Source organism: Peribacillus kribbensis DSM 17871 (genome assembly GCF_000430765.1).
GTDB classification, from domain to species: domain Bacteria; phylum Bacillota; class Bacilli; order Bacillales; family DSM-1321; genus Paraperibacillus; species Paraperibacillus kribbensis.
The window spans coordinates 1-57671 of sequence record NZ_AUMQ01000035.1 but is presented as its reverse complement, the minus strand read 5'-3'; the positions used below and the strand labels follow the sequence as shown (position 1 = coordinate 57671).

Below are 57671 nucleotides of genomic sequence, written 5' to 3'. Positions count from 1 at the left end.
TAAATTCGGAACTCCTGCATAAGTATATTGATGTCATCCTCAGCTATAAAGATGTTAGGAGACTGGATAAAATCCGTGCCCGGGAGCATGGACATTATATCCTTGTAGATGTCCGCATCTCCGTAGATCATGATAAAACCATCAAGGAGGGACATGATCTTACCAGGGAAATCAGGAATGCACTCATTGATAAATATGATAATATCGATGAGGTCCTCATCCATCTGAATCCCTATTATCCTGAGGAATAACCGCTTATTTGCATGAAAACAAAAAATCGCAGGCCATTTTTTCAGGCTTGCGATTTTTTTACTTTTCTACGGTCCATTCCCTGGACTTGCGGTTATATACTAATAGAGCATCCGAAGGCCGGCTTTCAAGCGCTTGGTATTCTTCATTCATATCATCCATATTAACGAAATCCCCCAGCACCCAGACAGGAATTTCGATCTTGGCTCTTGTGGACAGCATTTTCTTGAAGGATATGGCTGCTCCCTCGACCAGCATCGGGGTCAGCTGCTTCAGGCTTCCTGCAGGAAAAGAAGCATATTCTGCTTTTTTCCTCCATCCCCCAAGCAGGGTTCTTTCCTTTTTCAGCAGCTCCAGCTTTAGAGGCAGAAGGTTTCCGAGCATTTCATAGAAAGAGTCCATGTAGCGGTAATAAACTTTGTTAAACCAGCCATCATCATAAGCAAGATAAACATAACGATTGTTCAGCTGGTTATAGAAAGGCGGCCGGAGATGAGCTTTGCAGTGCCCTAGGTAAAGGAGTTCAGCAATTTCATGACCATCAAGTTCATCAAGGCCAGATGCTTCCTCGAAGTCGATCCAGCAGAAATCCCGGTACTGGCTGACATTCTGCTTTAAAAGATTTGGAAGATCCTCAGCCGGTACATAATCCATCAGAGTATTAACATTAAATTCGCCATCCTCATACTTATGTTCAATCAGCAGGATATTTTGGAGATTTTCTGTTAAAGCATGGGAAAACTCCCTAAAGTCCATGCCATAGGAGATGACAAATTTTTCTGATGATTGTACATGAAGGTATAGTAACTCTTTTGTGTCCACTTTCATTCATTTAACCTCCGTTACCAATAGCCAGCCTTAAATGCAAGTAAATGGAATAGAAATCCACTCATTCATAATATACCCGTAGAATCGAAAAATCTATTAGTATAAAAAGTATAGGTAAAATATGTAGAGTGCTCTTTATCGTCATAATAGGCATTTTTTATGGATTCAACCATTTCGAGCAGTATAAAGCATACTCCAATCCTCAATTAAAAATTATCTTAAGATAGGTAGCATTTACTATTATAGCCCAAAACCTTGTGAAAAAGGTTACAATGTGTTTACAAATAAATTGTTTTTATTCACTTGTTCTAGACCTTAACACCTATGAATTGCCTGGATTTAGAAGATCCAGGCTATGCCGGCAAAAGAAGATATACAAGAATGGAAAACAATCTATAATATAGACAGTTTACTGTTCCTTTTGTTTCATATTTTTTCACAGTTTTTTTCTTCATTTTCTTAGGGAGTGGATTTTTTGCTAACTGTCTATCTCGTAAGGCATGGTAAAACTGAATGGAATGAGCAGTCAAGATGGCAGGGCCGGGGCAATGGAGAACTGACTCAGGAAGGCATCCAAGGAGCACTCCGCCTCCAAAGCCGTCTTAAGGATGAGCCGATTCAAATGGTCTATTCCAGCTCGAGTAAAAGGGCTTACCATACCGCTGAACTGATTGTAGGTGACAGGCCGATCCCAATTATCAAAGACGACCTTTTGCGTGAAATGCACTTTGGAGACTGGGAGGGACGGACAAAATCAGAGGTGATGGAGCAATATGGTCCGGAGGTCCAGGCATTCTGGGATACTCCGCATTTATATTCACGAAAGCTCGGGGAACAATTTCCCGATGTCTATAAGAGAGCGGAGGAAGCATGGAACAAGATTGTAGACAAACATGTTTCCGGGACGATTTTACTTGTATCCCACTCCATCTTTTTGCGGGTTTTGCTGTCTTATATTAAAGAGATACCTCTTGAACATGTATTTCATCAGCAGCCTCTGCTTAATACCAGCTTATCTAAGCTTGAAGTCCAGGACGGAGAAGCAAAAATCGTCTTTCAAGGAGATATTTCCCACCTGGATCCCACATCATAAAGGATGGCCAGAGGTCATCCTTTTTAATTTCACCTATTTTCGAACAATATCTGTAAAGACTCCTTTATAGATAGCCTCAGGCCGGTAGAGGGTATTATCCTCTCCCTGCTCTAAGATATGGGCCGTCCAGCCGGCAGTGCGTCCTGCTGAAAAAGTAGGGGTAAATAATTCTTCATGCATCTCGATTGATTTCATGACGGCAGCTGCATAAAACTCTACATTGGTGTATAGCTTTCTGCCCGGCTTGTATTCATCTAACAGCTTTATGGCCACCTCTTCCACATAGCCTGCCAAATCCAGCCATTTATCATCCTTCCCGATGGACCTGGTGATGTTACTCAATGCCTGTGCCCGGGGATCATGGGTTTTATAAACACGATGGCCGAAACCCATAATCCGCTCATTTTTTGCCAGTTTGTTTCTCAGCCAGCCTTCTGCGTTTTCTTTTTTTCCTATCTGATCCAGCATGGCAGTAACCCCGCTTGGAGCCCCTCCGTGAAGGGGGCCTTTCATAGCCCCTAATGCCCCGGTAAGGGCAGATACCATATCAGACTCTGTAGAAGAGATGACCCTTGCCGCAAAGGTGGATGCATTCATCCCATGCTCCATCGTTAAAATCATATAGGCTTCAAGAGCTCTGGCATGCACAGGCTGCGGCTCTCCTCCTGTCAGCATATACAGGTAGTTTTCTGCATGATGTAAATGGTCAAGCGGTGAAACAGGCTTTTCACCGGACATAAGCCTATACCGGAATGCAATCAAAGAGGGAAGGATCGAGGTTAACTGTACAGCCTGCTCCACAGTCCCGTTCCAGCCAAACTCGTCTGTTCCGAGAGCTGAAACAGCTGTACGAAGCGCCTCCATCAAGTTCATGTTGGACGGAAGATCTTCCAGGATCCTCTGAACATAAGAAGGAATCTTCCTGTATTCCTTCATTTTCTGTTTCAGCTCTGAAAGCTCGCTGGCATCCGGAAATCTTCCATGCCAAAGGATGAAGCTGACCTCCTCAAAGCTTTTATTCAACGCAAGATACTTGGCATCATACCCTCGATAAACAAGCTTCCCTTTCTCCCCGTCTATATAGCTGATAGATGTTTCCGCCGCTGCTATTCCCTTTAATCCTTTTGTAATCATGTCCCTATCCCCTTTCTTAATTTTCATTATATTTGATATAATCAATTAACAATAATGAATCTTTTAGCGTTTTTTGATTACACATTTTAATCAAGGAGCAGGTAATATGAACATAAAATGGCTGCAAACCTTCTTAGCTGCGGCACGCTTTGAAAATTTCAGGCAGACAGCTGAAGAATTATTTCTTTCACAGCCGACCGTCAGCGTACATATCAAACTGCTTGAAGATGAAACCGGGACGCAGTTATTTGAGCGCAGCGGCCGGAGGGTGCTGCTGACAGAGGAAGGCAGAAGGTTTTTGCCCCACGCACGCGGAGTTGTCGAGGCACACGCAAAAGGTATGGAAGAATTGGATAAAATCAAACAAGGATTTTCAAGGAAGCTCACTCTCGCAATATCTCCCCTGATCGCTGCTTCCATCATGGGAGTCATTTTAAAAAGGTATATGAGCATGTATCCTGATATTGATATTGAAGTCAGGGTACTGGAATCTAAGGATATTGCAGGCGAGGTTCTGTCAGGAAAAGCCGATATGGGATTATCACGCCTTCATGTCCAGCATCCTGACCTTACATCAAATCCTCTGTATGATGACCCAATCATCATGGTTGCACCTCATGACGGCGGAGAAGATGAAACAACTCCCCCTCTCGATGCAGAAGAGGTATTATCAAGAGAACTCGTCATTACCCATAATCATCCGGAGTACTGGGAGGATTTACTGAGGAATGTAACCAGGCTGTTTCACATCAGGACGATGGTCGTCTCAGAGGTGCATGTCACCAAACGGTTTATAGAGGAAGGGCTGGGGATCTCATTTCTCCCACTATCCACAGTAAGAAGAGAATTATTTGAAAGAAGATTTCTTGAGGTCAAGTTCGACCTTTTCCAGCTCCCCACGGCCCGCACCTACGTCATCATGAAATATCCCCATTCCATTCAGAAGCATTTCCTTGAATTTTTAAAGGGATTTAAGCTTCCTTAATAGTTTCGATTTCAAGGAAATCAGCCTTTACATTTAGCTTGAATCCGCACTTGGACAACAAAAAACTGCAGGCACACTCGGGTCTTCATCAAGTTTGCCTGCAGCCCTCAAAAAGCTCATTCATCCACTATCCCAGCCCTATTCATTTTCCCTGATCTTTGTTTTAGAGAACATCCTGATTAAGATTCGTATGAATACGTATAAGGTGAACAGAGTGATGATGCCAAGTCCTGCAATACTCTGGTTGAACAGCTTCAAGGCGACGCTGACTGTTGTGAATAAATAAAGCAGACCCAGCATGAATTTAATTTCATTGCTTGTAAAATAGTTTGTGACTTTGACACCGCCCTGTGCCCCGATCAATCCGCCGGCAAGCAGGACGATCGCAAGCTTCAGATCAAAATGAACATTGAACGCATAGCCGATGAAACCCGCCGTCACAATCATGAGAACACCTACAATGCTCGTGCCTACCGCACGTTTGGCACTCTCTCCGTAAATGGAAATCAGCAGCGGGACGATGATGAATCCTCCTCCCACTCCGAGGGCAGAAGAAACAAAGCCGCCGGTAAATCCAATTAGGACCAGGCTCCAGATGGAACGGTTCCTTCCTGAAGGATCGGCTCCAGCTTGCGATTTTTTCCCCTTATTCAGCATGGAATAGGCAAAATACAGCAGCAGAACGATGTAGAGAAGCGGAATAATGGTATCATCATAGCCTCTTTTTTCCGATAAGAGGACCAGGGGCTGCGCCACTTGAGTTCCTGCCACACCTATGATTCCAATGATGATTGAATTCCGGACATTGGTATTTTTAGCCCGCAGGTGTCCGGCCATTCCCGAAATCGAGGTGCCCATCGTATAAAAAAGACTTGTCGTGATGGCTTCCACCGGCGGTACGCCTGTCAGAAGGAGAATCGGCGTAAGGAACAAGCCGCCGCCGATGCCGAACATCCCCGACATGACCCCTATCACCGCACCAAGCAAGATATAAAGAATCATATATTCCATACTTTTAGCTCCCTAATTTTTCTTGTCTATCCTTTATTGTATCAAAAATAAACGGCAAAGACAGTTTCTGAAAGGAGCCGGGAAATGTGGTCAGACCCCGCATGAAACTCCCAAGACGAAAAAAAAAAGCTGCATTAAGCAGCTTTTTCGTCAGCATTTTTGTCTATTTTGATGCCTTCCCATCTCGCGATTACGATGGTGGCCAGTGAATTTCCGACGATGTTGACGCAAGTACGCATCATATCGAGGATACGGTCGATTCCGGCGATAAAGGCAAGGCCTTCAACAGGCAGTCCTACAGAGCCGAGTGTAGCCAGAAGGACAACAAAGGATACGCCAGGTACGCCTGCAATTCCTTTAGAGGTGACCATAAGGACCAGCATTAATGTGATCTGCGCCCCGATGCTCATATGAATGCCATACATTTGAGCAATAAAAATAGCGGCCAATGCCTGGTAAAGGGTGGAGCCGTCCAGGTTAAAGGAATATCCAGTCGGAATGACAAAAGATGTGATTGCTTTTGGAACACCAAGCGCCTGCATTTTTTCAATCAGCCTTGGAAGAACCGTCTCTGAGCTTGATGTGGAATAACCAAGAATCAATTCGTCTTTTAAATAGCGGATGAGCTTGAAGATGCTGAATCCCGCAAGCTTGGCTACAATGCCAAGTACAACAAGGACAAAGAAAATCATAGTTCCATAAACAGTGATCACTAATTTCCCGAGCGGGATAAGCGAGCTTAGCCCAAACTTGGATACGGTAATGCCGATCAGAGCGAAAACCCCGATTGGAGCTACCTTCATAATTTGGTTCGTTACATAAAACATAGCGTCCGCAGTACCTCTGAAGAAGTTGAGGACAGGAAGCCCCTTCTCGCCAATGGCTGCAATTCCAAGGCCAAACATGACAGAGAAGAAAATGATGGCAAGCATATCACCATTTGCAATCGCCTGAATAGGATTTGCTGGGACAATATTTACAAAAGTATCCACAAATGAATGGTGAGCCTGTGTATTGGCTGTATCTACATACGTATTAATATCGGTTTTGGTAAGCGCAGACTGATCCACGCCTGATCCAGGCTGGAAAATATTCGCTGCCAGGAGGCCTAAAACAATCGCAACAGTGGTAATGACTTCAAAATAAAGAATCGTTTTTCCGCCAATCTTTCCAAGGGATTTCATATCCCCGACTCCAGCAACTCCAACAATAAGGCTGGAAATGACGATTGGAATTACAATCATCTTAATTAATCTCAGGAAAATATCCCCGAAAGGCTTTAAATAGGTTTCCACCTCAGGATTGCCGTAAAAAACAGCTCCCACTATAATACCCAGGGCAAGACCGATAAAGATCTGCCAGGCAAGACCAATTTTCTTCATTTTCATCTCCCTTTCCATTCTATGATGTATATTGTCAGCTACTTTCATGGACCTGCCATGCATGAAGCCAATTGCGCTTGTCCCAGATAAAAGAGGCACTTTATAAGAACGTTTTCCTGTCTTTACAGGTGTTAAATCATCCTGTAAAAAAAGTAAAAAAAAATACACTGAGGGCCTCAGTGCAGTCTTCTTTTTACTGCGTTCCCTTCTGTTATAGCCTACGGAGTTAGCTGTCGGATTCGGACATGAGAACAATGCCCTACCTTTTAAAAAAGGATTCACCCCTAGTAATGCCAAATGGCACCACAATTCCCGGGTCCCCCGCTCTGGACGATTAAGCGTATAGATAATTAATTAAATATTATCTCAAGATAAGAATAATGTAAATGGTTTTTATTTACATTCAATAATTTTGTCCAGGATTTATAGACTAGTGTTATATGACTATAATTTAGACTGGATGGGAAATCATTTTAAAATGCTGTTTAAGAGAGGTTATATCTGCCGGAGTTTGAAGATATACTTCCCCATCCGTATCAGCATCAATCCTTTCGGCGGTCTCAATCTTTATACGCCTTGTCTGAAAATAAATGATTCCTGTATCTTCTTCATTCTGCGGAGTCCAAGAACGCTTTAGGCTTAACAGCTCCCTGAACGCTGACAGAGAAGAGTTCTTTATGACAACGACATCTAAGAGCCCATCATTGATCTGGATATGGGGAACTGGCAAAGGACGGGTCCCAATAAAACTACCGTTTAAAACCAGGATCATGACCGCCTCACCTTCAATTTGTTTGCCTTCATAGGATAGAGTAAAAGAGAAAGCCTCACTTTTACTGATGGTCCGGATCGCGCTCAAGTAATAACTGATTTTTCCCAGGATTCTCTTTTCCCCGGGTTCTATATTGCTGGAGGTTTCTGTGATGATGCCGGTCCCCCAAAAATTAAGAAAATAAGCATCATTTACTCTTGCGGCATCCACATCCACAATTTCACCTTCAAAAAGAGCCTGTGCTGCTTTTTTAATATCCTGAGGAATGTTTAGAGCCCTGCTGAAGTCATTGCAGGTTCCGTTTGGCAAAATACCTATTACCGGCCTTTTATCCAGGCTTCCCAGTCCATTGATCACCTCATGCACGGTTCCATCTCCGCCTAATATAAAAATGGCATCTACAGCCTCTCCGCGCTCTTGACAGATTTCTTTGGCATGTCCAGGTTTCTTTGTGGCAAGAAGCACAAGTTCCTCCACCTGAGAGGCAATAACAGGAACACATGCGCCAAGAGTTTTATCAAGATCCTTTTGGCCTGCCTCACCATTGTAAATCAAAAGAGCTTTACGAAATTTCATAGTTATACACCCTTTATCTTCAAGTTTTGCTTTATAATTTCCCTTTCCTCCCGCTTTTATAAACACCAGACTTCGGTGATGTAAAGACCGGAAACCAGGAGATATCCGTCATGCCTTATTCGTTGTAATCATGCCCTGGTTCTGGTCAGAGAAAAATGCTCCCGCTTCCGGGAGCTTAATAGATTCGTATCCTTTTTCTTCAGGGGCTGGCCGGGATTCCTCCCCCTAACTTTCTATCACTCTAAAAATCCTTCCAGCCTATTTTTTATTCCAGGCCATTCTTCTTTTAGAATGCTGAATACAACCGAACTCCTTATATATCCGTCATGCATAACGCGGTCATTCCGCATGACTCCCTCTTTAACAGCCCCAAGCCGTGCTATGGCGTTCTGGGAGCGCTCATTCCTTAAATCTGTTCTAAATTGGACGCGGTTCATACCAAGTTTTTCAAAGGCATAAGAAAGCAGCAAGTATTTGCATTCTGTATTGATTCTGGATCTCCATACAGAAGGATTGTACCAGGTCCAGCCGATTTCGAGACTTTTATTCTCTTTGGAAATATTTAAATACCTGGTACTGCCTACAATCTCCCCGCTCTCCTGGTCTGTGACCGTAAACGGGATCTCAAGGCCCTTCTCCTGCTGTGACAGAGCAGCCAGCACGACCTTCTCCATGGTCCCCTTATCCTTCATTAGAACAGACATAAAGCTCCAGATCTCCGGATGGTCCCCTGCTATAAATAATCCCTCTATATGCTCGGCTCTAAGATTCTCAAGCAGCGCTCTCTTCCCTGTTAATTGGATTTCCTCCATTTTCCCCGCTCCCCTGCTGATTCATTTTTTGGAAAAAGTATCTATTTTTCATTGTAATTATTCTTCACAGATAGATAAATACTTTATATAATATTCAGTAAGATATTTTCAAATCAGCATTCAAACTGAGTATACATAAGCGCGATGATAAAGAATAGTACATGCATGAGCACTGAAGAGAGCTGATGGCTGGTGAGAATCAGTGTGCAACTGTATGGAATGGCCTTTTGAGCTTCAAACCGAACCCTTTGGCAGTAGGCTTTGACGGTTACTCCGTTACAGTAATATAAAGTGAGCAAGCATGCATTTGCTGCTAATGAAGGTGGCACCACGGGTTTCTCGTCCTTTTCGGATGTGAGGCCCTTTTTTATGTTCTTTTTAAATACAATCGTCTCGTGGAGGAAATCAAAATGGAAAAACCGATTATTCTGACCGGCATCAAATCAACCGGCACCCCCCATCTCGGAAATTATATCGGAGCCATTAAGCCCGCACTGAAGATGGCTTCGGATAAAAGCAACCAGGGTATCTACTTTATTGCTGATTATCACGCTTTAAATTCGGTACAGGATCCTCAAGCGTTCCGAAAATATACACTTGAGATTGCAGCGGGATGGCTCGCTCTGGGCCTGGATCCCGAGGAAGTGATTTTTTACCGCCAATCGGATGTCCCACAGCTTCTAGAATTGAATTATATTCTTGCCTGCGTCACACCAAAGGGACTCATGAACCGGGCTCATGCATATAAAGCCTCGGTGGAAAGGAATACAAAGGACGGGCTGAATCCTGATCACGGGGTGAATATGGGATTATATACGTATCCAATCTTAATGGCTGCAGATATTCTATTATTTCAATCCGACAAGGTCCCTGTTGGAAAGGATCAAATTCAACATGTAGAATATGCCCGGGATATCGCTCAATCCTTTAACCACACCTTCGGCGGGACCTTCAAGCTGCCCGAGCATGTCATCCAGGAAGAAACAGAGCTCCTTCCAGGTCTTGACGGCCGCAAGATGAGCAAAAGCTATGGCAATACAATTTCATTATTTGAAGAAGCAGGAAAGCTGCAGAAGCTGATTAATAAAATCAAAACAGATTCCTCACAGCCCGGTGAACCAAAGGATGCTGAATCCTCCACCCTGTTCCAGCTTTATAAGGAATTTGCGGAGACAGATGAAATTCAGCAGATGCGAAGCCGATATACGGAGGGAGTCGGCTGGGGCGAGGTGAAAAAGGAAGTCTTTTATGTCATAAACCGGGAATTAGAAGCACCCCGTAAGAAATATCAAGAATTCCTAAACAACCCGCAGGCCGTAAAAAACATCTTGAACAAAGGTGCCATAAAAGCGCGTAATCTTGCAGAAAAAAAACTGTCTGTTATTAAGGAAAAGGCAGGAATGTAGAAATTCCAAGAAAGATTCCTGCACAAAAACAGATAAACCAGCAAAACAAATTGACAGGAAGAAAAATTAACCGCAATAATGGAGGAAACAGTGTCGAGGAGTGCAATCCATGTTTTCAGAAGAAAGAAAAAAGGTCATCCTGCAGCTTCTTGAGGAAAATGAACGGGTACTGGCAAAGGACCTGGCCAAAATGTTTCATGTATCTGTTGATTCGATAAGACGGGATCTTCACTCAATGGAGGAGGAGGGCTTATTGACAAGGACCCACGGGGGGGCCATTCCCTTAATGCAGACCAGAATTACCCCTCCTCCCCCCGCTGTCAGATATAAGGAAGGCGCAAAAACCGAGCAGGCCATCGCCAAAGCAGCAGCTTCATATATCGAAGAGAATTCTACGATTTTTATAGGAGGAGCATCCATTCATTATATGATGCTTACTTATCTGCCGAATGATCTTCCTTTCACGGTCATTACCAATTCCATCAGGATTGCCGATGCATTGAGGGAAAAAGATCATATTGACTGCTATCTCATCGGCGGGAAAGTCAAAAAATCAGGCAATATTACGGATGCCTTCTCACAGGAATTCATCCGTAATTTCAATCTGGATCTCTGCTTTTTGACCGGCGGCGGCCTTTCCCGGACGGGGCTTAGCACGAACACTCCGGAAACGGCCTTAAGTACACGTATCGTGGCTGAACATTCAAGAAAAACCATCTGCTTAATAGGGCACCAGAAATTCGGAACAGCCTCTTTTGCAAAAGTCCTGCCTTTATCCAAGCTTCACCTTATCATTACAGATGAAGAAACGGCAGAAGAGAAAGTGCAGGCATTACGGGAACTGGGAAGCCATATCGTGGCGGCTCCTCCCATTTAATAGAAAACGATAAAAAGGCTCCTCGCTGCATCAGCAAGGAGCCTTTTTCCTACAAATCGTCAAAGCCATTATCTATATTGACTTTCACATACTGCCTGGATTTCTGTTCAAAGAAGTCAGATTTTCCTAGGTCGGTGTCTTCGTATGCCTTGATCCAGCGGAGGGGATTGGTCCGGTAGCCCTCAAACGGCCGTTCACAGCCCAGCTGGTTGGCCCTGGCATTGGCATAAAACTTTATATAATCCTCCACATCGCTGAGAAGAATGCCAGAAATCCTTGATCCGATGATGTGTCTCGCCCATTCAATTTCCAGATCAGCTGCGGTTCTAAAGGTTTCTGTGACAAATTGGCTGAGCTCCCTTGTATCCAGCTCTGGATTATCCCTCAATATTTCTTTGAATATCTTTACGAACAGATCGACATGAAGCTGTTCGTCCCGGTTAATATAATTAATCATTGTACTGGTTCCAACCATCTTTTGATTTCTCGCAAGATGATAGAAGAAGGCGAATCCTGAGTAGAAGAAGAGACCTTCCAGAACCACATCATAAACAATGGATGTAAGCAGATTGGCAACGGTAGGTGCTTCCGCAAAATCCTTGTATCCATTTGCCACAAAGTCATTCCTTTTCACCAGGATGTCCTCTGTTCTCCAAAATTCAAACACTTCGTCCTGCATCTGCTTCGGTACCAGGCTGGACAGAACATAGGAATAGGAATGATTGTGAATCACCTCCTGCTGCGCCAGAATAATCATTAGAGCGGACAGACTCGAGTCTGTTAAATAGTCGGCCACCCTTCCCGCATAATCCGTCTGGATGCTGTCCAGGAGTGCCAAAAGTCCGATGATTTTTAAAAAGGCCTCTCTCTCATCCTGGGACAGTTCCGGAAACTGCTTAATATCCTGAGACATATTAATTTCAAATGGCGTCCAGAAATTGGCCAGCATCTTCTTATACTTGGGGTAGGCCCAGGAAAAGCGGACATCATCCCAATTCAGGATATTGGAGCACTGCCCATTGACAATACCCGTTGAACGGTTAGGCCCCTCCTTGTCCATCAGCGGACGCTTTATGATCATATTTTTCATAAGTTTTTCCTCCATCAGCTTGCACATGATTCGCATTCTTCAATGTCAGAAGACGTGGATCGTACATAATACGTGGTTTTCAGGCCGCTCTTCCAGGCGGTTATATGCAGTGCGAGAAGATCCTTGGCCTTGATTGTATGTTGGATATAAAAATTAAAAGAAATGGACTGGTCAATATGCCTCTGGCGGGCCGCATTCTGTTTGATGCTCCATTCCTGGTCCATCAGGTAGGCAGATTTATAGTACCAGGTAGTACTCTCGTTTAAATCAGGCGCCGTTACGGGAATTCTATAATTCTTCTTTTCTTCTGAATAAAATTTGCGGAAAATCGGGTCAATGCTTGGCGTACTGCCGGCAATCAAAGCCGTGGACGCATTGGGCGCCACTGCCATCACATAGCCATTTCTCATCCCTATTCCAGCAACTTCATTTCTTAAGCCGTTCCAAGGAAGGCTGCTTGTTCCGTCCGTATAATTTCTTTTTTGGAAGTACTCACCGCTCTCCCAGTCTGAACCCGCAAACAAGGGAAACGCCCCCTTTTCGGCAGCCAGATTCTTGCTTGCACGGATGGAATAAAAGGCAATCTCTTCGTACAGCTTATCTGCATAACCCACCGCTTCTTCGCTTTCCCACTTGATTCCCTTCAGGGCCAGGAGATGATGCCAGCCAAAAGTCCCAAGACCGATGGCACGGTATTTCTTGTTAGTGATTTCCCCCTGGACCACGGGGATGGTGTTGATATCGATCACATTATCCAGCATCCTCACTTGTATGGTGATAAGCCTTTCTAGAACATCATGGGTCACAGCCCGTGCCAGGTTGATCGAGGAAAGATTGCAGACGACAAAATCGCCGGGAATTTTTTCAATGATAATCTTCCCATCCTTCCATTGCTCCTCCGTCTGGATGGTAGGGCTCTGATTCTGGGTGATCTCTGTACATAGATTCGTGCAGTAGATCATGCCTCTATGGCTGTTTGAATTCATCCGGTTGACCTCATCCCGGTAAAACATGAATGGGGTCCCTGTTTCAAGCTGGCTTCTCATGATGGATTTCATGATCTCAATAGCCGGGACCTCCTGTTTCGACAGCCTTTCGTCCTGGACGCATTCCACATATTTCTCCCGAAAGCTCCCATTCCCTTTCTGTTCATCATAAAACTCTTCCAGGGAATACCCCATCACCGTCCTCACCTCATGAGGATCAAATAAATGCCAGGTCCCCCTTGATTCCACCTGCTCCATGAATAAATCAGGAATGCATACGCCAGTAAATAAATCATGGGTTCTATACCGTTCATCCCCATTATTCAGCTTGGCATCCAGAAAGGAAAAAATATCTTTATGCCAGATATCCAAATAGACGCTGACTGCTCCCTGCCGCTGGCCGAGCTGATCTACACTGACAGCCGTATTATTCAGCTGCTTCATCCAGGGAATCACACCGGAAGAGGCTCCCTTAAAGCCCTTGATATCGCTCCCCCTGCTCCGGATTTTCCCAAGATACACTCCGATCCCGCCGCCGTTTTTCGAAAGATTAGCAATGTCTGTGTTGCTGTTGTAGATCGACTGAAGACTGTCATCCACCGTATCAATAAAGCAGCTGGAAAGCTGGCCCCAATTCTTTCCTGCATTCGAAAGAGTCGGTGTCGCAACGGTCATATACAGATTGCTCATGGCCCAGTACGCTTCTTTAATCAGGTCTATCCTCCGGCTGCATGGTTCCTTTTTCATGAGTGTCATCGCGATGACCATGAACCTTTCCTGCGGAAGCTCAAATAAGGCGCCGCTCCTGCTTCTTGCAAGATAGCGGTCCGAGAGCATTTTTACTCCTATGTATGAAAACAGCTGATCCCGCTCTGGGACGATCACTTCCCCAAGGGCATCAATCTCCTCACGGCTGTACAATTTCAATAAATCTCCATGATAAATATCAGCAGAAACCATATACTCAATGAGGCGGTAAAACGAATTGTAACCTTCAGCCGTTCCTCCTCTGCTTTCCATGCTCTCCTTGTAAAGCTTTTTAAGATGCAGCCTTGCTGCCACAAAAGACCATTCAGGCTCATACTCCGATACATTCGCCAGACATTCCAGGATCATATCGTCCATGCTCTGTTCTGATACTTGAGAAGAGATTCTTTTAGCCAAAGCATCAAAAGATAATCCAGGATAATCCTCTTTTAATTCTGTTATATATGCCAATGCCGCTCCACTCTCTGAAGAAATACTCATATCCCTTCCACTCCTATCTCCATTTCGTTTTTTTAAAACAAAAAAACCGCCCAGGAACTGAGCGGATCAAACGATAGCAAAAGAAAGATAGGCGTTTCTGCAGCCGGATTTAACTATCGTTTCATCTTCTCAACCCCCGAAGAAATCGAAACGTTCATCCAGCCTGGCAGGTCTCCTGACTCATGCTTCTTCCTACTCTAAAACCTTCCCATATAAGAACCGCTAAGCCTCTCATACAGTGGTCATTTTATTTCGTCCACATTTACAGTTGCGGGGACAGTTCCGGAATTCAACCGGATTCCCTATTAAGTCCTTTAAAAGGACACCAGCACTGGTATCTATATTTAGTTATAAAACCTTAGAAAATCACTACATATTGTGCAATGATTCTATCATACCCCAAAAAACAGTTCAACTATTATTTATCTAAATCCATACTATAACAAATACCTCAAATAAACATAAACCGTAGAAATGAGGATGGAGACCAGCATCAATGGGAAGCCGATCAATAAATACCTCACGAATGAAATGTTGTGCCCTTTCTTTGCAGCCAGTCCTGCTACCACCAGGTTGGCGCTGGCACCGATCAGGGTCCCGTTCCCTCCCAGACACGCACCGAGAGCCAGGCTCCACCACAGCGGCTCCAGATTGGAAATACCCATTGACCCCATATCCTGTATTAAAGGAATCATGGTCGCCACAAATGGGATATTGTCAACGAATGCAGAGGCAATCGCGCTGCCCCAGAGAATGAGCATAGAAGAAGAAGCAAGATTTCCTTTGGTAATCTCAAGGGCCTCTTTGGCTATGGATTTAATCACTCCAGTATCCACCAGTCCGCCTACGATGACAAATAACCCAATGAAGAAAAATAGAGTGGTCCATTCTATACGCTCGAGCGAGCTTTCCAGATGATCCTCTCCTGTCAGAAGCAAAAGAAGGAAAGCGCCAAAAAGGGCAATGGCTGCCGTTTCGATATGTATAAATTGATGCAGGAAGAACCCAAGTATGGTGAGTCCTATGATAAACAGGCATTTCTTTAACAGCAGGCTGTTCTTGATTTCCTTTTTCTCATCACTTTTCATGAGCTCGGCTTTTAAAGCTGCTGTTGTTTTTAGCTTCTTTCTGAACAGAAATGCAAATATAGCAACAGTCACCAATAAAATAAAGAAGCTGATGAGCATGAGGTGGTTGATGAAAGCGAGAAACGTAAGTTCCTTCACAGCGCTCCCAATCATGATATTAGGGGGATCGCCGATCATAGTGGCGGTCCCGCCTATATTTGAAGCCAATATCTGCGAGATGAGATACGGCATGGGATCCACCTTCAGCTTCGCTGTAATGCTCAAGGTGACAGGAACCACCAGCAGGACGGTTGTGACATTATCAAGAAAGGCAGATGCCAACGCTGTGAGAAGGGCAAGTGCGACCAAAAGCCTCACTGGGTCGGCCTTGGCAATTTTGGCTGTCTTGATTGCCAGATAGGTGAACACTCCGGTTTCTGCCGTAATCGAGACAATAATCATCATCCCGATCAACAGGCCGATCGTATTAAAATCAATATGGTGGATGGCCTGCTCCTGAGTTAATACCCCAAACATAATCAGAAGAAGTCCGCCGATAAGGGATACTATGGTGCGATGTACTTTTTCAGTAATGATAATTGCATATGTAATAAGAAAAATCGTGACGGCAATGAGCGCCTGGTTTTCCAAAACAAAAACTCCTCCAAACATCCAGGATATAACTCTATAGTATAGAATACCGCCTCTTTTTACGAACGAAAAGGACAGGTTTCCCTTTATTACACACAAAAAATTATGCCTAATAGATAAACAGAAGAACCCCGCTATAAGCGGGGCCCTTCTCCATCATTAGATTTCTTGCAGCTCATTTATCTCCACAATCGTTCTTTCTTCCATATCCCTGGCATGGACCGTGGCCGTCCGCCCGTCCTCGTTTAAGCTGTCAATCCAGACAGAGACGCCATTATACTGCACATCAATCTCTGCGGATGAAGATAAGATCTGCTTTACTCGGTTTGCATTCATTTCCTTCACTCCCTTTAACATGGTCCATATTATTTTGTGAATGAATGCTTGTTTTATACATGGTTCTAAGCAAACGGGCATGCAGATTCTTCCCTGATCAAAAAAAGCCGTCTCCGCCAGGATTTATAGGTCCTGTACGGAGACAGCTGAGCTTCAATCGTTTTTAATTTCAATGGTTTTAGCCTTTTCCGATACACGGATCTTAAAGATTTCAAAGGTGATTCCGTAAATATAGCATACGAGAATCATAGAACCTACCATATCCCAGACGACATGCTGCTTTACAAACATAGTGGATAGGATAATAAGGCTGCCCATCCCCTGGATCAGAATGCTATGGATGATATGCTTGTTCTTGATATGAAGCGATGCCAGCATAATCGCATAGGTGGTCAGGACATGGATGCTTGGGAAGCAATTATATGGCATATCACTTTTGTATATAAACGATACTAAATCATAAAGGGGTGTTCCTTCGGTAATTTCCGGACGGATTACAGTGGTCTGGAAGAAGAAAAATACGATGAAGCAGATACATTCACCGATGGTAATGGTGATTAAAGATTTTATATATACTTTTGTATCCTTAAAGCAAAAGTAAATTAAATACCCAAATATATACCCATACCAAATCATATAGGGAAGAATGAATACTGGAACAAAGGGTATATGCTGATCAAAAGCAGTCGTAATATTGGCTGCCTTGCGGGGATTTTCGTTTAACAGCTTATAAATAAATCCTAAAAGCGGATGAACGAGCATAAGCAATAGAAAAGGAAACTTGTTTTTTACCTTGTTAAGCAAGTATCGCCCCCTCCTTCTTTACAAATTTACACATCTTTTTCTTACCCTTTTATTTATTCTCTAAATATAGTAGAATCTCACATTTGCATATAAAATTTCATCCAAAACCCAGTTTTCTTTGTCCAGCATATACGCTGACTCAAAAAAGGCTGATAGTACCATCTTACCAAACCAGTGTTTGTTTTGGGTATATAATTTTAGGTGGAATACGAGGAGTATCCGGCCTTTTGACTATAGATTCAGGGAAAACGCAAACATCTATCTGAATCCCCAGCTGGACACAAGCATCCTGATGCCTTTTTCCAGCTCATCCTGGGGAATGCCTGCAAATCCGAGCACAATATGTGGTACTTCTCTTTTTCCGGGAAGAAGAGAATATTTAGAGAGGCCATAAATCCGGATGCCTGCCCCTGCTGCCTGTTCAATCAGCTCATCTTCACTCTTTCCATTGCGGACCGTCAAAATCACATGGAGGCCGGCACTTTCCCCGATGATGCCAATGGTACCCTGGTATGGCCTTAAGACTTCTACGAGAGTTTCTAATTTCCTGCGGTAAATTTTTCGCATCTTATTTAAATGCCGCTCAAAATCTCCCTCCCGCATAAAAGCAGCAAGTATGTGCTGATCAAAGCGTGACACACTGGAGCTGTAAAACGAAAATTCATGTTCATATCTTCGTAGCAGAGACTGCGGCAAAACCATGTAGCCTATTCTCAGGGAAGGCATCAGCGATTTTGAAAACGTACTGAGATAAATCACTTTTTCTCCTTTATCCATGCTTTGCAGCGAAGGAATCGATTTCCCGCTGTACCTGAATTCACTGTCATAATCATCTTCAATGATGTACCGGTTCTCTTTTTGATGCGCCCATTTCAAAAGCTGGGTTCTGCGGTTTATGGACAGAACACTTCCAAAGGGAAACTGATGGGAGGGTGTGACATATACCGCTTCGGCAGCGGTCCGTTTCAGCCCCTCCACACTGATTCCCTCTTGATCCACTTCGACAGGAATGACTTCCTTCCCCCTGCTGCTCAATAAATGTTTGGTAAGCTGATAACCTGGATCCTCAATGGCATAAACGGCGGCTTCCCCAAGCAGGTGAACGAGCTGAGGAAGCAGGTATTCCGTTCCAGAACCAATAATAATTTGTTCTAAGGAACATATGACTCCCCTTGAATGATACAAATAAGAGGCAATTTCCCTCCGAAGCGCAGGCTCCCCTTTATAATCTCCTAGAAGGAGCAAATCCTGATTTTCTTCGCCGATCATGTCCTTTGCATATTTCCGCCACCTTGCAAAGGGAAAAGGAGCCGCATCAATACGGCTCGGATGAAAATGATAGAAATCATCTTCTTTAGATTCGTTAGCCGCGGACCTGCTCCGTTCCTTGGCGCCACTGAATTCAAGCTCTTCATATGCCATCACATAATAGCCCTTGCGCGGAATAGATTCTAGATACCCCTCAGCAACCAGCTGGTCATAGGCAGCTTCTATGGTATTCTGGCTGACCTGCAAAAATTCAGCCAGCTTTCTTTTCGATGGCATTTTCGCTTGAAAGACCAGGCGCCCTTCAGTAATTTCCTGCTTTATATGGTCATAGAGCTGTTCATAAAGACGCTTGTCCCCTGAACGTTCCAGCCCAAACGTTAACATATCCATTTTTATCCCCCGTTCAAAACTGACCTCATCATTTTAAATGAAACTGACACTTTCAATCAAGTCAGAAACGATTTTATACTGAGTATATTAAATTTTTCAACAACTTAGGAGGAATTAAAATGACCCAGATCTTAACTGGTACCGACCGTGTAAAAAGAGGCATGGCCCAAATGCAAAAAGGCGGCGTCATTATGGATGTGATTAATGCAGAACAGGCCAAGATTGCGGAAGCTGCAGGAGCTGTGGCAGTAATGGCATTGGAGCGGGTTCCTTCAGATATCCGTGCAGCCGGCGGCGTGGCAAGAATGGCCGATCCCCGAATTGTGGAAGAAGTGCTGAATGCTGTTTCGATTCCTGTCATGGCTAAAGCACGCATCGGGCACATCGTGGAAGCTCGCGTATTGGAGGCCATGGGCGTAGATTACATAGATGAAAGTGAAGTTCTCACTCCTGCTGATGAAGAATTCCACCTGCTGAAAAATACTTACACCGTTCCGTTCGTCTGCGGCTGCCGCGATTTAGGTGAAGCAGCCAGAAGAATCGGAGAAGGAGCCTCCATGCTCCGCACAAAAGGCGAGCCTGGAACAGGAAATATTGTGGAAGCTGTCCGCCATATGCGCACCGTAAATGCCCAAATCCGCAGAGTCGTCAGCATGAGTGATGACGAACTCATGACCGAGGCAAAAAACCTGGGTGCCCCCTACCATGTGCTGCTGGATATCAAGCGTGAAGGACGTCTCCCAGTTGTAAACTTTGCTGCCGGCGGAGTAGCCACACCAGCCGATGCCGCACTCATGATGGAGCTCGGAGCTGACGGAGTATTCGTAGGATCCGGCATATTCAAATCAGAAAACCCGGAAAAATTCGCACAAGCCATCGTCCAGGCCACCACACACTACCAGGACTACACCCTAATCGCCGAACTATCCAAAGACTTAGGAACCGCCATGAAAGGAATCGAAATCACCAAACTCCAACCACAAGACAGAATGCAAGATAGAGGATGGTGAATTAAAAAGCGGAAAGCGGTGCTTTTCAAACAAAACTTGTAAATAGCAGAATGTCGCACATACAATTTTTAAAAACAATTTCTCAATGAAAAGCAGAGACCCGACAAGCATAAGACGAGCAGGCCGTGGGAAGCGCCTTTCTTCCCATGGACTGATTGGCTTATGACTCGAAGGCGAAAGGAGCAATCATCATGGCAATAATCGGAGTGCTTGGACTGCAGGGCGCAGTGGAAGAGCATGTTAAACAGATAACCCAGGCCGGCCATGACGCTGTCGCGGTGAAACGTCCGCGCCAGCTCGATGCAGTGGATGGTTTGATTATGCCTGGCGGAGAAAGTACGGCGATGAGGAAGCTGATGGATCATTTTGGATTCATGGATAAGATCCGAGCCTTCGCAGCAGCCGGGAAACCTATATTTGGCACATGTGCAGGAATGGTGCTCCTGGCAAAAAGGCTAGCGGGAATCAGGGATTTTCATCTCGGCTTAATGGATGTTACCGTCCAGAGGAATGCCTATGGCCGGCAGAAGGAAAGCTTTGAGGCTGAACTTCTTATAGAAGGCGCGTTAAATCCCTTCCCTGCGGTATTTATCCGTGCTCCCTATATTGTGGAAGCCGGACCTCATGTGGAGATATTAGCCCGCTTTGAAGACAAAATTGTCATGGCCAGGCAGGGACAGCTTTTAGCCTGCTCCTTCCATCCTGAGCTTACCGATGATCCCGGTGTCATGCTTATTTTTTTAGAGATGGTCGAGCAAAGCCTGGCTGCTGCCCGGCCTTAATTCTCCGGACAACACATGTGATACTATGAAAATCACAACCGTAGATATTGCCTCAACCCAAATTAATTGACGAGGTGTTTAGGAATGAATGTTTACGAAGCCACGATCGGGGATTTAGAAGGAATTGCAGAGCTTTTCAACTTATACCGCATGTTTTATCAGCAGCCTTCCGACCCACAGGGAGCAAGGGATTTTTTATTAGAGCGCTTTATACATAAAGACTCCGTAATTTTCGCTGCGGTAGAAAACGGAGAGTATATCGGATTTACTCAGCTGTATCCAGTCTACTCGTCGGTTTCTATGAAAAAGGACTATATCCTGAACGATTTATATGTCCATGAAACCGCCAGAAAGTCCGGGGCAGGCAGAAACCTTCTGGAAGCTGCCTCAGGATATGCTAAAAAAACCGGCGCAAAAGGCCTGTCCCTTCAGACTGCTCATGATAACCTGAGTGCTCAAAGCCTTTATGAAAAGTTTGGATTCTTAAAAGAAGAACAATTCATTTCTTATTATTACACCCTCTAAGCTGCAGCCTGTCAGCCAAATGGCATACAATGGCAATACCTGTTCAATCCTGAGCTGGCTGTAAAATCCTTCCCCTATATCCTCCGGGGAATCGGGTATACACTGCTCATTTCCTTTGTCAGTATGGGAGCCGGCCTCGTGCTCGGCTTCTTTTTGGCTTTGGGGCGTACCTCTTCCTCCCTCCTGATTCAATGGCCTGTCAGGGTTTATATTTCATTCATGAGGGGTGCTCCAATTCTTGTGATCCTCTTTCTTCTGTACTTTGGATTTCCGGTGATTGAAAGATTGTAGGCGGGAGAGAGTTTGATTATATGACCATGTATATATTGCTCGCATGTATTTACTGGGTCATTTGCGCAATTGTATCTTTTGGTCAGGAACGCCTTGAGAAAAAATTCAGCATGTATACCGATACCAGATGAGATTTGCCGGGCTGATTTTTCAGCTGGCAAGTCTTTTTTCGCTGTGAGGATAGTTTAAGGTTTTAGATTAAAGGGAATTTTTCTAGCAAAATAAAAACTGGGGGATCTCAAATGAAAAAGCTTACAGTAGAAACTCATGTTTTTCAAGATGACGGCAGCATCCCAAATAATCCTTCCCTGTCGGTCATGATCTATAAAGGAGCTCTTGCTGAAGATCCAGAAAAGACAGAAGGAATTTTTAACAAAAACAACTGGCTGAACAGCTGGAGCGGCGGAGTTTTTCCTTATCATCATTATCATAGCAATACCCATGAGGTGCTTGGCGTTATAAAAGGGACAGCCCGTCTTCAGATTGGCGGCGAAAAAGGAAAAGAATTCAACGTGGAACCGGGTGATGTGATGGTCCTTCCAGCTGGCACCGGGCATAAGAAACTGGATTCCAGCGAGGATTTTGAGGTTGCCGGAGCTTATCCCGACGGTATGGAGTACAACCTGAGAAAAGGGAAAGAAGAGGAGCGGCTTCTTGCTATTGAAGATATTAAGGAGGTACCTCTTCCAGACAAAGATCCGGTGTATGGAGTGGATGGCCCGCTTTTAGAGAATTGGATAAAGGAACAGCCCCCCGAAAAGGAATTTATTGATGTAAAGATCCGCTGATTATGACAAAGGGGCTCAGGTAAGTCCCTAAAAATGAAGCAGGGGGATTTTCCGAGCTGATGAATAGTGGGAAAAATTCCCCTTAATTTGTAAGGAAGGCTAAAAAGAGCGTAAATAAGAGGAGAAATTCCCTCTATTAACTTAAAAAAATCAAAAATAGGGGGGATTTTCTATGCATAAGGGGAAAAATTCCCCTTATCTCCCCCCAAACAAGCTCCATTTTCAATTTAAGTGGAAAATCTACCCTTATTTTACTTTTTGGTTACTTCATTTAATGACTAGACTTTTGAAAAAAGGACTGTCCAGAAAGCCGGCTAACCTGACTTTTTGGACAGTCCCTCGTCATTAATAGGCTTTCGCCCAATATACCATCTTGTCTGCCTCTTTCCCGCAGCAGATACACTTGGATGAAATCGTTTCCTGCTCGAAAGGAATGCATCTGGAGGTAGCGGTTGTTTCTTCTTTAATTTTATCCTCGCATTCCCTGTCCCCGCACCACATGGCTTTAATAAAACCGCCTTTTTCTTCAATCGTTTGTTTAAATTCATCAAACGTTATGACAGAAGCAGTATTTTCCTCACGGTGTTCCAACGCCCTGTTGTAGAGAGTATCTTGTATGTCTGAAAGTGTTTCAGCGACCTTCGCTTCTACTTCATCCAGTGAAACAATCTGTTTCTCTCCAGTATCCCGCCTTGCCAGGACCACTTGGTTATTTTCGATATCCTTTGGTCCCACTTCCAGGCGAAGAGGCACACCTTTCATCTCATATTCGTTAAACTTCCAGCCTGGCTTTTTATCGCTGGCATCGATCTCGGCACGGACGGTTTTAGAAAGCTGGGCTTTCAGATTATAGGCAAAATCCAGTACACCCTCTTTATGCTGGGCAATTGGGACGATCATCAGCTGGATTGGAGCTGCATTTGGAGGAATCACAAGACCTCTGTCATCCCCATGCACCATGATCATGGCCCCGATGATCCGGGTAGTAAAGCCCCAGGAAGTCTGATGGACATGCTGCAGCTTTCCGTTTTTATCCGTGTATTGAATGCCAAATGCCTTCGCAAATCCATCCCCCAGGTGGTGGGAGGTTCCGGATTGAAGGGCCTTCCCATCATGCATCAGGCTTTCGATGGTGTATGTCAGCTTGGCACCGGCAAACTTCTCCTTCTCTGTCTTCTGCCCTTTTACCACTGGAATCGCAAGCACCTTTTCACATACCTCTGCATAGACATTCAGCATTCTGACTGTTTCCTCAAGCGCATCTTCATCTGTTTCATGACAGGTATGGCCCTCCTGCCACAGGAATTCCAGCGTACGTAAAAACGGGCGCGTAGTCTTTTCCCAGCGGACAACATTGGCCCACTGATTATACAGCTTTGGCAGGTCCCTGTATGAATGGATAATGTTTTTATAATGCTCTGCAAAAAGCACCTCGGAAGTCGGACGGACACATAGCCTCTCGGCCAGCTCCTCCTCCCCGCCATGAGTGACCCAGGCTACTTCAGGAGCAAATCCTTCAATGTGATCCTTCTCGCGCTGCAGAAGACTTTCTGGGATAAACAGCGGCATATACACATTCTCATGTCCAGTCTCTTTAAAACGGACATCCAATTCCTTCTTGATATTTTCCCAGAGCTCATAGCCATAAGGGCGGATGATCATACAGCCTCTGACACTGGAATAATCAATCAAATCTGCCTTTGTCACTACATCGGTATACCATTGCGCAAAATCATCATCCATTGCCGTAATATCTCTTACAAATTCCTTGGCCATCTTGACACCTCGTATTCTCAATTTTATTTATTCTCCTGTTGTTTCCCGCAGTATGCTGATTGGTTTTCTTTATAGCTGCTGTAAAAATAGAATAAAAAAAGCCCTGCTGAAATCAAGGGACCAAGAATTTGGCGGTACCACCCTAATTTAAAGCATCGGCTTTACACTTTTTCCATGATAACGGATGGAACCCGCTGATATCTTCTTCGATATAGAACTCAAAGGCAGGTTCAGATGACAGCGCAATGGGAGCCTTTCAGCATACAGCCCCCTCTCTGATATTGGCCGGACCACCTTACTAATCCTTATCACCGTTTCAGCTATTTCTAGACATTATAATGATTACAGGCATATTTTGTCAAACTCTCTTCGAAATTAATATCCAGTTTCATCATGACGATTTGAGGTATACAAAATTTACACCTTTGATTGGAGGATACATACATGTACAAAGCTTTACTCAGTCTGATTTTCCTGCTTGCCATATCCGGTTTTATGGATACCGTCTCTGCTGCAGAGCCGCCGCAGGAGCAGAAAGGCCAGACGATCTTAATTTCTTTTGATGGGATGAGGAATGACTTAACCCGCCATTACGTAAAACAGGGAAAACTCCCTCATATCAAAAACTTGATCGAACAGGGTGAAACGGCTGAAAAACCAAAAACCATTACTCCCTCACTCACTGCTCCCTCTCATGCGGCGATTGCGACCGGGGAAAGGCCGTCTAAAACGGGGATTGTAAGCAATCAATTCCATAATAGGGAGAAGCCTCTCCGGAATGTTGACGACTCCTTTCAGGCTCCCCTTGACACCCCGCCTGTCTGGAAGGAGGCAAGAAAACAGGGCAGAACAACCGCTACTGTTATATTCCCCGGCGCTAATCCCCGGAATGGAAAACAGGGGGATTATTCCGTTTTTTATGGGAATGCCTGGTCACAAAGCTCCCTGGATACACTTCTTTTTACGAGAGCAAAGAATTGGAGGAATGCTCCTAAAACCTTTAGTCCGCTAAAGGAGGCGTTGGTGAAGATAAAAATGAAGGGAAAAAGCAGCCGTGAACTCCATATCCTTGCCTTCGATTCTGCAGATGATGGAAAACAAAATTACGAGGACTTCATTGTTTCGGAAGATAAAAAAGTGGATTCAGAGGATTCTTTTGTAAAAGGACAAAAATGGGGCTCACTTAAGCTGAATGTGGACCATAGCGGGACTGCTGGGTTCTGGTTTAAAATCCGCAGTACGGACAGCAGCCTGTCGGGAAGGGTCCCTATTTACAGGACAGCCGTAACTGAAGGAATCTATGACGGCCCTTCAGGATTTGCAAATGAAATAAAAAGCAGATTTGGCTTTTTTCCTCCCCAGGACGATACTCCCGCTCTCGAAAAGGGCTGGATAACGAGAAAAGAGTATGAGGATATCAGTTCCCGCTTTGTGAAATGGGTGGCCGATGTTTCCCTTTTTATTAAAGACACCTATAAGCCCGACCTTCTGATGTTTTATGAGCCTCAAATCGACCATGAGGAGCATCAATTTACACTGACCGATCCAAGGCAGCCTGGATATTCTAAGGCAAAAGCCAAGGAGTATGCCGGTTATATTGAATGGTCCTATAAGCTGGCAGATCAGGTGATCGGCCGTACAATGAAGCATCTTAACAAAAATGACAATCTGCTGGTGGTTTCCGATCATGGAATGGAGCCAGCTCATACTACACTCGAGCCTAATAAAATTTTAAAAGACAAGGGCCTCTTGGCAATGGGGCACAATGGAAAAATTGATTTTAGGAAAAGCAAGGCTTATGCTGTCCCAAGTTCTTCAGTTGCGCACATCTATATCAATTTACAATCAAGAGAAAAAAACGGCATCGTACCCCAGAGCCGCTATGAAAAGACTCGAAGTGAGATTATCAAGGCCTTTAAACAGGCGGAAGCGGAGCAGGTCCGGAACAAAGCAATATTTAAGAATGAGTGGGACGAGCTTGCCGGCGGCTTAAGGGACGGACAGGCATCCTTTGATTTGATTGCGGAGCATGCGGATAACACCTGGCAGTTACTCCGGGGCGGAAGCGTGCATCCCTATGAGAAGATCATACGCAACAGTCCCCGGAATAAGGATTTCGGCCATAAAAATGCGGGAGATATCGTTTTGATTGGAGCCGAAGGATATATCATGGGAAGCGATATCGACCAAGAAACCAAACCCGCAATTGAATTAGGGACCCATGGCGGAGATCCCAGCCGGGAAAACCTCCGCCCGGTCTTTTTTGCCAAAGGAAAGGACTTCCCGGAAGGAAGGGAAGTTCCATCCATGTCTAACCTAAAAATTGCGCCGCAGCTTTATAAATTACTCGGTCTCCAAAAACCAAACTAGGAGCAATCATTCAGCAAAGTAAACATAAAAAGTTCTTGACAATTTTATATATTTATTGTTTCAAAAAATAAAATCCGTTTAACTCCACATACCCCGGGTAAACAAAGGCTGTAGCCAATAAAATTTAGAATCTTTAAAGGAGGAACATATCATGGCAAAAAGAGTTGTAGGTGTATTTGATTCACAAGAAGAAGCTATTCAGGCAATCAGGGACTTAACTTCACAGGGATATGATACCGACCAGATTTCTGTACTTACCAACCGAAGAGATAATTCGTTATTAGAGGATCGCACCGGAGCTACTGTTGACCGTGATGTTCACTCAGGAACCGCAGCAGGGAATGATGATGAATCCTTCTGGGATAAAATGAAGCATTTCTTTACGATGGATGATATGACAGATACAAACAGCCGCCTCGCTGGATTGGATTTAACACCGGCAGAACGCGATGCGTATACTTCCCATTTAGATGACGGAAAGTATCTTGTAACAGTCGATGGAGACACAAATTCGTCACTGTCTGACGGAACTTATCAGACAGATGCCAATTTTGGAACAGCTGCCCCAGGCTATAACGATACATTGACAGGTACTGCTACAGGAGCTTTTGCTGGTACAGGAGCAGTTGCAGATTATGATACAGATACGAACCGTTCTGCTGATACAGATTATGATGCCACTTCTGTTACTAATCGCACTGCCGATAAGGACTCAACTGCGACTAGGCGCTCTGCCGGTTCAGACTATGATTCAACATTAACAGGAGGACCGACTGCTGAATCCCAGGTGGATTATGGGCGCGATACAAACGCAAATTATGAGACTGCATCCACCGGCCGAATTGACACTGAGACAGATGAGGAGCAAAAGTTGAAGCTTCGCGAAGAGCAGCTGGATATTAATAAAAATGAAGTACAGACAGGTGAAGTGGAAGTCAACAAGGAAGTCACAGAGGAACAGAAAACCGTGGAAGTCCCTGTTAAACGTGAAGAGGTCTATGTGGAACGCCGTTCTGTAGACAACGAAATCACTGATGCTGATGGAGAGTTTAACGATAATGAAACCATTAGAGTTCCTATTGTCGAGGAACAGATTGAAGTCAGCAAAAGGCCTGTCGTTACCGATGAAGTTGTCATCGGCAAGCGTACAGTGGAGGATTCCAAGCATGTAACCGAGACTGTACGTAAGGAGGAAGCTAATCTGAATACTTCCGGCAACCCAAAGATAAACGGAGACGATTCCCTAAATACTAGACGAAATTCAAACTTAGACGACAGGGATGATACTCTTTAATATAGATTAAAAAACCGCCTGGCCAATTGGCCAGGCGGTTTTTATTTAAGCTGCTTCCCTTCTGCCAGCGCTATTGCTTACTTTCTTTTTCCGCTTAGATCCGCTGTAATAATTATCGAGGATTTTCGCTGATATCCTTGCCAAAATGTTAAATACAAGCACCATCACAATCAGGACTGCCGCGGATTTAGTGGCGATTTCTGCTGCGTCAGGGACAATACCTTCCGAATTAAGCTTCCAGATGTGGACAGCGAGAGTTTCCGCCGGCCTGAAAATATTGAAAGGATTAATCGGGCTTGTAAGATCTGCTGCCGAGTTCAGCGTCGGTGTCGTTAAACCTGCTGTATATATCAAGGCTGCTGCTTCACCAAACACCCGTCCTGCCGAGAGGATGACACCCGTAATAATTTCCTGCATAGCCGTTGGCAGGGAAACTTTCATTAACGTCTGCCATTTGGTAGAGCCCAGTCCATAGCTCGCTTCTTTAATATTTTGAGGGACAGAAGCAATGGCTGATTCACAGACCCTTGTCAGACCCGGCAGATTAAGGATGGTCAGGACGAGCGCCCCGCCGAACAAAGTGTATCCCCAGTGGGAAAGAGTAACGAAAATCAGTAAACCGAAAAGCCCGACGACAATGGAAGGAAGAGAGGCCATCGTTTCAATGCACAGCCTGACAAAGTTCAGGAATTTTCCCTGTTTGGCATACTCCGCAAGATAAATGCCTGCCCCAAGTCCAAGCGGGACAGATATGACAAGAGATAAAACAAGTAAATAGAAAGAGTTAAACAGCTGAGGGCCGATCCCCCCTCCGGCCATTGTATTGCTTGGAAGACCGAAAAGAAAGTCAGGATCCCAGAAGCCCCAGCCTCTTTTAATGATTTCAAATACTAAAAAGACCAGCAGTGCTATAACAGCGGCAGCAATTGCATAAAATATGCCTGTCCAGATGGTATTTACCGTTCTAGCTGAATTTTTCATGCTTCATGCGCCCCCTTTTTGCCGATCAGTCTGATGAGTAAAATAAACAAGAAGGAAATTAGAAGAAGAATCATGGCCAATGTCCATAGTACATTATTCCAGGCTGTTCCATTGATGGTGTTTGACATATCCATGGAAAGGATGCCAGTCAGCGTTGATGTAGGGCTGTACAGGCTGTCCGGAAGTTTGACCGTATTCCCTATGACCATCTGTACCGCGAGAGCTTCACCAAACGCCCTTGCCAATCCTAACACCACTCCGGTCAAGATCCCCTTTTTCGCGGCCGGTACCACAATCCTGCTTACCGCCTGCCATCTGGTTGAACCAAGACCAAGGGATGCTTCCAAATAGGAAGGCGACACACCTCGGATCGCATCGTCTGCTATACTGGCGATCGTCGGAAGAATCATGATGCTAAGAACAATAATACCTGCGATTAAGCTGAATCCAACACCGCCAAAATTATCACGCAGCAATGGAACTAATATGGTCACTCCAAGAAATCCGTAAACAACAGATGGAATCCCTACCAGCAGCTCCAGAACAGGCTTAAGGAATTTGGAGCCAAACCTTGGAGCAATATGATTGTTGAAGATAGCAATCGCAATGCCAATCGGAGCTGCTATAATTACCGCTCCCAGGGAAACAGCGGTTGAACCCGCTATGAATACTAGTGCACCATATGATTTATTGCCTGGGCTCCAATGAACGGAGCTCAGCATATCAGCAATCGAGATCTTGCTGTCTGTAAAAGACTGAATCCCTTTTTGACAGATAAAGATAATAATCGCTAGTGTAGTGGCTACAATCAGCAGGCCACAAAGCGTAACAAGCGTTCTTCCCAGGTATTCATTTTTAAAATAATTGATCGACCCTTTTTCCTTCATCACTTGCACCCCTCGCCATTTTTTGATTATCACAGCGAACAAGGCTGGCTCATCCAGGCCAGCCTTGCTTCAGTTTTCAAAAATCTTACTTTAACTTACTCATTGGGATATATCCCATTTCAGTCACTTTATCTGAGAAATCATCACCAGAAACATAATCGATAAATCCTTTAGCTGCTTTCTTAGGCTCTCCGTCAGTAATCATATATTCATAAGACCAGAACGGATATTTTCCACCTGATACATTCTCAGACTTAGCTTCTACACCATCAATTTTTAGTGTTTTAAGGCTGTCCTTTTTATCTCCTACAAAGTAAGACATTGCAAGGTAACTGACTGCACCCGGAGTGGAGTTTACAGATTTCTCAACGGCACCGCTTGAATCTTGTGCTGTACCGATGCTGTCATCGATTTTCGCGTCTTTCATGATAGTCTTTTCAAACGTTGCTCTTGTACCAGAAGAAGCTGGACGGTTGATTACATTGATTTTCTCATCATTTCCGCCTACTTCCTTCCAGTTTTTATATTTACCGGAGAAGATTCCCTGAATCTGTTCTAGTGTAAGAGAATCTACTTTAACATCTTTATTTACTACAAGTGAGAAAGCAATCCCAGCAACTTTCGTATCGACAAGCTTGTCTGCTTTTGTTTTGTCTTCAAGCTTATCAGCTGAAGGGACATCTGACATTCCAATCTGTATTGCATTAGAAGCGACCTGATTAACACCTGTGCCGCTGCCGCCGCCCTGTACTGTCACTGAAAGGTTCGGATATTTACCTGTAATTTCGTTTGCTGCTTCTTCAGCCAGCGGCTGCAGTGCTGTAGATCCAGCTGCAGTCAGAGTTCCAGAAATGTCTTCTGTTTTAGCGTCAGAACCGTTTTTCTTATTTTTGCTGCCCGCAGAATCTTCCTTTGCATTTCCGCATCCCGCAAGAGCTCCTGCCATCAATAATGCAGCCAACGTTACTTTAAATCCTGTTACCTTCATTTTTTGCTTTCCCCCTATTTTATACATAAGTTGAATTCAAGGTTCTGTACTCTTCCCTCGAGTACAACTAAATTATAAAAAAGGAATGTTGTTCTGGTATGAAGGGAACTTTAACATTTTGTAAATTCAGGCCCATTTGCGTTTAAAATGATTCTTACTGAAAAAAACCTTTCTAATACAGGCCTTTATTCACTCTTGTCTCCAAAAAATATATGGAGATGTTCATAAAATACCGCCTAAATTAACATTTCCTTTACAAAAGGCATAATCATTTCCCGAGAAATAGATGATTTCGTCAAATTTTGGGGTTATATATTGTGATATTTTGATGGAGAAGATGAAGAATGAAGAAACATAGAAGTCAGGACTTGCAGACGTAAAGAAAAGAAAAAAGCCCTATTGGCATAGAGCTTTCCTTCCTGTTTACTGCCGCTTTCTTAAATGAGGGGTATTCCTTAAGTCGGTTAAGGTTCGCGCCCCAATTCCAAACATGGCGATTCGGAGCTCGAGCTCCATACGGGAGAAGGTTTGAATCAGGTTCCCTGCTGAAGAGACCGCATCCTGCAATAGAGATCTTCCAAATCCAGCCAAATCAGCACCTAATGCAATAGCTTTGGCTGTATCAACCCCTGAAGTCATTCCCCCGCTTGAAATAAGAGTTCCCTTATATCCATTCTGCCTCGCCTCTTGGATGCATTCCGCAGTTGGAATCCCCCAATCCGCAAAAGCTTCGGCAGCACTTTTCAAAAGAGGATCGGAGGCCCTAAGCTTTTCTACCTGGCTCCATGACGTTCCCCCGCTCCCTGCCACATCTATGAACGATGCACCCATTCCCTCTAATTGCTGTGTGAGCTCTCCATGGATGCCCCAGCCCACTTCCTTGATTCCTACTGGAACATCAAGTCCGCTGCAGATTGCTTCTATTTTTAAGGCCAGGCCTTTAAAATTTGTGTTCCCACCTGTCTGAAACACTTCCTGAAGGGTGTTCAGGTGCAGAACAAGAGCGTCTGCTTCTGTCAGATCTATAATCCGCCGGCACTCCTCCAGCCCATACCCATAATTAAGCTGGACAGCCCCTAAATTGGCAATTATCGGGATGCTGGGAGCGTATTTCCTAATTTGAAAGGTATGAGCGATAGAATCACTTTCCAGGGCAGCCCTTGTTGAGCCAAGCCCCATTGCCCATCCCCGCTCCTCGGCAGCATGCGCGAGGTTTTTATTGATTTTAAAGGCTTCCTCTGTTCCGCCGGTCATTGAGCTGATAAGAAAAGGAGCCTTTAGAGTCCTGCCTAGAAATGTGGTGCTCATATCCATTTCATTAAAATCCATTTCCGGCAGCGCTTGATGTATGAACTGATAGGCTTCAAAACCTGTCGTCGTGTTCCTTCCGGAAACATCCTCTTCCAGACTTATCCGGATATGCTCAGCTTTTCGATTTTGTATGCTTTGGTTTCTTTCCAATGCGCAAGCCCCCTATATGTAACCAGTGGTATCCATTACTAAGATTCCCTCAAGCCTATCTAAATACCATTTGAATCGTCCATTGAAACCCATTTCTATTATGAGTCTTCCGAAATGCCAGTACAAATTATTTTAATCTGAGTCTCACTCGTTTTTATTTTTCTAAAGGTTCAAACAGTTTATAATGAATACAATCATATATTTCAGCTGTTTTTTAGCTTTTAGGGAGGAAAAGAGAATGACTTATTCCATTGTAGGATATGATCCGATTGAAAAAGAATGGGGCATTGCGGTCCAATCTAAATTTCTGGGTGTAGGGGCCGTGGTTCCATGGGCTAAAGCAGGTGTAGGGGCCGTCGCCACACAATCCTACGCCAATACGGCCTATGGCCCTCTGGCACTTCAATTAATGGAAAATGGCAAATCCGCAGAAGAAGCTTTGGCCGAGTTATTGGCTCATGATAAAGATAAGGAAATGAGGCAGGTTGGCATTGTAGACTTCAATGGAAACCCCGCTTCCTTTACCGGAAGTGAATGCTACAGCTGGGCAGGAGGCATAACAGGTCCCAACTTCGCTGCACAGGGCAATATCTTAGTGGATGAAAAAACGGTCCAGGCTATGGCAGATTCTTTTACATCATCCACAGGTCCCCTTGCCGAGCGGCTTCTCCATGCATTAAATGAAGGACAGCTTGCCGGCGGGGACAGCAGGGGACAGCAGTCTGCCGCCCTGCTGGTCGTAAAAGAGAATGGCGGATACGGAGGCTTTAATGACCGCTTTGTCGATTTAAGGGTAGAAGACCACAATGGCCCCATTACCGAGCTGATTCGGATTTACCATCTTCATCAGCTGTATTTTGCTCCATCCAAGCCTGAACATATAGTGGATATTTCAGGCGGAACCGAAGCTGAGCTTTCTGAAGAACTTCGGAGGCTCGGGTACTATGCTTCCGGCCAAGACCTTCACAAGGCTTTGACCTCCTTCCTTCATACGGAAAACTTTGAAGGCAGGGAACAGCCAAAAGGCAGACTTGATTTAGAGGTTCTAAACTTTATGAAAAAGCTTTAACCATTTCGAACTCCTTTCCGAAATCCTTTCGGAAGGAGTTTTTTTTGTAATCTTTATAAGGGAATAATTTGTGAAAGGAGGTAAATACTATATCCGTTCTAACATCTGACTTTAGTCCCTTAAATCCTAAAAGCCCCTTAGTTCCCCCTTTCAAAGAACAAGTAGTATTTCCCACTTAAACCAATAATTGCAGAAATGCTGTCATGCATGTTCTGTCAAAATAAGAGCAGATTATTAGTAAAGGAGGTGGATATCATGGCACGCAGTGGTTCAAACCGACAAAAGTTAGTCCCTGGCGCTCAGCAGGCAATCGACCAAATGAAGCAAGAAATCGCATCAGAATTTGGCGTTCAGCTTGGAGCTGAAACAGTATCCCGTGCAAACGGATCTGTTGGTGGGGAAATCACAAAACGTCTAGTTGCTACAGCTCAATCTCAATTATCAGGTCAAGCTGGTGGTCAATTCGGCGGTGGAAGCTTCTAATAATTAAATATTGTGGATGAAAGGCTGCCTGTTTTCAGCAGGCAGCCTTGCTATGTTTTGCAGGGTTTCTTTATCTTTTCAGAAGCGTAAAAAGCCCTTATAGGATGCTTCTGAAATTCTTCGCGGGAAACAGATGACTTTTATGAGGAAATGAATACAGCAGAAAATGCCGCTAAAACGGCATCTTAATCCACCAGGCACTTGTCCCGGGACATCATGGGACAGTATGGGCATTTATCATTTCCTGGTATCAGGTAGTAGAGACAGCAGGTAACTCTGGCATAGTCGCTCATGCTTCCTTCAGGAGTCAATCCTTTAAGGAATTTCTTAAAAGGGGAAGTTCTTTCCCGCCCCGCCCAGAATGAATCATCCAAAAGGATATCCAGATCACCCCTGGCACGGCTATTGATTTCTTCATCCTCCTGGAACAGCTGTGTATACATCCATAAGGCATAGCCCCAGACATTTTCCCAAAGTACAAGACGGGATGATTTAGTGGCTTCCGCAGTCTGATGAATGAGGCTGTATCCATCCTGAAGGATAATGGATTTTAACGCTGAGTGGACATCCTCTTCATCCTTCACCTCTGCCCACTCCCCATCTGGAAAAGACCATTGCGGCATCCATCGGCCGTATGCCTCATGGTCAGCCATCGATATAGAGGTGCTTTTCCCTGTCCAAACTGCACGGAATTTACTCAAAGCATAAAGCTGGGCCACAAAAATGAAGGCGGCATTTCGAATGAAGACTGATGCCATACTGTGAGGAGTATCCGCCTTGGTCCGGTCTGAAGCAATCTTTAGGATGGCGGACAGATTTTCAAGCTTCGGCAGCGTACTGCCCATATTTTGTTTAATATTAAACTGTTCGAGCTCCTGCCAAATTCTTTGCTGGTGCATGCTCTGCCGCCTCCTTATTTAATTAAATCGTAAGAAATCATTGCCGGCTTTCCTGTGCGGGGATCGGCAATAATGTGTGTGTCGATGCCGAATACTCCCTTGATGATGTCTTCCTTCATGACGTCGAAAGGAGTCCCCTGGCTGATGATCCTGCCGTTTTTGAGGGCTAAGATTTCATGGGAGAACCTGGCCGCCTGATTCAGGTCATGTATTACCATGATGATGGTCCTTCCTTCATCCTGGTTGATTTTGCCCAGCAGCTGCAGCACTTCCAGCTGATGGGCAAGATCCAAATAGGTAGTGGGCTCGTCCAGCATGAGGATTTCTGTTTCCTGTGCGATAGCCATCGCAATCCAGGCCCGCTGCCGCTGGCCTCCGGATAACTCATCGACTTCTCGATCCTTAAGATCTGAAAGCCCGGTTACGTCCAGCGACCAGTCGATCATTTTCCGGTCATGAGGAGAAAGGCGGGAAAAGCCCGACTGATGAGGAGTACGCCCATAGGAAACCAGCTCATATACTGTCAGGCCGGCCGGGGCTTCTGGTGACTGAGGCAGGACTGCCAGTTTTTTCGCGATTTCTTTTGTAGGTGTTTCGTGTATTTCTCTGCCATCCAAATACACAGCACCAGATTTTGCTTTATGCAGCCGTGCCATCGTTTTTAGAATTGTAGATTTTCCGCATCCATTCGGTCCAATGATGGAAGTAATCATGCCTTTAGAAAAGGATACATTCAAACCTTCTACGATCAGTCTCTCTTCATAACCGATGGATAGATTTTTTGCTGTCAGGCTGGTCATACACCAAACCTCCTATTTGCTTTTCATTAATAAGATTACAAAGTATGGAACACTTACTACTGCTACCACCAAGCCTGCCGGAATCTCAGTCGGAGTTAAGAGATTTTTTCCGATTGCGTCAGCCAGAACCAGGACGAGAGCTCCTATCAGGGCAGCTGCAGGCAGAAGCCGCTGATGCTTTGGTCCTACGATTCTCCTTGCTATATGCGGAGCAATCAAACCCAGGAAGGCAATCCCTCCCCCTGCCGCAACTCCCAGGCCAGCCAGGGCAGCGGCAGCGATAAGAAGGATGATGCGTTCCCGGGTGGCCGAAATTCCAAGAGACAAGGAAACTTGACTGCCCAGATTCAAAACATTCAAGGTGTGCGCTTTAAATAATGTGTATACACATAAAAGCAGCATCCATGGCAAAAGGGCCCCTACATAGATCCATTGGGTAGCCCATAGATCACCGGAAAGCCACACCATAGCTTTTACAAAATCATTCGGTTCAAGTCTTAGCTGCTGGGCAATAATAATAGCACTTAATCCTGCATTAACGCCAATTCCTACAAGGATCAGCCGGATGGAGTCCATCCCTTTTTTCCACGATAGGAGCATAATCAAAGCCCCTGTCAAAAGCGCACCAACAAATGCAATCAAGGGGAGAATAAAGGCTCCCATCGTGGTGAGACTGCCTGCTGCCGTCTGAAAAAAGGTGATATAGAGGATGACGGCTGTTCCTGATCCTGCATTGATTCCAAGAATTCCGGGGTCCGCCAGTTCATTACGGGTTATACCCTGCAGGATGGTACCGGATGCCGCCATCCCCAATCCTACTAAAATGGCCAAAACAATGGCCGGAAGACGGAAATTATATAAAATTAATTCCTGCTGGCTTGTCCCCTTTCCAAGGAAGGCAGTCAATACCTCCAAAGGGCCGATTGAAATGGCACCAAGGCTCAAGCTAAGAATGCCCGCCGCCAAAAGCGCCGCTGACAGGATTAGAATCGTCCAAATAAATTTTCTATTACTGCTATTCATATTCTGCCCCTTCCGCTTCTAACCAGGAATAGAAAAAAAGGAACACCCAGCACGGCTGTTATCACTCCTACAGGAGTTTCGTAGGGAGGGTTGACCATCCTGGATAAAAGGTCGCTTAAAGTAAGAAGCAGGCTTCCAAGCAACGCGGAAACCGGAAGGGAATGCCGGTAATCATGTCCCGTCAGCATACGGCTGATGTGGGGCACGATAAGTCCGATAAATGAAATGGTCCCGCTTACCGCAACAGAAGATCCTGTAAGCAGGAGGATGGCCAGGACACCAAGCGCATTGACTGCCTTTACATTTATGCCAAGTCCCCGTGTCACTTCCTGTCCAAAATTCAGGAGAGTTAACGGCCGTGCCAGAGCAAAAACTAAGACAGCACCCATGAAGCCAGCTCCCGCCAGCATCTTTATGCTTTTCCAGCCACTTGCCTCCAAGCCCCCTGCATACCAGAAGCTTAGCTGCTTAGCCGCTCCAAAATGCATGGCGGTAATGGATGTCAAGGAGCTGAGGAGCATCCCTACAGCTACGCCAGCCAGAACAAGCTTGACTGGTCCTCCGCCTCCCTTTGATACGGATGCCATCAAAAAGACCAGAAGTACAGCTGCTCCTGCTCCTGCCATGGCAGCGATACTTTGTCCAGAAGCTGATATTCCGGGGAAAAGGGTGATGGTAATGACAAGGGCGAAAGCCGCCCCGTGGGAAACACCTATTAAGGAAGGCTCGGCGAGTGGATTTCTGGTCAGTGCCTGCATCAGTGCTCCAGACAGAGCCAGAAACGCTCCGATCATCATGGCCGACAATAGACGCGGAAGTCTGATTTCCGCAATGATTACATGGAGCTTATTATGTGGATTATAATGAAAGGCTGCATTCCAGACGGTTGCTGCATCAATCTCTGAATGTCCATAAATAAGAGAAAGCACCGCTGCCGCTATTAATAGTAAAATACATGATAACAGCACCCAGATAGTTCTTGATGCCCGTTTTTCAAGTATATATTCCTGTCCAAGTATACGTCTCACCCAGGTTCACCTATCTCTAAACAATCTAATAATGAGAATCATTTTCAGTAGTAAGTATATGATTAAAGCTGGATTCTTTCAAGATATTTGTCATAATCGGCGCTAAATGATTGACTTTATTTGTGAGAATGATTATCATTATCGGAAAAAGAGGATTTTTAAGGAGGAGCACCCATATTATGAAAAGCCCAAGGAAATACATACCCCTCCTCGCAGCCCTGTTCTGCAGCATGATGCTGCTCGCTGCCTGCGGGAATAAGGAGGATAGCGGGAAAAGCTCTGATTCCCCTAAAGAAAAAACCGTAACAGACGCCATGGGAAAAGTGACGATTCCGGCCACTCCTAAACGGATTCTCGCTCCCTATATGGAGGATTCCCTTACAGCCTTGGGCATTAAACCCGCAGCTCAATGGTCCATTGGCACAACAGTACTTGATTATCTGCAGACTGACTTAAAGAATGTACCGAAAATAAGCTGGGACCTGCCTTTAGAGCAGACGATAAAAGCAAAGCCTGATCTTATTATTTTCAGTTCTGCTGGTGCAATCCAGAATGGACAATATGAGGAATACAAAAAGATAGCTCCAGTTTATGTTTTCAAGGACACCGATGGTGCCGACTGGAAAAAGCAGCTGACCACCATTGGCAGCCTGACCGGCAAGGAAAAAGAAGCCAAGGGAAAATTAGCTGAGTATGACACAAAGACGGATAAGTCTTCCGCTGCGATTAAAAAAGCGATTGGTGACGATACAGCCGCCATTATCTGGGTTGCTGGAAACAAATATTACTTATTTGAAAACAATCGCTTTGCCGGAAATGTCCTGTACCATGAGCTTGGCGTTTCACAGCCTGACATGATTAAAAAGCTCCCTGAGGCTAAAGCAGCCTGGCAGCCTGTCTCACTCGAGTCTCTTTCTGATCTCGATGCTGATCATCTATTTATAACCGCCCTTCCAAATGAAGCCGGCGTTGCCAAGCTTCAAGAAAGCACTATCTATAAGAATCTTCCTGCCGTGAAACAGAACCATGTTTATATTATGAAGGATCCGTCCAACTGGACCATCAATGGACTCCTTGCAAATGAAAAAACGATGGATGAGATTGAACAATCTTTAACTAAATAAAATAAAACAGCGGCATTAAATAATGCCGCTGTTTTAAATACAGGGAAATCGCGTTCGTATAGAATCAATGAATTAGCAATTTCAATCAAATCATTTTTTGTATACGTATTCTTTGCATTCATCGGCTGGACCATTATCATAATGTGGTATAGCGTCTGGTTTTTGCTGTCCCTCCAGCCCGAGTAGTTTCCCATCATTCTCTCTCTCATTCTTCCTCCAATGAGCTGTCGATCCATTTTTCAGCGTAACCTTTCCAGAGTTTCCTTGCCCTCCGGATGCTTCCCTTCCCGAGGCTCGCAACGATTAATTGAACCTTCTCGTCTTTTGAGATAGCGTTAAATCGATTGGCCCCCGCGTACTAACTTCCGAATAATTGAATGTAACCTCCTTTATTTAAAAGAAATCTCAGAAGGAACCTTCAGAAGCTTCAAACGGTCTTTCGGAACCCAGACTATAGTCCTTTACATAGGAATAAGCAATATACAGAACCTCATTTCCGAATTGATTCATAACCTCTTCTAAGAGCTGATTCTGAGAAGGCTCATATGCAGCTTTTTAGTTTCATTCAATTTCTCACTTCCTGTTCGGAATGCTTTTAAAAATTAGACGATGCAGCCTCTCATATAGTTGAAAAAATCTGGAAGTGAAAAAAGTACACAGCCTTTTGGCTGTGTACTGATAGAACTATTTATTTATAATAAATTATTTTTTTACCAGATAAACAATCCAACAAACATAGCGCTCAAGAGTGAAACGGCAATACCGCTCACTAGAAGCCTCCATACATTTTTTCCGATGATTCGGGACTTATCTTCTCCCATGATAGAGCTGATGGCCCCATAAATCATACCGACCGTACTGAAGTTGGCAAAGGAAGTCAAAAAGGTAACAGCTACTGCAACGGTATGCGGCGGCAGTGAATGAAGATGCTTCTTCAAATCCATCATGGCTACAAATTCATTCGTTGCGAGCTTGATTCCCATCAGCTGGGCTACATACATGGCATCATGGCCTGACAATCCCAACAGGAAGGCAAACGGACTGAAAATAACGGAGAAGATCTTCTGCACGGTCAACCCGTGAATGAAAAATCCTAAAATCCCATTTGCCACGGCAGTCAATGCTACATAGCCGACAACCATCGCTAAAATGACGATGACCATTCTCATCCCGACCATCATACTATTCGAGATGGTAGAGAAGAAATCCTTCCGTTCCGCCTTGGAAGGGACATAGACAATGTCTTCTTCCTTACTGACTGGGATGGGATTCAGCACACTCGCAAGCAGCAGGGCATTTAAACAGTTCAGCGGAATGGCAGCAAAAACGTATTCCCCAGGAACCATGCTTAAATAGGCTCCGATAATCGATCCGCTGATACTGCTCATACTCATGATACCAAATGTAAGCAGGCGGTTTTCTTTTAGCACCGTCAGCTGCTGGCGGATAACGGCCAGAGCCTCTGTATTCCCCAGGAACATCATCTGCAGGGAGAAGAAGCTTTCCAGCTTAGGGAGGCCTGAGACTTTGGAAATCACCCAGCCGACCTTATCAATGATCCATGTCAGAATTCCAAAGTAACTCAGAATATCAAAGAAGGTAATGATGAAAATAATCGGCATTAGTGCACTAAAGAAGAAATCCACCGACGGGTTCGCCATGACGGAGGGGAAGGCAAAGGCTATCCCCTGGTTTGCACAAGAAATGAGAAACGTAAAAAATGAAGCAATTTGATTGATGACCCATGTTCCGATTTTGGTTCCAAGCATAAACCAGGTAATCAACAGCTCAACGATAAGCAAACTTAGAACTGGACGCCATTTAATGGCCTTTTTATTTGGAGAGCAAAGGAATACGAGTCCAAAAACGACGAGGATCCCTAGAATATTTAATAAAAAAAACATACCAACTACTCCCTTTATCATAGGATTTCCTGTATAACACAGCCTCCCTTTCTACCTCAACCACAGACTGAAGCATGAAAAAGAGATGCGAAAGACAATCCTATTCACCCAGCAGAGATCTACGAAGATCGCTGCCAAAGGGAACTAGCCTGCATGTTCATCTCAATCAATCATCACACTTCCCTGTAGTCCGGCATTTATGGCTGCCGGGTAGAAACTATCAGACCATTTAACTGATATTATACAAGGATAATTTTTTTGTTCTTCATATTTTATAACATATCTTCAAATTCAACAATCCCATTATTAATATTCATAATGATTTTATAAATTGAAATAGTCGTTTAATTAGACGCGTTTTGTTATTTTAATATATCAAAATAGAATAGGAATCTGCAGGTAAGGCTTGGCTCTGAACCAACTCAAGTAATTTATAATTAAGAACAAAAAAACCTTCCACAGTATAGTGAAGGAAGGTTTTCAGCGCTACTTTATACAAAAGATAGGATTTATAATGACAAACTTTTATACTGCTTTTCCCTATAAAGTTCTTCTGCAGTCCTCAAGACATCTGCTCCATTAAAAGTCCCATAGTACTCCATATCAATTACAGCCACCGGTATCCCCTTTTTTTCACCTAACTCTTTAAATGACTGGTACATATATCGAACATGCGGCCCCAGAAGCAATACATCTGCCTGATCAACTTCCTTTCTTACTGCCTCAATTGGAATAGCCCGGATCCGATATTGCAGATTTTGCTCTAATGCGCTTTTCTTCATTTTTGAAACTAATAGACTGGTAGACATTCCTGCACAACAGCATAATAAAATATTCATCCTATCCCTCCATAGCTTCAGGAATCCCATTTGGGGCAAGAGTTATTGCATAGAAACATTCTTGTATTTGCTGGAGAAGACTGCTTCAAATTCTTTATATGTTTTACATTTCAATAATTGCTGCATTATTTGACTATCATCTATCATTTCGACTAAATAATCATACATATTCTGCAAATCATTTATGCTATTCTTCTCAACGCTTAGCAGGCAAATGAATTGAACTCTTTTCCCTCCCCAGTCTATTGGTTTCTTTAAGGTGCAAACAGCCCAAAAGGTTGTTTCTGTCTGGGGTGTCACAGGATGTGGAATGGCCACAAAATTCCCATAGCTAGTGGATGATAGTTGTTCTCTTGCCCTAACACTCTCTAAAAAGTTTTCATTAACGAGGCACAAAGCTTGCAGCTGTTTACATAAATAGGCCAAAACTTCATCACTTGTTTCAAAGCCCTGCTGAAGAAAAACTAACTCTTCTTTTATAAATGGGATCTTTTGCATATCAGCCCGCGTTAGAATCATCTCGATCCTTTCAAAATCCCCTCCTCCTAAAATGGTATGAACTTGAATAACAGGGATTGGCAGATCAATTGGAATATGAATCGTACTTATTATGAAATCAATGTCATGTAAAGAAACTAGATTTAGCTTGTAATAATCAGTTGTGCCAACAATATCAATCTTGTCCCTGAATTTTGAGCGGATTTTGGATGCTAACAAGCGGGCACTTCCCATTCCTGAAGCACAAACAATTAAACATCTTTTTGCTTGTTCTGTCCCCTTTGTATTCTCAATGGCAGCCCCAATGTGTATGGCTAAATAGCCCATTTCGTTTTCGTTTATATCTATTTTCAATTCCTGCTTAAGAATAGTGCCTGCAATCACTGCCGCTTGATATGCTATATGATAATTGGATTTAATATCCTCTAGCAGGGGATTAGGCAAATTTATCCCATAATGAAAACGATGAATGGCCGGCTTCAAATGCAGGCAAATCGCAGCAAACAGTTCCTTGTCTTCTTTAATCCCCAAATGGAGCTCCTCGTCAATTACATGGAGGATCTTCTTTACAACTGATTCAATTTGTATTCCCATAAACCCAGGGACGATACTTTCATAAAAATGCCTCTCCGTTATGATCTTTGTTCCAAGCAAATGGATCGTTATATATGCCGCTTCCTGTTCAGGAAAACGAACATTTGATTTTCTTTCGAGTTCATTTACAATTTTCTCTGCCACTTGATATTGCTTAACTTTTTTAAATTCAAGCATCTCATTAGAATGTAATGTCACATAGTTTCCGCTTTTGATACGATGGTAGGCAATTGCAATATGAATGGATAGATTATTTAACCCAATATCCGATAAGTTTATATTGATTTCATTTAACTGGTTTACAACAACTTCTCTAATAAAGTTCAAATCTTCTTTTATATGGATAGGCAAATCCGTTTGTGCCAGCTCCAGCTCATCTCTAAATTTTCCGAAGAGATGGTCTGAAATGCACAAACGATGCTTAAACTCGTCCCCGATTGTTTTAAGGCCAAAGTTCGGGCGTTTATCCAGTTTAATTCCATATTGAAGAAGAATGGATTTTACATTTTTTAAATCCTTTAGCAAAGTCGATCTGCTAATAAATAACTCATCAGCAATTTCATCAATTTTGCAATATCCATCTGCCAGCAAAAGCCGCCTGATGATAAAGCGAACGCGATCCTCCGGCCAAATGGGAATCTCATTATATTTATCATTTTCCTCGTCTAAAAAATCTTTCAGCAGCTTACGAAATATGTGGTCATCATGTACTTCAAGCTGGTATCCAGTTCCTCTGATCGATTTAATGGAAACACCATAATTTTCGATAGTGGCTTCCAATTCCTTTATATCACTCCTGATGGTTCTTGAAGTTACAGTAAGGACTTGGGCTAAATACTCGCTCGTCAAAAATGTTTCCGCTTTCAATAATTCCCGCAAAATGGAAGTTGTCCGAGAATTAAGCATGTAGATCCTCCCCTAATGATGAAAATAGCTATTTTTTAATGTAGTATTTTAGCACATCTCTACCCTTTCTTGAATATCAATCCATTATTTTCATGAATTTTCCTTATAGTCTGAATAACTTTTTCCTTTGAGCAACGGAAAAAGAAGAGATATAAATGTAAGCGCTTTAATTATAGAATTCAATTACAGATATAGCAAACCTATTAAAATGGAAGTTACTGAAACGGAGGTTAAAAGGAACCTAAAGGATATCCGCTATTTCTCTTTATAATCGGGTTTTTATTTTTTCCGCATAATTTCGCTGATACTGTGGAATAGGCCGTAAATGGGCAATTCAAGAAGGGAATATCACGTTACATTTTCTCCCATATCCCTTTCTTTGGATAGAATATTAATTTAATGTACTTAATATTCGGACAACTTAAATTAACCTATAGGGGGATTATCATGAATATTTTATTATGCTGCGCTGCAGGAATGAGTACTAGTTTATTAGTAACCAAAATGGAATCATACGCCAAAGATCAAGGACTTGAAGGTAAAATATGGGCTGTTAGTGCAGATGATGTAAAAAATCATATTGACGAAGCTCAAGTATTATTACTGGGACCTCAAGTTCGTTACTTACTTTCTCAATTTAAAAAGTTGGGCGAAGAAAAAGGAATTCCAGTTGATTCCATCAATCCCGTTCACTACGGAATGATGAATGGGGCTGAAGTAGTGAAGTTTGCTCTTGGCTTAACAAAATAATAAGGGGTGAATGAAATGAACCGCTTTTTAAATTTCTTAGAGAACCACTTTATGCCGGTTGCGTCAAAGTTAGGTACCCAAAAGCATTTGCAAGCATTAAGGGATGGAATTACATTATCCATGCCCATGATTATCATCGGTTCTTTCTTTTTGATCATTGCATTCCTCCCTTACTTTGGAGATGATCCAAACCGCCAGTATTTGATTACAAGTGAAGCGATCCGTGCAAAACTATTAATTCCGCAAGCGGCCACATTTGGAATGATGGGATTGATTACAGCCTTTGGTGTTGCCTACCGATTGGCCGAAAGATATGAAATCGACGCTGTTACATCAGGGGTAATCGCATTGTGTTCCTTCCTGATTGCAACACCATTTGCCACCGCATTTACTCCGGATGGTTCGAAACATACTTATACTGTAACGGATGTTATTCCTACTGCGTATATGGGAAGTGCCGGTATATTTGTTGCCATTGTTCTAGGGATCTTCGCAACAGAAGTGTTTCGCTGGGTTCTTAAGAAAAACATTGTGATTAAGATGCCCGATGGTGTTCCACCGGCAGTAAGTAAGTCATTTGTTGCTTTAATTCCAGGATTTTTCGTAGTAACAGCTACCTGGTTAGTACGTCTTCTAATCGATTATCTTCATGAAATCGGAGCAACAAGTGCTTCATCTTTACATGATGTGGTTGGAGCTGTATTAACAGAGCCTCTTAGTGCTTTAACAGGAAACTTAGCCGGACAGATCGTTGTAGTATTTTTAATCAGTTTATTTTGGATCATGGGTCTTCATGGAGACAACATAGTGGGTACCATTATGAGCCCAATTTGGTTAAAAGCAACAGGTGATAATGCAGCAGCTTTTGCTCATCACCAGGCACCGTCAGCTATTTTTACGAATGAGTTCTATGGGAGCTTTGTAACCATTGGCGGTACAGGCGGTACAATTGCACTTGTTTTATTATTTATGCTCTGGTCAAGGAGCAAACAATTAAAACAGCTGGGAAAACTGGCGTTTCCTGCTGGGTTGTTTATGATTAACGAACCTGTGATTTTCGGGACTCCTATTGTCATGAATCCATTATTATTCATTCCATTTTTCTTGGCACCCATTGTTAATGTGATTGCAGCTTATATTGGGATGAGTACAGGACTTGTTGCCAAGACAGTTGCTGTCGTACCTTGGACAACCCCGCCTCTTGTATCAGGATTTTTAGCAACTGGCGGACATATTTCTGGTGCTATTATGCAATTAATAAGTATCGCTCTTGATCTATTATTATACTTACCGTTCTTTAAGCTGTGGGATAAGATTAAAGCTAGAGAAGAAACGGAATTTACTGTGAATGAACCGAATAAAAAAGCAATCTGAGGATTTTAGAGAATTGGACCGTTAAGGGAAATCACCTCTATATAATTTGGGAGGAATGTAGTTATGACAGAATCTGAAGAAATTGTGTTCCAGGTTATTCTAAACGGCGGAAATGGAAAAAGCTGCGCCATGGAAGCGATAGCTGCAGCTAAGCAGGGGGATTTTTCAGAAGCCCGTGCGAAATTAAAAGAAGCGGGAAATGCATTAAATGAGGCTCATCATATTCAAACTTCGCTTATTCAAAATGAAGTCAGAGGAGAAAAAACAGAAGTTTCTCTTTTAATGGTTCATGCTCAGGATCACTTAATGACTGCGATAACCGTAAAGGATTTAGCTTCAGAATTTGTTGAGCTATACGAACACTTATCTATACATGGAGGTATTACGCTATGAAAAAAGGAATTAAAATCGTAACCATAGGAGGGGGTTCCAGTTATACCCCAGAACTGGTAGAAGGCTTCATTAAGAGATACGATGAACTCCCTGTTAGTGAACTATGGCTTGTGGATATTCCAGCTGGGGAAGAAAAGTTAAAGATCGTTGGTTCCCTGGCAAAGCGTATGGTAAAGAAAGCAGGACTACCCATTGAAGTTCATCTAACCATGGACCGCCGAGAGGCCTTAAAGGATGCTGATTTTGTAACCACTCAGTTCCGTGTAGGACTGCTGGATGCACGTACAAAGGATGAACGCATTCCTCTTAAATATAATGTGATTGGCCAGGAAACAAACGGACCCGGCGGGCTGTTTAAGGGTCTCAGAACAATCCCTGTCATTTTAGATATTTGTAAAGACATGGAGGAACTTTGTCCGGATGCATGGCTGGTTGATTTTACGAATCCAGCCGGCATGGTGACTGAAGCTGTATTACGGTACAGCAATATCCATAAGGTTGTTGGTTTGTGCAATGTACCTTATGGAATGAAAATGGGCATTGCCGGGGCACTGGATGTGGAGCCGGAAAGAATCCACGTCGACTTTGCAGGTCTGAATCACATGGTATTTGGTTTAAATGTCTACTTAGATGGTGTAAGTGTGCTGAATGAGGTTATTGAAAAAATGGCAGATCCAGAAAATTCATTATCCATGAAAAACATTGCGGCTTTAGGCTGGGAGCCCGACTTTCTTCGTGCGCTTGGGGTTATCCCTTGCGGTTACCATCGCTATTATTTCAAAACGGCAGAAATGCTTGAAGAAGAGCTTGAATCTTCAAATAAAGTTGGCACACGGGCTGAGGTAGTAAAACAAGTAGAGAAGGAATTATTCGAACTATACAAGGACCCTGAGCTGGCCATAAAACCACCACAGCTCGAACAGCGGGGCGGGGCATATTATAGTGATGCTGCATGTAACTTAATCAATTCTATCTATAATGACAAACGCGATATCCAGACCGTCAATACAAGAAACAACGGAGCCATTGCCAGCATCCCAAACGATTCTGCAGTTGAAGTAAATTGCATCATTACCAAAGAAGGCCCTATACCGGTAACCGTTGGAGACCTCCCAGTATCGGTGAGGGGACTGGTACAGCAAATTAAATCATTTGAACGGGTAGCAGCAGAAGCTGCCGTAACCGGTGATTATCATACAGCACTTTTAGCTATGACCATTAATCCTCTGGTTCCTTCTGACAAAACAGCGAAACAAATCCTGGATGAGATGCTTGAAGCACATAAAGAATATCTGCCACAGTTTTTTAAAAAAGCAGCAATGGTATAATTCGTAATACTATAGGGGAATCGATTCGGTTCCCTATTTTTTACACTTAATTAAAGATTCAAATGGCAGGATGACGAACAACTTTTCAGTTCCGGATCATACAAAAAAACCTGGTTAGATAGAAACTAACCAGGTTTTTTTATTAATCGGGTTATTTAGCCGAGTTTTGCATTCAATTCTTTGTTGTTGTTTTTGGGTTTCTTACTTAGCCCACTTACTCCACAGTAACTGACTTAGCCAGATTACGCGGCTTATCCACGTCACAATCACGGTGAAGGGCAGCATAATACGCAATCAGCTGAAGCGGTACTACAGAGACAAGAGGTGATAATAAGTCATGAACGGCCGGGATCACGAAGCGGTCTTCGTCTGTATCCAGTCCTTTCATGGAGATGATGCAAGGGTTGGCACCGCGCGCCGCAACTTCTTTTACGTTTCCGCGGATGCTGAGGTTTACGTTTTCCTGTGTTGCAATGGCAACAACAGGCGTTCCTTCTTCAATAAGGGCGATGGTTCCGTGCTTAAGCTCACCGCCAGCAAATCCTTCAGCCTGAATGTAGGAAATCTCCTTAAGCTTCAGGGCGCCTTCCAAGCCGACATAATAGTCAATGCCTCGTCCGATAAAGAATGCATTCCTTGTGAATGACAGATATTCGCGGGCAATATAATCCATTTCTTCTTTAGAATCACAAAGAACTTCCATAGCATTTGCCACGATTCCCAATTCTTTTACAAGGTTCATGCTTTCTGCCTCTCCTTTGGAAGCAGCAGCAACATGGGCAAGTATAGAAAGGACTGCAATCTGCGCAGTGTAAGCTTTTGTGGAGGCCACGGCAATTTCAGGGCCTGCATGGAGAAGAAGTGTGTAATCAGCCTCACGGGACAGGGTTGAGCCTTGTACGTTCGTGATGGTCAATGCTTTGTGGCCCAGTTCCTTGACTGCAACTAAAACCGCACGGCTGTCTGCTGTTTCTCCGCTTTGAGAAATAAAGATAAACAATGGCTTTTCAGGAAGAAGAGGCATATTGTAGCCAAATTCAGACGCTACATGTACTTCAACAGGTATTTTAGCCATCTGCTCAAGCAGCTGTTTACCGACAAGTCCTGCATGATAGCTTGTTCCACAAGCAATGATGTAGACTCTATCAGAGGACGTCACAGCGTCTAAAATATTCTGATCGATTTGCAGGCTTCCCTGTTCATCCTGATATTTTTGTATGATCTTCCTGATGACCAGCGGCTGCTCGTCAATCTCTTTTAGCATATAATGCGGATAGGTGCCTTTTTCAATGTCGCTTGCATCCAATTCTGCTTTATATGGGCTCCGCTCCACGACCGTTCCGTCCAATGTTTTAATGGTAACGTCATTTTTTGTGACAATAACCATTTCCTTATCCATCAGCTCGACATACTGATCTGTAACCTGGAGCATAGCCATGGCATCACTGGCCACCACATTGAAATCACTGCCTGTTCCGACTAAAAGAGGACTTTTGTTTTTAGCTACAAAAATGGTCTCGTCATTTTGTTCATCCAGCAGGGCAAGAGCATAAGATCCTTTTAAAAGCTTAAGCGTCTGACGGAATGCTTCTTCCGTTTCCATTCCTTCATTCGCAAATTTTTCAATCAGCTGTACAATGACTTCCGTATCGGTTTCACTGACAAAGGCAGTACCTTCAAGATATTCGCGCTTTAAGATTGAATAGTTCTCGATTACTCCATTGTGTACCAGTGTAAAGCGGCCGGCAGTGCTCTGATGAGGATGTGCATTGTCATGGCTTGGCACACCATGGGTAGCCCATCGTGTATGGCCGATTCCTGTATTGGCAGACACGGAGGCATCTACTACGGCCCGAAGGTCAGCAATGCGCCCCTTTGCCTTAAATACATGAACCTGGCTATTGTCCCGTACGGCAATGCCTGCAGAGTCATATCCTCTATATTCAAGCTTCTCTAAGCCTTTTAACAGAATTTCTTTTGCATCTTGATTTCCAATATATCCAACAATTCCACACATAAATAAATGTCCTCCTTCAATTTAGGAGGCAAGATTGCCGGGGGCAATCCTGCCCCCTTATCTCTGAATCTATTTTTTTAGCTGTGCAGCTTTTCCCCCTTTGTTCAAAAGGTTACCCTTTTGGTTTAAAAGAAAAATTTCGGTTGTGCACAGGCAACCGGGAGGTACCCGCCGAATTCTCGATAATCCTCCACCTCGTCAACTAAGCCTTATCGTCCTGCTTAGTCCTGGCGCTTTTAATTGCTGCCTTTTAGACCGTCCACCTTTCCTTCTGAATTTTTCCGTCGGACATGCCGCGAAAAACATGTTAATCATATCCTACCTGCACCGATTCGTCAACCTCTAACTGAACCGCTAATAAGGTATACCCTCGGGAGGAGCTTCAAAACACATGGCTGCTATATAAAAATATGCATAAGAGGTAAAAAAGTTCCTCTTATGCATATAACAAGTCCTATTCCTGAAGTCCCATTTCTCCTTTGACGACTTCTGCAATCCTGTTGACATAATCCACACAATGCTGTTCAGACGGAGCTTCAGCCATGACGCGGACCAATGGCTCAGTTCCGGACGGCCTTACCAGAATGCGTCCATTGCCGTCCATTTCTGCCTCAACCTGCTGAATGACTTCCTGAACCTTTGGATTGCCGGTTACCCCGTGCTTATCTGTCACCCTGATGTTGACCAGCTTTTGCGGATACTTGGTCATTTCAGCTGCAAGAGCAGACAGCGGCTTCTTGGATGCCTTCATAATATTCACAAGCTGTACACCCGAGAGAAGGCCGTCTCCAGTAGCGTTATAATCGAGGAAGATGATATGGCCGGACTGTTCTCCGCCAAGATTGTATCCGCCTTTCTTCATTTCCTCTACCACATACCGATCGCCAACAGCTGTCTGGGCGCTTTGGATGCCGTTTTCCTGAAGGCCTTTATAAAATCCAAGGTTGCTCATGACGGTTGAAACAACCGTAGAATGCTTAAGTCTGCCCTGCTCGTTCAGATATTTTGCACAGATATACATAATCTGATCGCCATCCACGATGTTTCCATTTTCATCTACTGCAATCAAACGGTCTCCATCGCCGTCAAAGGCGAGGCCGACATCCGCTCCCTTTTCCTTAACAAAAGCAGCCAGAGCTTCGGGATGTGTGGAGCCTACTCCTTCATTGATGTTCAATCCGTCCGGAGAAGCACCCATCGTGGAAATATCCGCTTCAAGGTCGGCAAATAGATGGGCAGCCAATGAAGAGGTTGCGCCATGCGCACAGTCAACAGCTACATGAATGCCTGAAAAGTCTTCATCCACGGTCTGCTTAAGGTATTGGATGTACTTCTGATTGCCTTCAAAATAGTCATTGACTGTCCCAAGACCGGCTCCGATTGGACGGGGCAGTTCATCATTTCCCTGATCCATAAGAGCTTCGATTTCATTTTCCTGATCATCGGACAATTTAAAGCCATCCGGCCCAAAAAACTTAATTCCGTTATCCGCTACAGGGTTATGGGACGCAGAGATCATGACCCCTGCCTGGGCTCCCTGAGTTTTTGTAAGATAAGAAACACCTGGAGTGGAAATGACCCCCAGTCTCATAACCTCTGCACCGATTGAAAGCAAACCTGCAATCAGGGCGCTTTCCAGCATTTCTCCGGATATGCGTGTATCACGTCCGATTAACACTTTTGGACGGTTCGTATCCTTTGTAAGGACATAGCCTCCACAGCGGCCAAGCTTAAACGCCAGCTCCGGAGTTAATTCCGTATTTGCTACTCCTCGAACTCCGTCAGTGCCAAAATATTTACCCATTCTATATCGCTCCCTTTTTTATGTTCATTCACAATCTTGCTGAGTGTTATGCCGCTTCCTTCTTTTTTACGGTGACAGAGGCTGTATCCGTCTGTAATTTCCCAGTAACGTTTTTAGGAAGCACTGCTTTGATTGCCGCCTGGCTTGTTCCTTCTGTCAGATTGCTGGCATCGATGGAAAGCTGGATATCAGCTTCCTGCATTGCATTTACCTGATCCGCCGGGCCAGTCACTGAAATGCTTTCCTCACCTGAAGAAGGGGAGGCAAAGGTCAGCTCGTAATCATCCGGGAGGCCGGCAGGAATGATTTTGATATTATTAAATGTTTTGGTTGCCTGCTGGGCGCCTGCTGCCTGCTGGGCGCCTGTTGCCTGCTCTTTTTCCTTGGCAGGGGGAATATCCGCCTTTTTCACTTTTATAGAGACATTGACAATATCATCTGAGATCTTTCGGACACCCTCAGGTGTGTCTATTTTTTGTTCATAGGTTGTAGAATCGTCCACTTTACTGACATCCACTGGAACTCTTATGTTTCCGAGCTTGTCCAGCACAGACTGCTTTCCATAGAGAGTAATCTGTTTCGGGTTTAAATCAATGGATTCAAGCTCAATGCCGTCCGGCAATTTCCCAGTCTGGTATGGAATCAATGAAACCTTTTTCGATGGAATCTTGACCGGCACCCTGATATCCACTGTAGAAGGCTCAATGCTTACATTTAATTGATTCTGATTCCGGTCCAAAGCCACTACCCGGGCCCGCTGCTGCACCGTTTCATTAATGCCGCTGCCTGCTTGCAGATTCGCCTTCACAGTAGAAATGCGTTCGATAATATTCCGGGCTCCTGTAATTCTGACACTTTCAGGGCTGGTGGTCGGAGCTCCTGCAATATATCCCTCTTCAAGCAATGCTTCATTAAAGTAAGGAATTACAGAATAACTTTTGGTCACCCTCTCCTGCACACCTACAATCGCCTGCTGAGGGTTTATGACAGCAGTCAGTTTATCTGATAAGTTTGAAACCTTAAATTTAACCTTTTGTTCACCAATCGCCGCATCAGAAAGGTCAAGGTACACTGTGAAATCCCTCTGGTTCTTCGCGGATACCACAATGCTTTTCGGCCCTCTGAGCGTTACGTCAACGGACTGAGGCGCACCTGTGACGATCAGGTTCTTCCTGTCATAATTCACTTCCACCGGAATATCCTGGACTACCTCCGTGTCAGTCTTGGATGGCGGTGAAAACCCCGGAGACCCTTTCTTTGCATTGGGCTGAAAGTTTACAGAAATGAAGAGCAGTGCTGTCAGACCCAGTGCTACAATCTTCATAAACCAGGGAGTATTCATGAATCTATCCATTTTTCTTACCCCTCCAATTCCAAAGGACAGGAGAAGATGCCCTGTTTTTAGAGATGAGTTCAATGGTAAGCATTTCTTTAAGTGAGTCCTGAGTCAGGTTGCGGTATAGCTCTCCATTTTTAGTTAGGGAGATGCCGCCAGTCTCCTCAGAAACAATGATTGTAATACTATCCGTTACCTCGGAAACCCCCATGGCTGCTCTATGCCGCGTTCCGAGCTCCTTGGATATGAACGGGCTCTCGGACAGCGGCAGATAACAGGCCGCTGCTGCAACCTCTGTCCCCTGAATAATAACCGCGCCATCATGCAGAGGGGTATTAGGTATGAAAATATTAATCAGGAGCTCTGAGGATATAGAAGAATGAAGAGCGATTCCCGTTTCGATATAATCGCTCATCCCTGTTTCTCTTTCAACAGAAATCAAGGCTCCTATCCGTCTTTTTGCCATATAACTCGTTGCCTTCAAGATAGAATCCACAAGCTTCTCCTGGCCTTCCTCCTCTTTCTGAATACCCGGCCTCGAGAATATTTTCCCCCGGCCCAGCTGTTCAAGGGCCCGTCTAAGCTCTGGCTGGAAAATGATGATGATTGCCAGGAAGCCCCAGGTCATTGCCTGCTCCATCAGCCAGCCCAGCGTATTCAAGCCGAAGAAGTTGCTGAGGCTTTGGACAATAACGATGACAAATATCCCTTTAAGCAGCTGCACCGCTTTTGTTCCACGGATAACCATCAACAGCTTATAAATGACAAACCAGACAAGAATGATGTCGATAAAATTTATAAAATAATCATAGAAAGTAAAGTGGGATAAAGACATGTTACTTTCCTCCAGTCTATTGCTGCGGCAATCGCACTTCATTGCTATAAAAAAAGAGCTTTTCTTATGTACCATTAAACTGAGCTTATTCTTTACACAATACAATGAATTATATCATGAATCCTCTTGTTTTTCGCATAAAAAGCTGTTTTCCTCTTATCTCCAGACACATATGACATATACCCCAATGATTCACAGGCTTTATACCTGCACCTAGAGAACGCCTGACACAGCATGCACTATGCCTAGAAGAAAAACCATCCTGATTAGGATGGCCTTCAGTCATCTTTGTTAGTAATGGAAGCAGAAATTGTTTTAAAGCTGTTTTTTATTTGATACCACAGCCAGTCAAAGGCCTGATTGATTTCCTTTATATCACCCGTCACACTTCCTGCGGATGCAAGGTATCTCTTTCCATGGATGACTGTTACATCTCCCTGAACCTTTCCTTCGATCATAATATCCCCATTTTTAACAAGGATATCTCCCTTCACGGTTTTGCCTTTCGGTACAATAACGGTGTTTCTCTTTATGACCATTGCGCTTGAATGGTTGGACACCGAGAAATGGTCTTCCTGATTCCAGCTTGAGATCAATGCCCCCGATATTAAAACCAAAAACAGCACTGCTGCAGACAGCATGGGATGACTCATCAGCCAGCCCTTAACATTCCTCTTCTCCCTTTTTACAGCAGCGGGGAGGTTCGCCATCACCTTCTGGGTAAAATCTGTGGAGAGCGCAATATGATCTGGAACCGCAACTAATGATACAGCTTGTTTTAATTCTTCAAAATATATGCGGCATTCTTCACAATCCTGAAGATGCTCCTTTAATATCCGTTCCTTATCGGAGTTGATTTCTTCATCGAGAAATTCATGCATATAATCTATAATTTCTTCCGGACATTTCATGGAATCCACCTTCCCTTATAAATGGCGCAGCTGGAGCCTTAAAGCTTCCCTGCCTCTATGAATTCTTGTTTTTACCGTGCCCACCGGCAGGTCAAGCGTATCGCTTATTTCTTTTAGTGAAAGCTCCTCAATATACTTTAAAACAATGACTGACCGGTACTTCTCGGGGAGCTTTAATATCTCTTTTTGTATGGTCTCCTGTACCTCCATACTCTCTACTTCCTCTTCAGGGCTCTCTGTATCGGATGCTATCTGAGAATACATATCAAGGCCGTCTGTTCCGGCAATTTCTGCATCAAGATAGTAATCCGGCTTCTTCTTCCTAAGACGGTCAATACATAAATTTGTGGCAATCCTGAATAGCCAGGTTGAAAATTTCATCGTCAGGTTAAAGCTTTTAAGATTAATAAAAGCCTTTACGAACGCTTCCTGTGCCAAATCCTCCGCCTCATGCCTGCTTCCTACCATCCTGTAGCAAAGATAGAAGACTTTGTCCTTATATTCATCTACGATAAGGCTGTACGCATTTTGGTCGCCTTTTAATACTTTTTTTATCGTCTCATTAATGAGAACATCCATTTTAGTTATTCCCCCGCAATGCGGCTATACGATTCTACGAATCGCAAGCTGAAAGGTTTCAAAAAATATATTTTTATTTTAACAAACATTTACAAATAAGAGTTTAGAAAGTGAAAAAATAGGGAAGAAAAGTATGAAAATGATACCGGGGAAGGTTGGTTGCGAAGATGACGATCGAACTGAAAGAACTGTTAAACGATATCGAGGAGTGCAGAGCACGCATGGTGCATCTCGCTTCCCGCACCTCCATGATTGATCATAACGTAGTAGAAGCAAGTACACAACTTGATACACTTATAAACCGCTATTTCATGATACAGAAGAGAATGAATGCATAGCGGGCAGGGAAAGCAGAGCTTACACCCCCGGAGTTTAATCTACATTCTGCTGCTCCAGAAGAACAGTGAAGAAAGATATTCTACCAAATAACTATAGAGGCTTGAATAAAAACGCGAGCCGTCCCGTAATTCTCCGGACAAGCTGATGCGTATCAAGCCTCTTTTATTATGCGTTTTTTTAGAGCTTTATTATATAAAACAGATTACTTTTTTTGTGGACCCGAGCTGCATTACGCAAGCTTCTCCCCGAATAATGAGCCCATCAGTGCCACCGCAACTTTTGCTGTCCTATTTCTTTCATCTAGTATGGGATTCACTTCGACAAACTCCGCTGAGGTGATGATTTCAGATTCTGCCAGCATTTCCATGGCAAGATGACTTTCCCGATAGGTGATTCCTCCCATTACAGGTGTACCGACACCTGGAGCATCAATAGGATCCAGCCCGTCTAAATCCAGGGATAAGTGCACTCCATCTGTTTTACTCTTCAAATATTGGATGGCTTCCTCCATGACTCCAGCCATTCCCATACGATCTATCTCATGCATGGTATAGACTTTGATGCCTTGTTCTTTAATCAGCTCTTTTTCTCCCTCATCAAGGGCCCTGGCACCTATGACGACCACATTTTCCGGTTTGACTTTTGGAGAATAGCCATGGAGGTTAGTAAGGACCGGATTGCCAAACCCAAGACTGGCAGCAAGTGGAGTACCATGGATATTTCCCGATGGTGAAGTTTCTTCTGTATTCAGATCTCCATGTGCATCATACCAGATTACCCCTAGATTCTGATAATGCTTTGCAACTCCTGCCAGCGTACCGATCGCGATGCTGTGGTCACCGCCCAGTACAAGCGGGAATTTCCCGTTCTCAATAATTTGATCTACCTTTTCAGCAAGGGCTTCATTCCCTTCGGCAACCAACTTCAGGTTCTTCAATCTCTCATTGGGATTGTGAAGCCTTTCTGCTCTCCCAATGATGATATCCCCAATATCCTCAACGTCATACTTTAGGTTTTCAAGGCGTTCTATGACACCTGCATATCTGATGGCACTTGGCCCCATATCTACCCCCCGCCTAGTTTGGCCAAGGTCCATTGGAACCCCTATTAAAGATATTTTCCTCATGAATATTCCTCCTTCAACCCTTATACTCCTTATTTTATAAGTAAAAAAAGAATGACTCAACTCAGCAAAACCATGCATAAGTATGCGTTTTCACCCTTGTTTCTATAGGAAGGGTAGCAGAAAAAATTTATAACTATAAGCAAATGGCTTAAAACATAAAAAAACCTTAAATCAGAAGATTTAAGGATAAATGGTGTATGTAGTATGAGTTAGATGGTGGAGCCTAGCGGGATCGAACCGCTGACCTCCTGCGTGCAAGGCAGGCGCTCTCCCAGCTGAGCTAAGGCCCCGTTATAAAAGGATGCAGCATAAGTGGAGCGGAAGACGGGATTCGAACCCGCGACCCCAACCTTGGCAAGGTTGTATTCTACCACTGAACTACTTCCGCAATGAGAAGTGATGAGCCATGAAGGATTCGAACCTTCGACCCTCTGATTAAAAGTCAGATGCTCTACCGGCTGAGCTAATGGCTCATATGGCTGGGCTAGCTGGATTCGAACCAACGCATGACGGAGTCAAAGTCCGTTGCCTTACCGCTTGGCTATAGCCCATTAAAAAATAATGGTTAACCTATTTTAGAGAATGTCTCTTAAATCAGTTAACTGCATCGTGACATTATTATATTTCCCAATATTCGAGAATCTATAACAAGTCTTTTTTATTTTTTTAAAATGGTGGAGGGGGGCAGATTCGAACTGCCGAACCCGAAGGAGCGGATTTACAGTCCGCCGCGTTTAGCCACTTCGCTACCCCTCCGTATATGAATGGTGGAGGATGACGGGATCGAACCGCCGACCCTCTGCTTGTAAGGCAGATGCTCTCCCAGCTGAGCTAATCCTCCGTAATTTATATGGTGACCCCTACGGGATTCGAACCCGTGTTACCGCCGTGAAAGGGCGGTGTCTTAACCGCTTGACCAAGGGGCCGATAACTTGTAAAAATAAAAAGCTCCCAACCGGACTCGAACCGGTGACCTCTTCCTTACCATGGAAGTGCTCTACCTGCTGAGCTATGGAAGCATGGCTCCGCAGGTAGGACTCGAACCTACGACCGTTCGGTTAACAGCCGAATGCTCTACCACTGAGCTACTGCGGAATGATGTGGTAAACTTCCTAATAATTTAAATCCAGCCTGGCAGCGTCCTACTCTCACAGGGGGAGAGCCCCCAACTACCATTGGCGCAAAAGAGCTTAACTTCCGTGTTCGGGATGGGAACGGGTGTGACCTCTTTGCCATAACTACCAGACAGGTTTATCTCTCATTAGAGACATTTATTATTATAGCATACTTTATAAACTTTTCAAGGACTAAATCAAACTTTTTAAAAGCTTTTTCGTTCAAAACTAGATAACAGAAGGCTTGCACGTTTCATAAACCAACTAGGTTAAGTCCTCGATCGATTAGTATCTGTCAGCTCCACGTGTCACCACGCTTCCACCTCAGACCTATCTACCTGATCATCTTTCAGGGATCTTACTAGCTTGACGCTATGGGAAATCTCATCTTGAGGGGGGCTTCATGCTTAGATGCTTTCAGCACTTATCCCTTCCGCACATAGCTACCCAGCGATGCCTTTGGCAAGACAACTGGTAC

At 44.0% G+C, this 57671-nt stretch carries 50 protein-coding genes, 9 tRNA genes, 2 rRNA genes, 1 pseudogene, 3 riboswitches and 2 other annotated features (1 of these 67 running past the window's edge); of the genes and pseudogenes, 20 read left to right on the top strand and 42 right to left on the bottom strand.

The window, feature by feature from the left end; all coding sequences use genetic code 11:
• Nucleotides 1-251, top strand: the 3' portion of a protein-coding gene (locus tag H539_RS0107200) for a cation diffusion facilitator family transporter (RefSeq protein WP_026692971.1). Its footprint begins 643 nt before the window's first position; only the last 251 of its 894 coding nucleotides appear in the window; its start codon lies beyond the left edge, outside the window; it ends in the stop codon at nucleotides 249-251.
• Between the two features lie 58 nt (nucleotides 252-309).
• Here the strand turns inward: H539_RS0107200 and H539_RS0107195 are convergent, their stop codons facing one another.
• Nucleotides 310-1077: a hypothetical protein gene (locus H539_RS0107195; protein ID WP_026692970.1), complete on the bottom strand. Its 768-nt coding sequence runs from the start codon at nucleotides 1075-1077 to the stop codon at nucleotides 310-312.
• 475 nt (nucleotides 1078-1552) lie between these two features.
• On the opposite strand from H539_RS0107195, the gene H539_RS0107190 reads away from it, so the two are divergent.
• The gene (locus H539_RS0107190; protein ID WP_035322103.1) at nucleotides 1553-2170 is read left to right on the top strand and encodes a histidine phosphatase family protein; all 618 of its coding nucleotides are present in this window, start codon (nucleotides 1553-1555) and stop codon (nucleotides 2168-2170) included.
• 33 nt (nucleotides 2171-2203) lie between these two features.
• Here the strand turns inward: H539_RS0107190 and H539_RS0107185 are convergent, their stop codons facing one another.
• The gene (locus H539_RS0107185; RefSeq protein WP_026692968.1) at nucleotides 2204-3304 is read right to left on the bottom strand and encodes a citrate synthase/methylcitrate synthase; all 1101 of its coding nucleotides are present in this window, start codon (nucleotides 3302-3304) and stop codon (nucleotides 2204-2206) included.
• A gap of 106 nt (nucleotides 3305-3410) precedes the next feature.
• Here H539_RS0107185 and H539_RS0107180 point away from each other — a divergent pair, with 106 nt between their 5' ends.
• Entirely contained in the window at nucleotides 3411-4289 is an 879-nt protein-coding gene (locus H539_RS0107180; RefSeq protein WP_026692967.1) for a LysR family transcriptional regulator, read from the top strand.
• A gap of 138 nt (nucleotides 4290-4427) precedes the next feature.
• Here the strand turns inward: H539_RS0107180 and H539_RS0107175 are convergent, their stop codons facing one another.
• From H539_RS0107175 to H539_RS0107160, 4 genes are all read right to left on the bottom strand, one after another.
• Nucleotides 4428-5300, bottom strand: a complete 873-nt coding sequence (locus H539_RS0107175; protein ID WP_026692966.1) for a sulfite exporter TauE/SafE family protein — start codon at nucleotides 5298-5300, stop codon at nucleotides 4428-4430.
• 134 nt (nucleotides 5301-5434) lie between these two features.
• Entirely contained in the window at nucleotides 5435-6682 is a 1248-nt protein-coding gene (locus H539_RS0107170) for a cation:dicarboxylate symporter family transporter (protein WP_026692965.1), read from the bottom strand.
• Nucleotides 6683-6882: 200 nt separating this feature from the next.
• Nucleotides 6883-7033: riboswitch (cyclic di-AMP (ydaO/yuaA leader) on the bottom strand.
• Nucleotides 7034-7133: 100 nt separating this feature from the next.
• Nucleotides 7134-8030, bottom strand: a complete 897-nt coding sequence (locus H539_RS0107165) for a YegS/Rv2252/BmrU family lipid kinase (protein ID WP_026692964.1) — start codon at nucleotides 8028-8030, stop codon at nucleotides 7134-7136.
• Between the two features lie 236 nt (nucleotides 8031-8266).
• The gene (locus H539_RS0107160) at nucleotides 8267-8842 is read right to left on the bottom strand and encodes a GNAT family N-acetyltransferase (RefSeq protein WP_035322100.1); all 576 of its coding nucleotides are present in this window, start codon (nucleotides 8840-8842) and stop codon (nucleotides 8267-8269) included.
• Between the two features lie 135 nt (nucleotides 8843-8977).
• Nucleotides 8978-9192 (top strand) — a binding site (T-box leader).
• Between the two features lie 60 nt (nucleotides 9193-9252).
• Here H539_RS0107160 and H539_RS0107155 point away from each other — a divergent pair.
• Together H539_RS0107155 and H539_RS0107150 are read left to right on the top strand one after the other, a co-directional pair.
• Nucleotides 9253-10248: a tryptophan--tRNA ligase gene (locus H539_RS0107155; RefSeq protein WP_026692962.1), complete on the top strand. Its 996-nt coding sequence runs from the start codon at nucleotides 9253-9255 to the stop codon at nucleotides 10246-10248.
• A 109-nt stretch (nucleotides 10249-10357) separates the two neighbouring features.
• Entirely contained in the window at nucleotides 10358-11125 is a 768-nt protein-coding gene (locus H539_RS0107150) for a DeoR/GlpR family DNA-binding transcription regulator (RefSeq protein WP_026692961.1), read from the top strand.
• A 49-nt stretch (nucleotides 11126-11174) separates the two neighbouring features.
• Here the strand turns inward: H539_RS0107150 and H539_RS0107145 are convergent, their stop codons facing one another.
• From H539_RS0107145 to pdxR, 6 genes are all read right to left on the bottom strand, one after another.
• Nucleotides 11175-12215 carry a ribonucleotide-diphosphate reductase subunit beta gene (locus H539_RS0107145; RefSeq protein WP_026692960.1) on the bottom strand — a complete coding sequence of 347 codons (1041 nt, stop codon included), beginning with the start codon at nucleotides 12213-12215 and terminating at the stop codon, nucleotides 11175-11177.
• A gap of 14 nt (nucleotides 12216-12229) precedes the next feature.
• The gene (locus tag H539_RS28015; protein ID WP_051348484.1) at nucleotides 12230-14449 is read right to left on the bottom strand and encodes a ribonucleoside-diphosphate reductase subunit alpha; all 2220 of its coding nucleotides are present in this window, start codon (nucleotides 14447-14449) and stop codon (nucleotides 12230-12232) included.
• Nucleotides 14450-14597: 148 nt separating this feature from the next.
• Nucleotides 14598-14794, bottom strand: a riboswitch (cobalamin riboswitch).
• Nucleotides 14795-14886: 92 nt separating this feature from the next.
• On the bottom strand, nucleotides 14887-16167 hold the full coding sequence (locus H539_RS0107135; protein WP_026692959.1) for an ArsB/NhaD family transporter: 1281 nt from the start codon (nucleotides 16165-16167) through the stop codon (nucleotides 14887-14889).
• 159 nt (nucleotides 16168-16326) lie between these two features.
• Complete coding sequence (locus H539_RS0107130) at nucleotides 16327-16503, bottom strand: H-type small acid-soluble spore protein (protein ID WP_026692958.1); 177 nt, start codon at nucleotides 16501-16503, stop codon at nucleotides 16327-16329.
• Nucleotides 16504-16656: 153 nt separating this feature from the next.
• Entirely contained in the window at nucleotides 16657-17307 is a 651-nt protein-coding gene (locus H539_RS0107125; RefSeq protein ID WP_026692957.1) for a phosphatase PAP2 family protein, read from the bottom strand.
• Between the two features lie 258 nt (nucleotides 17308-17565).
• Nucleotides 17566-18966: a MocR-like pyridoxine biosynthesis transcription factor PdxR gene (gene pdxR / locus H539_RS0107120; RefSeq protein WP_026692956.1), complete on the bottom strand. Its 1401-nt coding sequence runs from the start codon at nucleotides 18964-18966 to the stop codon at nucleotides 17566-17568.
• A gap of 119 nt (nucleotides 18967-19085) precedes the next feature.
• On the opposite strand from pdxR, the gene pdxS reads away from it, so the two are divergent.
• The 5 genes and pseudogenes from pdxS to H539_RS28005 all read left to right on the top strand — a co-directional run bounded on the left by pdxS (nucleotide 19086) and on the right by H539_RS28005 (nucleotide 22362).
• The gene (pdxS, locus tag H539_RS0107115; RefSeq protein ID WP_026692955.1) at nucleotides 19086-19976 is read left to right on the top strand and encodes a pyridoxal 5'-phosphate synthase lyase subunit PdxS; all 891 of its coding nucleotides are present in this window, start codon (nucleotides 19086-19088) and stop codon (nucleotides 19974-19976) included.
• A gap of 191 nt (nucleotides 19977-20167) precedes the next feature.
• Nucleotides 20168-20758 (top strand): pyridoxal 5'-phosphate synthase glutaminase subunit PdxT, encoded by a 591-nt coding sequence (gene pdxT, locus H539_RS0107110; protein WP_026692954.1) that lies wholly within the window; start codon nucleotides 20168-20170, stop codon nucleotides 20756-20758.
• Nucleotides 20759-20842: 84 nt separating this feature from the next.
• Complete coding sequence (locus H539_RS0107105; protein WP_026692953.1) at nucleotides 20843-21283, top strand: GNAT family N-acetyltransferase; 441 nt, start codon at nucleotides 20843-20845, stop codon at nucleotides 21281-21283.
• A 24-nt stretch (nucleotides 21284-21307) separates the two neighbouring features.
• A pseudogene (locus tag H539_RS30650) lies at nucleotides 21308-21705 on the top strand (ABC transporter permease subunit).
• A 111-nt stretch (nucleotides 21706-21816) separates the two neighbouring features.
• Nucleotides 21817-22362 carry a cupin domain-containing protein gene (locus tag H539_RS28005; protein WP_051348483.1) on the top strand — a complete coding sequence of 182 codons (546 nt, stop codon included), beginning with the start codon at nucleotides 21817-21819 and terminating at the stop codon, nucleotides 22360-22362.
• A 345-nt stretch (nucleotides 22363-22707) separates the two neighbouring features.
• Here the strand turns inward: H539_RS28005 and proS are convergent, their stop codons facing one another.
• Nucleotides 22708-24138: a proline--tRNA ligase gene (gene proS / locus H539_RS0107085; protein ID WP_026692952.1), complete on the bottom strand. Its 1431-nt coding sequence runs from the start codon at nucleotides 24136-24138 to the stop codon at nucleotides 22708-22710.
• Nucleotides 24139-24250: 112 nt separating this feature from the next.
• Nucleotides 24251-24459 (bottom strand) — a binding site (T-box leader).
• 123 nt (nucleotides 24460-24582) lie between these two features.
• Here proS and H539_RS28000 point away from each other — a divergent pair.
• Together H539_RS28000 and H539_RS30060 are read left to right on the top strand one after the other, a co-directional pair.
• Nucleotides 24583-26508, top strand: coding sequence for an alkaline phosphatase family protein (locus H539_RS28000; RefSeq protein WP_051348482.1), 1926 nt, complete (start codon nucleotides 24583-24585; stop codon nucleotides 26506-26508).
• Between the two features lie 151 nt (nucleotides 26509-26659).
• Nucleotides 26660-27802: a YsnF/AvaK domain-containing protein gene (locus tag H539_RS30060; RefSeq protein ID WP_051348481.1), complete on the top strand. Its 1143-nt coding sequence runs from the start codon at nucleotides 26660-26662 to the stop codon at nucleotides 27800-27802.
• A 45-nt stretch (nucleotides 27803-27847) separates the two neighbouring features.
• On the opposite strand, the gene pstA is transcribed toward H539_RS30060, so the two are convergent.
• From pstA to fni, 4 genes are all read right to left on the bottom strand, one after another.
• Complete coding sequence (gene pstA, locus H539_RS0107070) at nucleotides 27848-28783, bottom strand: phosphate ABC transporter permease PstA (RefSeq protein ID WP_026692951.1); 936 nt, start codon at nucleotides 28781-28783, stop codon at nucleotides 27848-27850.
• Complete coding sequence (gene pstC, locus H539_RS0107065; protein WP_026692950.1) at nucleotides 28780-29670, bottom strand: phosphate ABC transporter permease subunit PstC; 891 nt, start codon at nucleotides 29668-29670, stop codon at nucleotides 28780-28782. The genes pstA and pstC overlap by 4 nt, the downstream gene beginning before the upstream one ends.
• Before the next feature lie 85 nt (nucleotides 29671-29755).
• Nucleotides 29756-30658, bottom strand: a complete 903-nt coding sequence (locus H539_RS0107060; protein WP_035322096.1) for a phosphate ABC transporter substrate-binding protein PstS family protein — start codon at nucleotides 30656-30658, stop codon at nucleotides 29756-29758.
• Nucleotides 30659-31081: 423 nt separating this feature from the next.
• A complete protein-coding gene (gene fni / locus H539_RS0107055) occupies nucleotides 31082-32119 on the bottom strand; it encodes a type 2 isopentenyl-diphosphate Delta-isomerase (RefSeq protein WP_026692948.1) in 1038 nt (345 codons plus the stop codon).
• Nucleotides 32120-32357: 238 nt separating this feature from the next.
• Here fni and H539_RS0107050 point away from each other — a divergent pair, with 238 nt between their 5' ends.
• Together H539_RS0107050 and H539_RS0107040 are read left to right on the top strand one after the other, a co-directional pair.
• On the top strand, nucleotides 32358-33188 hold the full coding sequence (locus tag H539_RS0107050) for a DUF1028 domain-containing protein (protein WP_026692947.1): 831 nt from the start codon (nucleotides 32358-32360) through the stop codon (nucleotides 33186-33188).
• 255 nt (nucleotides 33189-33443) lie between these two features.
• Entirely contained in the window at nucleotides 33444-33671 is a 228-nt protein-coding gene (locus H539_RS0107040) for an alpha/beta-type small acid-soluble spore protein (RefSeq protein ID WP_026692946.1), read from the top strand.
• 185 nt (nucleotides 33672-33856) lie between these two features.
• Here the strand turns inward: H539_RS0107040 and H539_RS0107035 are convergent, their stop codons facing one another.
• From H539_RS0107035 to H539_RS0107020, 4 genes are read right to left on the bottom strand one after another with little or no spacing between them, the layout of a single operon-like run.
• Nucleotides 33857-34570: a (2Fe-2S)-binding protein gene (locus tag H539_RS0107035; RefSeq protein WP_035322093.1), complete on the bottom strand. Its 714-nt coding sequence runs from the start codon at nucleotides 34568-34570 to the stop codon at nucleotides 33857-33859.
• A gap of 14 nt (nucleotides 34571-34584) precedes the next feature.
• Complete coding sequence (locus H539_RS0107030; protein WP_026692944.1) at nucleotides 34585-35370, bottom strand: ABC transporter ATP-binding protein; 786 nt, start codon at nucleotides 35368-35370, stop codon at nucleotides 34585-34587.
• Between the two features lie 12 nt (nucleotides 35371-35382).
• On the bottom strand, nucleotides 35383-36393 hold the full coding sequence (locus H539_RS0107025; protein ID WP_026692943.1) for a FecCD family ABC transporter permease: 1011 nt from the start codon (nucleotides 36391-36393) through the stop codon (nucleotides 35383-35385).
• Nucleotides 36390-37421 carry a FecCD family ABC transporter permease gene (locus H539_RS0107020; protein WP_245602140.1) on the bottom strand — a complete coding sequence of 344 codons (1032 nt, stop codon included), beginning with the start codon at nucleotides 37419-37421 and terminating at the stop codon, nucleotides 36390-36392. The genes H539_RS0107025 and H539_RS0107020 overlap by 4 nt, the downstream gene beginning before the upstream one ends.
• A 179-nt stretch (nucleotides 37422-37600) precedes the next feature.
• On the opposite strand from H539_RS0107020, the gene H539_RS0107010 reads away from it, so the two are divergent.
• The gene (locus H539_RS0107010) at nucleotides 37601-38545 is read left to right on the top strand and encodes an ABC transporter substrate-binding protein (RefSeq protein ID WP_026692941.1); all 945 of its coding nucleotides are present in this window, start codon (nucleotides 37601-37603) and stop codon (nucleotides 38543-38545) included.
• Between the two features lie 710 nt (nucleotides 38546-39255).
• Here the strand turns inward: H539_RS0107010 and H539_RS0106995 are convergent.
• The 3 genes from H539_RS0106995 to H539_RS0106985 form a co-directional block, all read right to left on the bottom strand.
• Complete coding sequence (locus H539_RS0106995) at nucleotides 39256-40449, bottom strand: nucleoside transporter C-terminal domain-containing protein (RefSeq protein WP_026692939.1); 1194 nt, start codon at nucleotides 40447-40449, stop codon at nucleotides 39256-39258.
• A gap of 166 nt (nucleotides 40450-40615) precedes the next feature.
• Nucleotides 40616-40716: riboswitch (purine riboswitch) on the bottom strand.
• Between the two features lie 242 nt (nucleotides 40717-40958).
• Nucleotides 40959-41288 (bottom strand): PTS sugar transporter subunit IIB, encoded by a 330-nt coding sequence (locus tag H539_RS27990; protein ID WP_051348480.1) that lies wholly within the window; start codon nucleotides 41286-41288, stop codon nucleotides 40959-40961.
• Between the two features lie 42 nt (nucleotides 41289-41330).
• A complete protein-coding gene (locus H539_RS0106985) occupies nucleotides 41331-43286 on the bottom strand; it encodes a BglG family transcription antiterminator (RefSeq protein ID WP_026692938.1) in 1956 nt (651 codons plus the stop codon).
• Nucleotides 43287-43733: 447 nt separating this feature from the next.
• On the opposite strand from H539_RS0106985, the gene H539_RS0106980 reads away from it, so the two are divergent.
• The 4 genes from H539_RS0106980 (at nucleotide 43734) to H539_RS0106965 (ending at nucleotide 47131) form a co-directional block, all read left to right on the top strand.
• Nucleotides 43734-44036: a PTS sugar transporter subunit IIB gene (locus H539_RS0106980; RefSeq protein WP_026692937.1), complete on the top strand. Its 303-nt coding sequence runs from the start codon at nucleotides 43734-43736 to the stop codon at nucleotides 44034-44036.
• Between the two features lie 15 nt (nucleotides 44037-44051).
• Nucleotides 44052-45410 (top strand): PTS cellobiose transporter subunit IIC, encoded by a 1359-nt coding sequence (gene celB / locus H539_RS27985; RefSeq protein WP_051348479.1) that lies wholly within the window; start codon nucleotides 44052-44054, stop codon nucleotides 45408-45410.
• Between the two features lie 63 nt (nucleotides 45411-45473).
• On the top strand, nucleotides 45474-45803 hold the full coding sequence (locus H539_RS0106970) for a PTS sugar transporter subunit IIA (protein ID WP_026692936.1): 330 nt from the start codon (nucleotides 45474-45476) through the stop codon (nucleotides 45801-45803).
• Complete coding sequence (locus tag H539_RS0106965; protein ID WP_026692935.1) at nucleotides 45800-47131, top strand: 6-phospho-beta-glucosidase; 1332 nt, start codon at nucleotides 45800-45802, stop codon at nucleotides 47129-47131. Before H539_RS0106970 ends, H539_RS0106965 begins: the two co-directional genes overlap by 4 nt.
• 214 nt (nucleotides 47132-47345) lie before the next feature.
• On the opposite strand, the gene glmS is transcribed toward H539_RS0106965, so the two are convergent.
• The 6 genes from glmS to sigW form a co-directional block, all read right to left on the bottom strand.
• Nucleotides 47346-49148, bottom strand: coding sequence for a glutamine--fructose-6-phosphate transaminase (isomerizing) (glmS, locus tag H539_RS0106960; protein WP_026692934.1), 1803 nt, complete (start codon nucleotides 49146-49148; stop codon nucleotides 47346-47348).
• Between the two features lie 454 nt (nucleotides 49149-49602).
• Complete coding sequence (gene glmM, locus H539_RS0106955; protein ID WP_026692933.1) at nucleotides 49603-50952, bottom strand: phosphoglucosamine mutase; 1350 nt, start codon at nucleotides 50950-50952, stop codon at nucleotides 49603-49605.
• Between the two features lie 46 nt (nucleotides 50953-50998).
• The gene (locus H539_RS0106950) at nucleotides 50999-52306 is read right to left on the bottom strand and encodes a CdaR family protein (protein ID WP_026692932.1); all 1308 of its coding nucleotides are present in this window, start codon (nucleotides 52304-52306) and stop codon (nucleotides 50999-51001) included.
• Nucleotides 52299-53123 (bottom strand): diadenylate cyclase CdaA, encoded by an 825-nt coding sequence (gene cdaA, locus H539_RS0106945; protein WP_026692931.1) that lies wholly within the window; start codon nucleotides 53121-53123, stop codon nucleotides 52299-52301. The genes H539_RS0106950 and cdaA overlap by 8 nt, the downstream gene beginning before the upstream one ends.
• 278 nt (nucleotides 53124-53401) lie before the next feature.
• Nucleotides 53402-54034: an anti-sigma factor family protein gene (locus H539_RS0106940; RefSeq protein ID WP_026692930.1), complete on the bottom strand. Its 633-nt coding sequence runs from the start codon at nucleotides 54032-54034 to the stop codon at nucleotides 53402-53404.
• A gap of 15 nt (nucleotides 54035-54049) precedes the next feature.
• Nucleotides 54050-54613 (bottom strand): RNA polymerase sigma factor SigW, encoded by a 564-nt coding sequence (sigW, locus tag H539_RS0106935; RefSeq protein ID WP_026692929.1) that lies wholly within the window; start codon nucleotides 54611-54613, stop codon nucleotides 54050-54052.
• Nucleotides 54614-54780: 167 nt separating this feature from the next.
• Between sigW and H539_RS30645 the strand changes: the two genes are divergently transcribed.
• Nucleotides 54781-54951: an aspartyl-phosphate phosphatase Spo0E family protein gene (locus tag H539_RS30645; protein ID WP_245602139.1), complete on the top strand. Its 171-nt coding sequence runs from the start codon at nucleotides 54781-54783 to the stop codon at nucleotides 54949-54951.
• A 230-nt stretch (nucleotides 54952-55181) separates the two neighbouring features.
• Here H539_RS30645 and rocF read toward each other — a convergent pair whose 3' ends face one another.
• The 12 genes from rocF to H539_RS0106870 form a co-directional block, all read right to left on the bottom strand.
• Nucleotides 55182-56078: an arginase gene (rocF, locus tag H539_RS0106925; RefSeq protein WP_026692928.1), complete on the bottom strand. Its 897-nt coding sequence runs from the start codon at nucleotides 56076-56078 to the stop codon at nucleotides 55182-55184.
• Nucleotides 56079-56292: 214 nt separating this feature from the next.
• A tRNA-Ala gene (locus H539_RS0106920) sits at nucleotides 56293-56368 on the bottom strand.
• A gap of 23 nt (nucleotides 56369-56391) precedes the next feature.
• A tRNA-Gly gene (locus tag H539_RS0106915) sits at nucleotides 56392-56466 on the bottom strand.
• 12 nt (nucleotides 56467-56478) lie between these two features.
• Nucleotides 56479-56551: transfer RNA gene (locus tag H539_RS0106910), tRNA-Lys, on the bottom strand.
• Between the two features lie 3 nt (nucleotides 56552-56554).
• Nucleotides 56555-56629, bottom strand: a tRNA-Gln gene (locus tag H539_RS0106905).
• 121 nt (nucleotides 56630-56750) lie between these two features.
• Nucleotides 56751-56834: transfer RNA gene (locus tag H539_RS0106900), tRNA-Tyr, on the bottom strand.
• A 9-nt stretch (nucleotides 56835-56843) separates the two neighbouring features.
• Nucleotides 56844-56919 (bottom strand) — tRNA-Val (locus H539_RS0106895).
• Nucleotides 56920-56929: 10 nt separating this feature from the next.
• Nucleotides 56930-57004: transfer RNA gene (locus H539_RS0106890), tRNA-Glu, on the bottom strand.
• Between the two features lie 20 nt (nucleotides 57005-57024).
• Nucleotides 57025-57097: transfer RNA gene (locus H539_RS0106885), tRNA-Thr, on the bottom strand.
• 1 nt (nucleotide 57098) lies between these two features.
• Nucleotides 57099-57173, bottom strand: a tRNA-Asn gene (locus tag H539_RS0106880).
• A gap of 34 nt (nucleotides 57174-57207) precedes the next feature.
• A 5S ribosomal RNA gene (gene rrf, locus H539_RS0106875) occupies nucleotides 57208-57324 on the bottom strand.
• A gap of 134 nt (nucleotides 57325-57458) precedes the next feature.
• Nucleotides 57459-57671, bottom strand: a 23S ribosomal RNA gene (locus tag H539_RS0106870); the annotation flags it as partial.

Excerpts from the sequence above, each read along its gene's own strand:
- H539_RS0107040 (WP_026692946.1), top strand. The coding sequence starts at position 33,444 with ATGGCACGCAGTGGTTCAAACCGACAAAAGTTAGTCCCTGGCGCTCAG.
- H539_RS0107150 (WP_026692961.1), top strand. The coding sequence starts at position 10,358 with ATGTTTTCAGAAGAAAGAAAAAAGGTCATCCTGCAGCTTCTTGAGGAA.
- H539_RS0107170 (WP_026692965.1), bottom strand. The coding sequence starts at position 6,682 with ATGAAGAAAATTGGTCTTGCCTGGCAGATCTTTATCGGTCTTGCCCTG.
- H539_RS28000 (WP_051348482.1), top strand. The coding sequence starts at position 24,583 with ATGTACAAAGCTTTACTCAGTCTGATTTTCCTGCTTGCCATATCCGGT.
- H539_RS0107130 (WP_026692958.1), bottom strand. The coding sequence starts at position 16,503 with ATGAATGCAAACCGAGTAAAGCAGATCTTATCTTCATCCGCAGAGATT.
- H539_RS30060 (WP_051348481.1), top strand. The coding sequence starts at position 26,660 with ATGGCAAAAAGAGTTGTAGGTGTATTTGATTCACAAGAAGAAGCTATT.
- pdxT (WP_026692954.1), top strand. The coding sequence starts at position 20,168 with ATGGCAATAATCGGAGTGCTTGGACTGCAGGGCGCAGTGGAAGAGCAT.
- H539_RS0106940 (WP_026692930.1), bottom strand. The coding sequence starts at position 54,034 with ATGAAATGTCCGGAAGAAATTATAGATTATATGCATGAATTTCTCGAT.
- H539_RS0107175 (WP_026692966.1), bottom strand. The coding sequence starts at position 5,300 with ATGGAATATATGATTCTTTATATCTTGCTTGGTGCGGTGATAGGGGTC.
- celB (WP_051348479.1), top strand. The coding sequence starts at position 44,052 with ATGAACCGCTTTTTAAATTTCTTAGAGAACCACTTTATGCCGGTTGCG.
- H539_RS0107035 (WP_035322093.1), bottom strand. The coding sequence starts at position 34,570 with ATGCACCAGCAAAGAATTTGGCAGGAGCTCGAACAGTTTAATATTAAA.
- H539_RS28005 (WP_051348483.1), top strand. The coding sequence starts at position 21,817 with ATGAAAAAGCTTACAGTAGAAACTCATGTTTTTCAAGATGACGGCAGC.
- H539_RS0107165 (WP_026692964.1), bottom strand. The coding sequence starts at position 8,030 with ATGAAATTTCGTAAAGCTCTTTTGATTTACAATGGTGAGGCAGGCCAA.
- sigW (WP_026692929.1), bottom strand. The coding sequence starts at position 54,613 with ATGGATGTTCTCATTAATGAGACGATAAAAAAAGTATTAAAAGGCGAC.
- H539_RS0106985 (WP_026692938.1), bottom strand. The coding sequence starts at position 43,286 with ATGCTTAATTCTCGGACAACTTCCATTTTGCGGGAATTATTGAAAGCG.
- glmM (WP_026692933.1), bottom strand. The coding sequence starts at position 50,952 with ATGGGTAAATATTTTGGCACTGACGGAGTTCGAGGAGTAGCAAATACG.
- H539_RS0107180 (WP_026692967.1), top strand. The coding sequence starts at position 3,411 with ATGAACATAAAATGGCTGCAAACCTTCTTAGCTGCGGCACGCTTTGAA.
- H539_RS0107195 (WP_026692970.1), bottom strand. The coding sequence starts at position 1,077 with ATGAAAGTGGACACAAAAGAGTTACTATACCTTCATGTACAATCATCA.
- H539_RS0107145 (WP_026692960.1), bottom strand. The coding sequence starts at position 12,215 with ATGAAAAATATGATCATAAAGCGTCCGCTGATGGACAAGGAGGGGCCT.
- pdxR (WP_026692956.1), bottom strand. The coding sequence starts at position 18,966 with ATGGATATGTTAACGTTTGGGCTGGAACGTTCAGGGGACAAGCGTCTT.
- H539_RS0107105 (WP_026692953.1), top strand. The coding sequence starts at position 20,843 with ATGAATGTTTACGAAGCCACGATCGGGGATTTAGAAGGAATTGCAGAG.
- H539_RS0107050 (WP_026692947.1), top strand. The coding sequence starts at position 32,358 with ATGACTTATTCCATTGTAGGATATGATCCGATTGAAAAAGAATGGGGC.
- H539_RS0107155 (WP_026692962.1), top strand. The coding sequence starts at position 9,253 with ATGGAAAAACCGATTATTCTGACCGGCATCAAATCAACCGGCACCCCC.
- H539_RS0106980 (WP_026692937.1), top strand. The coding sequence starts at position 43,734 with ATGAATATTTTATTATGCTGCGCTGCAGGAATGAGTACTAGTTTATTA.
- proS (WP_026692952.1), bottom strand. The coding sequence starts at position 24,138 with ATGGCCAAGGAATTTGTAAGAGATATTACGGCAATGGATGATGATTTT.
- cdaA (WP_026692931.1), bottom strand. The coding sequence starts at position 53,123 with ATGTCTTTATCCCACTTTACTTTCTATGATTATTTTATAAATTTTATC.
- H539_RS30645 (WP_245602139.1), top strand. The coding sequence starts at position 54,781 with ATGACGATCGAACTGAAAGAACTGTTAAACGATATCGAGGAGTGCAGA.
- H539_RS0107060 (WP_035322096.1), bottom strand. The coding sequence starts at position 30,658 with ATGAAGGTAACAGGATTTAAAGTAACGTTGGCTGCATTATTGATGGCA.
- pdxS (WP_026692955.1), top strand. The coding sequence starts at position 19,086 with ATGACCCAGATCTTAACTGGTACCGACCGTGTAAAAAGAGGCATGGCC.
- H539_RS0107185 (WP_026692968.1), bottom strand. The coding sequence starts at position 3,304 with ATGATTACAAAAGGATTAAAGGGAATAGCAGCGGCGGAAACATCTATC.
- glmS (WP_026692934.1), bottom strand. The coding sequence starts at position 49,148 with ATGTGTGGAATTGTTGGATATATTGGAAATCAAGATGCAAAAGAAATT.
- H539_RS0106965 (WP_026692935.1), top strand. The coding sequence starts at position 45,800 with ATGAAAAAAGGAATTAAAATCGTAACCATAGGAGGGGGTTCCAGTTAT.
- H539_RS27990 (WP_051348480.1), bottom strand. The coding sequence starts at position 41,288 with ATGAATATTTTATTATGCTGTTGTGCAGGAATGTCTACCAGTCTATTA.
- H539_RS0107025 (WP_026692943.1), bottom strand. The coding sequence starts at position 36,393 with ATGAATAGCAGTAATAGAAAATTTATTTGGACGATTCTAATCCTGTCA.
- H539_RS28015 (WP_051348484.1), bottom strand. The coding sequence starts at position 14,449 with ATGAGTATTTCTTCAGAGAGTGGAGCGGCATTGGCATATATAACAGAA.
- H539_RS0107030 (WP_026692944.1), bottom strand. The coding sequence starts at position 35,370 with ATGACCAGCCTGACAGCAAAAAATCTATCCATCGGTTATGAAGAGAGA.
- H539_RS0107160 (WP_035322100.1), bottom strand. The coding sequence starts at position 8,842 with ATGGAGGAAATCCAATTAACAGGGAAGAGAGCGCTGCTTGAGAATCTT.
- H539_RS0106970 (WP_026692936.1), top strand. The coding sequence starts at position 45,474 with ATGACAGAATCTGAAGAAATTGTGTTCCAGGTTATTCTAAACGGCGGA.
- H539_RS0106995 (WP_026692939.1), bottom strand. The coding sequence starts at position 40,449 with ATGTTTTTTTTATTAAATATTCTAGGGATCCTCGTCGTTTTTGGACTC.
- pstC (WP_026692950.1), bottom strand. The coding sequence starts at position 29,670 with ATGAAGGAAAAAGGGTCGATCAATTATTTTAAAAATGAATACCTGGGA.
- H539_RS0106950 (WP_026692932.1), bottom strand. The coding sequence starts at position 52,306 with ATGGATAGATTCATGAATACTCCCTGGTTTATGAAGATTGTAGCACTG.
- rocF (WP_026692928.1), bottom strand. The coding sequence starts at position 56,078 with ATGAGGAAAATATCTTTAATAGGGGTTCCAATGGACCTTGGCCAAACT.
- H539_RS0107010 (WP_026692941.1), top strand. The coding sequence starts at position 37,601 with ATGAAAAGCCCAAGGAAATACATACCCCTCCTCGCAGCCCTGTTCTGC.
- pstA (WP_026692951.1), bottom strand. The coding sequence starts at position 28,783 with ATGAAAAATTCAGCTAGAACGGTAAATACCATCTGGACAGGCATATTT.